This window comes from Antribacter sp. NEAU-D49, assembly GCF_057158775.1.
This window is the reverse complement of sequence record NZ_JBXTSN010000005.1, coordinates 111,217-168,887: the sequence shown is the minus strand read 5'-3', so window position 1 is coordinate 168,887 and position 57,671 is coordinate 111,217. Positions and strand designations below refer to the sequence as shown.

General features: G+C 70.9%; 44 protein-coding genes (2 of these 44 only partly in view). 24 read left to right on the top strand and 20 right to left on the bottom strand.

The window, feature by feature from the left end; all coding sequences use genetic code 11:
• The 5 genes from AC060K_RS06590 to AC060K_RS06570 all read right to left on the bottom strand — a co-directional run.
• A protein-coding gene (locus AC060K_RS06590; protein WP_483764624.1) for a type II secretion system F family protein crosses the window boundary here: on the bottom strand, positions 1 to 225 show its start. It extends 657 nt beyond the left edge of the window; only the first 225 of its 882 coding nucleotides appear in the window; the start codon lies at positions 223 to 225; the stop codon falls past the left edge of the window.
• The gene (locus AC060K_RS06585) at positions 222 to 3,170 is read right to left on the bottom strand and encodes an ATPase, T2SS/T4P/T4SS family (RefSeq protein WP_483764623.1); all 2,949 of its coding nucleotides are present in this window, start codon (positions 3,168 to 3,170) and stop codon (positions 222 to 224) included. The genes AC060K_RS06590 and AC060K_RS06585 overlap by 4 nt, the downstream gene beginning before the upstream one ends.
• Complete coding sequence (locus tag AC060K_RS06580; protein ID WP_483764622.1) at positions 3,167 to 3,979, bottom strand: hypothetical protein; 813 nt, start codon at positions 3,977 to 3,979, stop codon at positions 3,167 to 3,169. The genes AC060K_RS06585 and AC060K_RS06580 overlap by 4 nt, the downstream gene beginning before the upstream one ends.
• Positions 3,980 to 3,982: 3 nt before the next feature.
• On the bottom strand, positions 3,983 to 4,660 hold the full coding sequence (locus AC060K_RS06575; RefSeq protein ID WP_483764621.1) for an SAF domain-containing protein: 678 nt from the start codon (positions 4,658 to 4,660) through the stop codon (positions 3,983 to 3,985).
• 373 nt (positions 4,661 to 5,033) lie between these two features.
• The gene (locus AC060K_RS06570) at positions 5,034 to 5,930 is read right to left on the bottom strand and encodes a sigma-70 family RNA polymerase sigma factor (RefSeq protein WP_483764620.1); all 897 of its coding nucleotides are present in this window, start codon (positions 5,928 to 5,930) and stop codon (positions 5,034 to 5,036) included.
• A gap of 207 nt (positions 5,931 to 6,137) precedes the next feature.
• Between AC060K_RS06570 and AC060K_RS06565 the strand changes: the two genes are divergently transcribed.
• The 9 genes from AC060K_RS06565 (at position 6,138) to AC060K_RS06525 (ending at position 16,524) form a co-directional block, all read left to right on the top strand.
• A complete protein-coding gene (locus AC060K_RS06565) occupies positions 6,138 to 6,431 on the top strand; it encodes a hypothetical protein (RefSeq protein ID WP_483764619.1) in 294 nt (97 codons plus the stop codon).
• On the top strand, positions 6,428 to 7,519 hold the full coding sequence (locus tag AC060K_RS06560; protein WP_483764618.1) for a conjugal transfer protein: 1,092 nt from the start codon (positions 6,428 to 6,430) through the stop codon (positions 7,517 to 7,519). Before AC060K_RS06565 ends, AC060K_RS06560 begins: the two co-directional genes overlap by 4 nt.
• Positions 7,516 to 7,842, top strand: coding sequence for a hypothetical protein (locus tag AC060K_RS06555; protein ID WP_483764617.1), 327 nt, complete (start codon positions 7,516 to 7,518; stop codon positions 7,840 to 7,842). Before AC060K_RS06560 ends, AC060K_RS06555 begins: the two co-directional genes overlap by 4 nt.
• A gap of 32 nt (positions 7,843 to 7,874) precedes the next feature.
• Complete coding sequence (locus tag AC060K_RS06550) at positions 7,875 to 8,615, top strand: hypothetical protein (RefSeq protein ID WP_483764616.1); 741 nt, start codon at positions 7,875 to 7,877, stop codon at positions 8,613 to 8,615.
• Positions 8,608 to 11,139 (top strand): ATP-binding protein, encoded by a 2,532-nt coding sequence (locus AC060K_RS06545; RefSeq protein WP_483764615.1) that lies wholly within the window; start codon positions 8,608 to 8,610, stop codon positions 11,137 to 11,139. The genes AC060K_RS06550 and AC060K_RS06545 overlap by 8 nt, the downstream gene beginning before the upstream one ends.
• On the top strand, positions 11,136 to 13,037 hold the full coding sequence (locus AC060K_RS06540) for a hypothetical protein (protein ID WP_483764614.1): 1,902 nt from the start codon (positions 11,136 to 11,138) through the stop codon (positions 13,035 to 13,037). The genes AC060K_RS06545 and AC060K_RS06540 overlap by 4 nt, the downstream gene beginning before the upstream one ends.
• A complete protein-coding gene (locus AC060K_RS06535; protein ID WP_483764613.1) occupies positions 13,034 to 13,678 on the top strand; it encodes a hypothetical protein in 645 nt (214 codons plus the stop codon). Before AC060K_RS06540 ends, AC060K_RS06535 begins: the two co-directional genes overlap by 4 nt.
• A complete protein-coding gene (locus AC060K_RS06530) occupies positions 13,675 to 14,883 on the top strand; it encodes a M23 family metallopeptidase (RefSeq protein ID WP_483764612.1) in 1,209 nt (402 codons plus the stop codon). The genes AC060K_RS06535 and AC060K_RS06530 overlap by 4 nt, the downstream gene beginning before the upstream one ends.
• Positions 14,884 to 15,036: 153 nt before the next feature.
• Positions 15,037 to 16,524 (top strand): DHA2 family efflux MFS transporter permease subunit, encoded by a 1,488-nt coding sequence (locus tag AC060K_RS06525; RefSeq protein ID WP_483764611.1) that lies wholly within the window; start codon positions 15,037 to 15,039, stop codon positions 16,522 to 16,524.
• Positions 16,525 to 16,584: 60 nt separating this feature from the next.
• Here AC060K_RS06525 and AC060K_RS06520 read toward each other — a convergent pair whose 3' ends face one another.
• Positions 16,585 to 17,535: a ribose-phosphate diphosphokinase gene (locus AC060K_RS06520; RefSeq protein ID WP_483764610.1), complete on the bottom strand. Its 951-nt coding sequence runs from the start codon at positions 17,533 to 17,535 to the stop codon at positions 16,585 to 16,587.
• A 135-nt stretch (positions 17,536 to 17,670) separates the two neighbouring features.
• Positions 17,671 to 23,754, bottom strand: a complete 6,084-nt coding sequence (locus tag AC060K_RS06515) for a PKD domain-containing protein (protein WP_483764609.1) — start codon at positions 23,752 to 23,754, stop codon at positions 17,671 to 17,673.
• Between the two features lie 189 nt (positions 23,755 to 23,943).
• Between AC060K_RS06515 and AC060K_RS06510 the strand changes: the two genes are divergently transcribed.
• Positions 23,944 to 25,371, top strand: coding sequence for an SMI1/KNR4 family protein (locus AC060K_RS06510; RefSeq protein ID WP_483764608.1), 1,428 nt, complete (start codon positions 23,944 to 23,946; stop codon positions 25,369 to 25,371).
• Positions 25,372 to 25,419: 48 nt separating this feature from the next.
• Here AC060K_RS06510 and AC060K_RS06505 read toward each other — a convergent pair whose 3' ends face one another.
• Positions 25,420 to 26,880 (bottom strand): CCA tRNA nucleotidyltransferase, encoded by a 1,461-nt coding sequence (locus AC060K_RS06505; RefSeq protein ID WP_483764607.1) that lies wholly within the window; start codon positions 26,878 to 26,880, stop codon positions 25,420 to 25,422.
• Between the two features lie 108 nt (positions 26,881 to 26,988).
• On the opposite strand from AC060K_RS06505, the gene AC060K_RS06500 reads away from it, so the two are divergent.
• The 3 genes from AC060K_RS06500 to murJ are packed head-to-tail and all read left to right on the top strand — an operon-like array spanning position 26,989 to position 31,662.
• On the top strand, positions 26,989 to 27,621 hold the full coding sequence (locus AC060K_RS06500) for an NUDIX hydrolase (RefSeq protein WP_483764606.1): 633 nt from the start codon (positions 26,989 to 26,991) through the stop codon (positions 27,619 to 27,621).
• Positions 27,618 to 29,909 (top strand): DUF6049 family protein, encoded by a 2,292-nt coding sequence (locus tag AC060K_RS06495; protein WP_483764605.1) that lies wholly within the window; start codon positions 27,618 to 27,620, stop codon positions 29,907 to 29,909. Before AC060K_RS06500 ends, AC060K_RS06495 begins: the two co-directional genes overlap by 4 nt.
• Before the next feature lie 31 nt (positions 29,910 to 29,940).
• Positions 29,941 to 31,662: a murein biosynthesis integral membrane protein MurJ gene (gene murJ, locus AC060K_RS06490; RefSeq protein WP_483764604.1), complete on the top strand. Its 1,722-nt coding sequence runs from the start codon at positions 29,941 to 29,943 to the stop codon at positions 31,660 to 31,662.
• A gap of 66 nt (positions 31,663 to 31,728) precedes the next feature.
• Here the strand turns inward: murJ and AC060K_RS06485 are convergent, their stop codons facing one another.
• Entirely contained in the window at positions 31,729 to 33,645 is a 1,917-nt protein-coding gene (locus tag AC060K_RS06485; protein ID WP_483764603.1) for a protein kinase family protein, read from the bottom strand.
• Positions 33,646 to 33,921: 276 nt separating this feature from the next.
• Between AC060K_RS06485 and trxB the strand changes: the two genes are divergently transcribed.
• Positions 33,922 to 34,875, top strand: a complete 954-nt coding sequence (trxB, locus tag AC060K_RS06480; protein WP_483764602.1) for a thioredoxin-disulfide reductase — start codon at positions 33,922 to 33,924, stop codon at positions 34,873 to 34,875.
• Positions 34,876 to 34,912: 37 nt separating this feature from the next.
• Positions 34,913 to 35,245: a thioredoxin gene (gene trxA, locus AC060K_RS06475; protein WP_483764601.1), complete on the top strand. Its 333-nt coding sequence runs from the start codon at positions 34,913 to 34,915 to the stop codon at positions 35,243 to 35,245.
• 114 nt (positions 35,246 to 35,359) lie between these two features.
• On the opposite strand, the gene AC060K_RS06470 is transcribed toward trxA, so the two are convergent.
• Both AC060K_RS06470 and AC060K_RS06465 read right to left on the bottom strand, forming a co-directional pair.
• Entirely contained in the window at positions 35,360 to 36,712 is a 1,353-nt protein-coding gene (locus AC060K_RS06470) for a ParB/RepB/Spo0J family partition protein (RefSeq protein WP_483764600.1), read from the bottom strand.
• Between the two features lie 235 nt (positions 36,713 to 36,947).
• Positions 36,948 to 37,940 (bottom strand): ParA family protein, encoded by a 993-nt coding sequence (locus AC060K_RS06465; protein WP_483764599.1) that lies wholly within the window; start codon positions 37,938 to 37,940, stop codon positions 36,948 to 36,950.
• 762 nt (positions 37,941 to 38,702) lie between these two features.
• On the opposite strand from AC060K_RS06465, the gene AC060K_RS06460 reads away from it, so the two are divergent.
• Positions 38,703 to 39,197 (top strand): hypothetical protein, encoded by a 495-nt coding sequence (locus tag AC060K_RS06460; protein ID WP_483764598.1) that lies wholly within the window; start codon positions 38,703 to 38,705, stop codon positions 39,195 to 39,197.
• Positions 39,198 to 39,270: 73 nt separating this feature from the next.
• On the opposite strand, the gene rsmG is transcribed toward AC060K_RS06460, so the two are convergent.
• The 6 genes from rsmG to rpmH all read right to left on the bottom strand — a co-directional run bounded on the left by rsmG (position 39,271) and on the right by rpmH (position 42,623).
• Entirely contained in the window at positions 39,271 to 39,963 is a 693-nt protein-coding gene (rsmG, locus tag AC060K_RS06455) for a 16S rRNA (guanine(527)-N(7))-methyltransferase RsmG (protein WP_483764655.1), read from the bottom strand.
• Positions 39,964 to 40,052: 89 nt separating this feature from the next.
• Positions 40,053 to 40,601, bottom strand: coding sequence for a Jag family protein (locus AC060K_RS06450; RefSeq protein ID WP_483764597.1), 549 nt, complete (start codon positions 40,599 to 40,601; stop codon positions 40,053 to 40,055).
• A gap of 10 nt (positions 40,602 to 40,611) precedes the next feature.
• Positions 40,612 to 41,676: a membrane protein insertase YidC gene (gene yidC / locus AC060K_RS06445; protein ID WP_483764596.1), complete on the bottom strand. Its 1,065-nt coding sequence runs from the start codon at positions 41,674 to 41,676 to the stop codon at positions 40,612 to 40,614.
• Positions 41,677 to 41,742: 66 nt separating this feature from the next.
• Positions 41,743 to 42,069: a membrane protein insertion efficiency factor YidD gene (gene yidD, locus AC060K_RS06440; RefSeq protein ID WP_483764595.1), complete on the bottom strand. Its 327-nt coding sequence runs from the start codon at positions 42,067 to 42,069 to the stop codon at positions 41,743 to 41,745.
• Complete coding sequence (gene rnpA / locus AC060K_RS06435; protein WP_483764594.1) at positions 42,066 to 42,482, bottom strand: ribonuclease P protein component; 417 nt, start codon at positions 42,480 to 42,482, stop codon at positions 42,066 to 42,068. Before rnpA ends, yidD begins: the two co-directional genes overlap by 4 nt.
• A 3-nt stretch (positions 42,483 to 42,485) precedes the next feature.
• A complete protein-coding gene (gene rpmH, locus AC060K_RS06430) occupies positions 42,486 to 42,623 on the bottom strand; it encodes a 50S ribosomal protein L34 (protein WP_012895733.1) in 138 nt (45 codons plus the stop codon).
• Between the two features lie 425 nt (positions 42,624 to 43,048).
• Between rpmH and dnaA the strand changes: the two genes are divergently transcribed.
• The 5 genes from dnaA (at position 43,049) to AC060K_RS06405 (ending at position 49,047) form a co-directional block, all read left to right on the top strand.
• Positions 43,049 to 44,461: a chromosomal replication initiator protein DnaA gene (gene dnaA / locus AC060K_RS06425; protein WP_483764593.1), complete on the top strand. Its 1,413-nt coding sequence runs from the start codon at positions 43,049 to 43,051 to the stop codon at positions 44,459 to 44,461.
• Between the two features lie 611 nt (positions 44,462 to 45,072).
• Positions 45,073 to 46,206: a DNA polymerase III subunit beta gene (dnaN, locus tag AC060K_RS06420; RefSeq protein ID WP_483764592.1), complete on the top strand. Its 1,134-nt coding sequence runs from the start codon at positions 45,073 to 45,075 to the stop codon at positions 46,204 to 46,206.
• A 25-nt stretch (positions 46,207 to 46,231) separates the two neighbouring features.
• Positions 46,232 to 47,128, top strand: coding sequence for a phosphogluconate dehydrogenase (NAD(+)-dependent, decarboxylating) (gene gnd / locus AC060K_RS06415; protein WP_483764591.1), 897 nt, complete (start codon positions 46,232 to 46,234; stop codon positions 47,126 to 47,128).
• A gap of 52 nt (positions 47,129 to 47,180) precedes the next feature.
• Positions 47,181 to 48,467 (top strand): DNA replication/repair protein RecF, encoded by a 1,287-nt coding sequence (locus AC060K_RS06410; protein ID WP_483764590.1) that lies wholly within the window; start codon positions 47,181 to 47,183, stop codon positions 48,465 to 48,467.
• A gap of 79 nt (positions 48,468 to 48,546) precedes the next feature.
• The gene (locus AC060K_RS06405) at positions 48,547 to 49,047 is read left to right on the top strand and encodes a DciA family protein (protein WP_483764654.1); all 501 of its coding nucleotides are present in this window, start codon (positions 48,547 to 48,549) and stop codon (positions 49,045 to 49,047) included.
• A gap of 76 nt (positions 49,048 to 49,123) precedes the next feature.
• Here the strand turns inward: AC060K_RS06405 and AC060K_RS06400 are convergent, their stop codons facing one another.
• The 3 genes from AC060K_RS06400 to AC060K_RS06390 form a co-directional block, all read right to left on the bottom strand.
• Positions 49,124 to 49,939: a hypothetical protein gene (locus tag AC060K_RS06400; RefSeq protein WP_483764589.1), complete on the bottom strand. Its 816-nt coding sequence runs from the start codon at positions 49,937 to 49,939 to the stop codon at positions 49,124 to 49,126.
• Between the two features lie 501 nt (positions 49,940 to 50,440).
• On the bottom strand, positions 50,441 to 50,554 hold the full coding sequence (locus tag AC060K_RS06395; protein ID WP_483764588.1) for an LPXTG cell wall anchor domain-containing protein: 114 nt from the start codon (positions 50,552 to 50,554) through the stop codon (positions 50,441 to 50,443).
• A gap of 65 nt (positions 50,555 to 50,619) precedes the next feature.
• Positions 50,620 to 51,192, bottom strand: a complete 573-nt coding sequence (locus AC060K_RS06390) for a hypothetical protein (protein ID WP_483764587.1) — start codon at positions 51,190 to 51,192, stop codon at positions 50,620 to 50,622.
• A gap of 617 nt (positions 51,193 to 51,809) precedes the next feature.
• Here AC060K_RS06390 and gyrB point away from each other — a divergent pair.
• The 3 genes from gyrB to AC060K_RS06375 form a co-directional block, all read left to right on the top strand.
• Positions 51,810 to 53,897, top strand: coding sequence for a DNA topoisomerase (ATP-hydrolyzing) subunit B (gene gyrB, locus AC060K_RS06385; protein WP_483764586.1), 2,088 nt, complete (start codon positions 51,810 to 51,812; stop codon positions 53,895 to 53,897).
• Between the two features lie 135 nt (positions 53,898 to 54,032).
• A complete protein-coding gene (gene gyrA, locus AC060K_RS06380) occupies positions 54,033 to 56,720 on the top strand; it encodes a DNA gyrase subunit A (protein WP_483764585.1) in 2,688 nt (895 codons plus the stop codon).
• Positions 56,721 to 57,400: 680 nt separating this feature from the next.
• A protein-coding gene (locus tag AC060K_RS06375) for a DUF3566 domain-containing protein (protein WP_483764584.1) crosses the window boundary here: on the top strand, positions 57,401 to 57,671 show its beginning. Its footprint extends 335 nt past the window's final position; only the first 271 of its 606 coding nucleotides appear in the window; it begins with the start codon at positions 57,401 to 57,403; its stop codon lies off the right edge, out of view.

Here is a 57,671-nt window from a genome sequence, read left to right as displayed (position 1 = left end):
GATCAGCGCGACGAGCAGACCGCCGCCGGCTCCCAGCAGGAGCAGGCGCCGCTGCGGGTACAAGGGCCCGCCCTTGTCGAGCCCGACGAGCCGGATCAGCCCGGCGAACGGCGGCCCGCCGCGTCGGGGCCGGGCCACCTCCTCCCGCCGCTGGAACCCGACCACGACGAACCAAATGCCGAGGCCCACGCCGAGCCCTGCGAGGATCGCCAGCAACGTCGTCACAGCACTGCCCCCCACAGCCCCGCGCGATAGTTGAGCAGCGTGGCGTCGAAGCCGACGCGCTCCAGGTCGCCCAGGAACGTCGGGGTGTGGCCGGGCACGGCGCGGCCGTCCTCCCCGGGTGCGAACACGTCCGTCACCGCGACCGGGTTGCCCTGCTCGCCACGGTTCACCTCGATCACCTCGGACACATAGCGGACGCGGCGGCCTGTGGTCGGGTCGATCTCGACCCGCAGGAACACGATGAGGTCCACCGACTGCGCCACCTGCCGGTACGCGTACGTCTCCGAGAGCGTCGAGTCCTGGACCGCCATGCCGACCAGGCGCTCGACGACGTCCCGGGCACCGTCCGCGTGCACCGTCGACAGCGAGCCGTTACCCATCTGCATCGCCTGGAACATCGACACGATCTCGGGTCCTCGCACCTCACCCACGATGACGCGGGAGATGTTGTGGCGCAGCGACTCGTACACGTTGATGTTGGTGTCGATCTCACCGACGCGCCGCCCGGTCACGGACATCTCGCCCGAGCCCTCGCGGGTCCGCAGCGCGACCACGCGCCGGTGCTTCTCGGGCTCGAGGTGCAGGTAGAGCTCGTAGTCGGTCTCGATGGTGGCGACGGACTCCCAGGGATCCAGCGCGGCGCACAACGCTCGCAAGAGGGTCGTGTTGTGGGTTGCCACGAACTGCCGGGTCACCAGATAGAGCGACGACGGCGAGTCGACGGTGATGCACCGCACCGGCACCGACGCCACGGGTCGGATGTCGACGATGTATCGCCATTCCGGTCCGCCGCCCTTGCTCAGAGACTGACGCTCGGCCTTTCGCGCCAACCGGAACATCGGGTCGTGTGTGGTCCAGGCAACCGTCCAGGTCGTACCGGTGACCCGGCCGTTCAGTGTGGCGTTCTTGCTTCGCAGATGGGGCTTGTAGCCAAGGCTCGCGACGAGTTCACGAACCTGCTCTGCAAGCACCTGCAGAGTCGACGTGAACTCGCAGATCCCTGTTTTCGTACAGGTGCCGTCCGAGTCCATGAGCCCTTGGAGCAGGGCCAGCCTCTGCTCGACGTCGCCTCTGAGGTACGTCGCGGGGATGTGCTTGTCTCCGAGCAGCCGCAGATTCCTCAGTCGGCTGTGGAGATCTCCCCCGACGCCGTAGTCGTACTTCGACCGGCCCACCTTGGTGCACGGGTAACCCGCACGTTCCAGCTCGGCGAGAACCTCTGCGTCCGCGGTGGAGATCCGCGCAGCAGCCGTCGCCCCGTCTCCGAGCCAGATCCCCAGCACATAGGGGTCGACGGGCTGCTCCGTGCGTTCGTACTGAACCGGCCGGGTCAACGAGACGGCGAAGTCACGCGTCTTCCACTTCGCGTCGCCATGGCTCCAAAGTCCGCTCTCGACCATCTCTTCGGTGGTCATCACAACCGTCTCCGGGGCGCGTCGGTTGGCGCCCCGCGTGGGCGTGTCGCGGGCGACTGCGAGCGCCTTGGCCAGCGCGGCCCGGGAGTAGGCCTTCATGGGGCGTCCCCCACGCAGCCCGTCGTGGCGCACCCACGAGACATAGGTGTGCCCGGCGGGGCCGATCCGATTCGCTTCCCGCTGGATGATGTCGCGATGCTGCGCGCCGGCTTCTTGTGCGAACTCCGGGACGGTGACCAGGCGGTCCGGTTCCTCCGCCGCACTCTCGGCAATTCGCCAGAGTCGCGCGCGTTCCTCCTCGTCCACGTAGAACTCGGGGTCCTTGCGCCTGGCAAGCTTGGCCTTCTGATGCGCTTGACGAAGCGTCCGGCGGCTTACTCGCCACAAGTGATCTGAGTCGGCCGTGATGACAGTGCCGTCGTCGAACTCCACGTCGTAACACGATCGGCCGTGCTGATACTCGTGGGCGGCCAGTACCGTGCACGGCGTGCCGTCCTCGGCAAAGACCTGGTCCCCTGCATTGAGAGCGCCCATCGTGGTCCAGCCGGTCGGCGTCGGAACCTCGGTGTCAAGGGCGAGCGCCTTGCCCGACCCCTGGCCCTGCCCCGACACCACGATCGACTTGCGTGCCCGCACCGCCGCCGCGAGGAACTCCTCGAGCACCGTGTCCACAGTGCCTGTGGACCGCAGCACGCCGAGGTCCGCGGCCTGCAGCCGCTGGAGACGGATGGTCACGCGCGGCCAGGGCACCACCCAGCCGACGGCCGCGAGACGGACCCGGCCCGGCAGGTCGAGGTTGAGGAACGGGTTGGCCCGCGTGAACGACCGCTCGTTCGCCGGGTCGCGCGTCGCGAGGAACTGGAGGAAGTCGATGAGCTCGGCATCCGAGTCCGCGATCGGGTCGGCGTACCGGCGCGACCCGTCACCCATGAGCAGCAGCACGGGCTGCGTGCCCGTGATCTCGATGTTCTCCACGTCGGGCGTGTCGATGAGCGGCTGCAGCCGGCCCAGCCGGAAGAGCGCGTCGAACAGCGCGCGCGTGATCTCCACCTGGAACTCGGGCGTCCAGGGCCGCTGGCCGGCGTTGAGGAGCGCGTCGTTGTGGTCGCGCACCACCTGCTGGATGAGTTCCTGCCCGAGCGCCTCACGCGCGTCCTCGTCCAGCTCGCGGGCCGCGAGCGCCGTGGTGAGCCGCTGCGACACCTCGCCGCGCAGAGAGGTCACCTGGGCCCAGAACTCGCGGTCTCGCGTGCCACGGCTCTGCCCGACGGCGGTCGCGCTCGCCCGGGTCTGAGCGCCCACCCAGGGCGAGGGGTCGGGTCGGGCCGCGGCGGCGGGCGGCCAGGGCAGCGGGTTGCCGCCGCCCTGGGTGACATCGCGCCCGCCCAGCCCGGCGGGAAGGTCGGTCGGCGAGGCCGGCCCGCCCGGGGCGCCGTCGGGCCCGGTGGGGTGGCCGTTGGTGGGCTCCCGGAAGAGGGGAAGACCGGACAGCTCGGGCGCGCCGCTGCTGTCGGAGGGCTCCTTGCTCATCGCTGCTCCTCTCCCGTGGTTCCCGTGGCGAACCGGGCCCGGCGCTGCTCGACGCGCTCGGTGATGCGGCTGATGACCGGCCCGGCCGACTTCACGAGCGGCGAGGCCGGCCAGCGGCGAGCAGGCGGTGCGCCGACGGCGAGCACGTCGGCGCTGACGGGGTCCCAGGCGATGCTGCCGGCGTCGGCCAGGCCCAGGGTGGACCGGATCTCGGTGGCTGCGTAGGGGCGGCCTGGTCCGACGGTCAGGACGGACAGGTTGGTGAGCTCCTTCGCCGCGGCGTCGACCACAGAGATGCGGGCGCGGACGAGCTCGCGCGTGACGGCGATGTCGGGAAGCCGGGATCCGGTCGTGATGATCAGCTGGTCGGCGAGACGCAGGAGCGGCTCCCTGTCGTCGCGGCCCGCACCGATTCGACCGAGGTCGACAAGAACGTCCATACCGCCCCGCTCGAGCGCCACCAGCTGGTTCGCGAGCGCGCCCCAGAGGTTCGACACGGCCGGGGCGAGGTGCGGTCCGACGAGGCCGGGAAGGAGCCTCTTGGCCGACTCACCTGTGGAACCGCCGACGAGCGGGATGGTCTGCGACCAGAGCGAGGGCTCGAGGTCACCGTGGCTGTGCGCGATCGCGAGCGGCCCGATGCCGCGGTCGTGTGCGAGCTGGCCCCGGAAGTAGCCGGCGAGCACCGAGGAACCGGCCACGTCGGCCTCGACCAGCAGCACCGGCCGCGGCCACTGGAGGGCCAGGAGCAGGGCTGTTGTGGTGGTGCCGGGTGAGCCCTTCGCGTTGGCGAGTGCGATGAGGGCCACGGTTCAGCCGTTCCCGCCGTAGCTGGGAGCGTCCAGGACGAGGGCGACGCGACCGGTGGCGGCCCGGGCCGCGATCTCCACGGCTTCGCCCGGGTCCACCTCGATGTCGACGACCCGCTGGTCACCGAGGTCGGTCGTCTCGGACGAGACCACGACGCCCTCGAAGGAGCGCGGCGTCTCGACGGGCGGTTCGCCGCCCGACACGGGGGTCTCCACGATGCGCACCTTGTCGCCGGACCGCAGGCTGGTCTGCGGCAGCTGGTGCGGCGCGAGCGCGACGCCCACGATCGAGCGGTCGTCCGGGACCTGGAGGGTCACGTCGAACGAACCCTCGGTCAGGAGCTGGCCGGGGAGCAGGTCGGTGGTGGCCACCTGACCGGGCACAGCCGGGAGCTGACCCTCGTCGATCGGCTGGAGGATCGTCGGGCCGAGCGGCAGGTCGACGAGCGCGAGGTCGCTCGCCTCGATCGTCTCGCCACGCGCGACGGCCGCCTGGACGGCCACGACCTGACGGGTCTGCCCCAGGCTGGTCGCCAGATAGACGCTGCCCAGCACGCTCACCGCGACGAGCGCGAGGCCGAGCGCGACGAGCGCCGGACGACGCCGGGCGCGGGTGGGCTTGGCGGGCGCGGGCGGGGCCGGGCGGGCGGGCGCGGCGACCGTCCGCTGGGGACCGCTCACCGCCGGCCACTGCCCGGAGGCCGGTTGCCGGCCATGTCTCTCGCCCACGCTGGTCACTGCGTCCCCCTCGGTCTCTGTCACGACTGTTCCCCTGTGTCCGTGTGCCGCCCGCGGCGCGCGTGCACTCCCCGGTGAATGGACGTCACCGCCCACCGCAGGCAATCTTCACGCACGCGGGCGAACCCGGCAGGTTGAACGGTAAGTCACCGCAGGCGGTGACCGACAGGTCAAGGGCGGGTCAAAGAATGTGGAGATTGGTGGGCGGAGCGGTGTTCGTCCTGGCACAACGCGAAGGGGTCCCCCCTTCCCCAGGGGACCCCTTCGCGGCGGGACGTTCCGGCGGGGTCGCCCACCGGCGTTCGTCGCCCGCCTGTCAGCCGGGCGACCCCCCAGACGAACCGCCCGACTGAACAGCCTCCGCGAGGCGGCGGACCGCCCGGCTCGCCCGCTGGCGCAATGCCGCGTGCGAGATCCCGAGCTCCTCGGCCACCCGCTTCTGATAGTTCCCCCGCCCCGACGCCAGCTCGGCATACTCCGGGAGGTCGGGGTCCGGCGCGTAGAGCCGCGCCAGAAGCGCGGCCTCGTCACGCGACAGGACGTCGTGGTCGAGGCCCCAGGCGATGACGTCGAGCACCTCGCCCGTGGGGCCGAGCGACGCGCTCGCGAGCGAGTAGACGGCAGCCGGCACGTCGTCGTCGAGGGCCGGGCGCTCGAGGTACGTCAGCACCTCGGTGTCCGTGGGGATCTCCTCGACGTGGGGGCCACGGCTGGCACGCGAGCCCTGGGCCCACGGGGCGCGGTCGCCCACCACCCGGGTGAGCGTGTGGCCCTGCAGCCGCATCGCCACACGGTCGTCCCGCGCGAGGTCGTACGAGGTGATCGCGTCCCACATCGCGGCCGCGGTCTCCTGCTCGAGGTCCTGCACGTCGGGGTAGTGGCGCCGCGAGCGCCGCACGATGGTGCGCACCGCGGGGAGCATGCACTGGAGCACGGCGCGCCCCGCGGCGAAGCTGCCGCCCGCGTGCTCGGTGATGAGGGCGTAGAGGATCTCGTCGGCCTCACCGGCCGCGAGCCGCACCGACCGGCCGTCGCGGAGCGACGCCAGCTGGGGGTACCGCGCGACGAGACGGTCCAGCTCGACGGCGAACGACCGGGTGCCGCACAGGTCGGCCCAGTCGTGGTCGAGCTCGGCCATCAGGGTGCCGGCGGAGGCTCCGGACCGGGTGGTGACCCGGCTGGTGGTGCGGGGCGAAGGCATGCGTGTGGGCATGGCGATCTCCTCTCGTGTCCTCCCGACCCTTTCGAGGAGGTGTTGCCCGTGACTGTTGCCCGTTCACCCGCTCACCAAGATTTGGTCTGTGATCTGGGTCACAACCCCTGCGTGTCGTCGGCGTGTGCGGTCACACGAGCGGCCCCGACGCCATTTGTCAGCGGGTGTAGACGACGTGCACCAGGAGAGGGAGCGAGGAGAGGCGAGATGAGCGAGGACAAGTTCGACCCGGCCCTCGAGACGGCCACCGACGAGCTCGAGGACGAGGCGTTCGACCGCACATGGGGCCTGCTGCGCGACACCGCCGAGGTGCACAACGCGCGGGGCGAGGTGGGCCCCGTCGTGCGTGCCCTCGTCGCCGCCCTCGACGTCGACCCGCTCGGCGAGGACGACACCACGACCCGCCTCAGCGCCGTGCTCGACAGCGCGCGCGCCCGCGCCGCGCGCGCCGCCCGCGACCGGATCGACGCCGACCTGCAGAAGAAGGTGCGCGCACGATGACCTCCCTCCTGGTCCGACGGCGTGACCGGCGCGGCGCGCCGGCCACCCTGCCCGCGAGCGCCGGGCAGGAGGCGAGCCGTGCGCCCGGGGCGGGCGCGCCGCCGTCGGGCAGCGACCAGGACACCGCCGGGGGCGAGGCGCCCCAGGTCGTCGAGTGGACCCAGGGCCCCGCGATGGTCACGAAGGCCTGGGCGGTGGCGCTGGGCGTCGCCATCGCCTGCGGTCCCCTCGCGCTCGCCTGGGTGGCCCTGCGCCCCGCACCCGCGGCCACGACCGTGGCGAGCGGAAGCACCCAGTACGCCGCCAGCTCCGCGGCCGGCGAGCGGGCCGTCGAGCTGGTGGAGACGTGGCTGCGGGCCGACCGCGACGACCAGCAGCTCGTGGAGTCGCTCGTGGCCGTCACCGTCGCGACGCTGCCCGAGACCGGGCTGACGATCCGCGACTCGTCCGTGGCACAGGTGGCGCCGCAGGGCAGCGGGACCTGGTCCGTGACGGTGGGCGTGGACGTCGCCGAGCCGGCCCCCGTCGCGGCAGGGGCAACGCCCCCGGCCGAGCCCTCGCTCGTGTGGGTGCGCCGCTACTTCCAGGTGCCCGTCCACGTCGCCGTCACCGAGGAGTCCGTCGCCGTCGATGCGCTCGCGCTGCCCGCGCCCGTGCCTGGCCCGGCCGCGGCGACCGCCCCCGAGCTGGACTACCCGAACACCATCTCGCCCACGGGCACCGCCGGGCAGGCGGTCGGGAGCTTCCTCGCGGCCATGCTCGCCGGCGACGGCGAGATCACCCGCTACACCCGCCCGGGCGCGGCCATCGCCGCGGTGCAGCCCGCCCCGTACAGCGCGGTGACCGTGCGGACCCTCTCCGGGTCGCACGAGGCGCCCGACGAGCCCGGCGAGGGCGACGGCACCTATGTGCTGGCGACCGCCGAGCTCACCCGCCCCGACGGGCAGAAGACCACCTCGCAGTACACCCTCACGCTCGTCGCGCGTGACGGTCGCTGGGAGGTCGCCGGCGTCGACAACGCCGTGCGTATCAAGGAGAACCCCGGGACCGGCACCGCCGGCCAGGAGACCGAAGGAGAAAGCTCATGATGGTTGACCTGCTGGCCTCTACGGCCGACGTGGCGCTCGCGGCGGGCCCTGTCCGCGCTGACGGGTTCCTCGACCTCATCACCGTGAAGTCGGAGGAGGTCAAGAGCGCGATCGAGTCCGTGACCTTCGTGGTCGTGATCCTCATGGTGGTGATCACCGCCGTGAAGTCCAAGATGTCGATCGCCGCGATCATCATGTCCGCGATCGTGGGCGGCGTGGTGCTCTGGCTCGTCAACGGCGGCGTCAATGTGACCAAGGAGATGACGGACGACGAGTTCGGCAGCGCCTCGCCGCCGGTCGTGACCTCGCAGTCCCTCGTCTGACACCCACGCAGCCGTAGCAAGGAGGTAGCCGGGTGGAGACGGCGAAGTTCTATACGAAGGCACGGCGGATCCCCCTGCTGGTGGGGAAGATGCCGAGCGGTGCGCGCATCTGGGGCGGACCGTACACCTTCACCCAGGTGGGGGCGGGCGCGCTGACCGCGTACGTCCTCTGGCAGACCACGTCCGTGTGGGCGCGCCTGGGTGGCTTCATGAACGTCGCCGTCGCCGTGGGCCTCGTCGTGGGCGTGATCTGGGCCACGGGCAAGCTGCCGAGCACCGGACGCAACCCGCTGGGCTGGCTCATGGACGCGTTCAACCTCACGGCCAACCCCGGCCGGCTCGCCGGCCGGCAGGTCTCCCTGCCCAAGGCGCGCCTCCTCACCCACCGGGTCGCGTTCGCGGCGCGGGTCACCCCGGTCCCCAGGCCGGGTGTGCCCGACGCCCCGGGGTCCTCGCGAAGGTCCGCAGCGGAGCAAGGAGCTTCGTGGGGTGGGGGCGTCGCGCCGCCGTCCGCCCGGGCGGTCGCGTCACCGTCACCGGCGGCCGTCGTCACGCCTGCCGACATGCTTCCGCGGCTCGTGGCGGAACCACCGGTGGAGTCACCGTGGAAGTCCCTCGACAGCCCGCCGGACGTCTCGCCCGAGGCAGCCCAGGCCGAGGCGAGGCGCAGGACCGCCGAGCTGACCGGCGTCGGGCAGCTGCTGGCCGGCGCCCTGCAACGCCGCACGACCGACGCGGTCCCGTCCACCCACCGGGAGGAACCTGATGCTTAGCCAGATCTCGTCCCTGACGGACGGCCTCATGTGGACCCGGTCCGGGACCGTGTGGGCCGTCTGGCGTGTGTCGCCCGTGCCGTACGCCTTCCAGCCGGAGGACAGGAAGCACGCGGCGCGGCGTCACCACACCGCGCTGTACCGCGCGCTGCGCGGCGAGTCCCTGCACCTCGGGCTCACCGCGGCCACCGACCCGGCGTCGGTGGTGGAGGCGATGATCGCGGGAATCGACCTGGAGCAGCACCAGGCGTGGGCCGAGGAGTGCGAGGCCACCCTCGACTTCCTGGAGCAGATCGAGATCGGGCGGCGGGCGAACTGGATCGCCGTGCCGCTCGCCAACCCGGGGGCGTCGGCGGTGATGGAACCGCTGCAGGCGAGCTGGGCCACGCTCAAGGACGCCCTCATGATGCCGCGGGCCACCCCCTCGAAGCACGCGATCGCCGTGCGGGCGGCGCAGGCCGAGGCCCTCCGCAAGGAGATGCCGTCGGCGTTCGACCCGCGGCCGGCGTCCGTCGCCGAGATGGCGTGGGTCTTCGGGCACTCGATGAAGCGCGGCCTCGGCCTCGACACGGCTGTTCCCGTGGACGGGTCGCTGGACGCGGAGCTGCACCTGTCGGGTCCGTCGCTGCTGCCGTCCGCGCTCGTGGACCCGGCGGGGCAGACGGACTCCGACCGCAAGCTGGGTCCGGTCGCGATCCTCAAGCGCCCGTTCGTCAAGGTGCTCGACCCGACGGACCCGGAGCGCCCGTCCTACCAGACCACCCTCGTCCTGGCCGACACCCCGTCGGGCGGGATCACCTTCCCCGACTGCGAGTGGATCGGGCGGCTCGACGAGAGCGGGGTGATCTGCGACTGGGCGATCCGCATGACCGTGCGCTCACGCGAGGAGGTCACCAGCCGCAACCGGCGGGCGGTGCGCACCCTCAACGACCAGTTCGACCAGCGCGAGGAGGAGGAGCGCGCCGGCTCGTCGCTCGACGCGACCGCACGCGCGCTCGGCGAGTACCAGGCGGTGATGGACGCCGACGAGCTGGAGGTCGAAGTCGACGCGACCACCATGTTCGTGGTGGCCGGGCCCACCCCGGAAGCCGTGGTGGACGACGCGCGGTCGCTCACCAAGTACTTCGCGTCCATGCAGTTCGCGCTGCGCACCGACCCGACCATCCAGGCCACGCTGTTCGAGGCCACGATGCCGGGCACGCCCACGCCCCGCGTGGTGCGCGAGTACTCGCAGATCACCACCGCCCGGTCCTTCGCCGCCGCCGTGCCGTTCGCCACCACCGAGCTGGGCGACCGCACCGGATCGCTGTTCGCGCTGGAGATCTCCAACGGTGCCTCCCGGCCCAACCCCGTGTTCGTGGACCTGGCGGGGGCGTCGGACAAGCTGGACGTCGCGCTCGCCATGGGGTTCGTCGGCGAGCTGGGTGCGGGCAAGTCCGTGGCGCTCAAGTCCGTCGCGATGGACAACGTGGACCGTGGCGCCACCCTCATGGCCGTGGACCACACCGAGATGGGCGAGTGGGGCATCGCCGTGTCCGGGATCCCCGGGTCCCAGGTGGTGGAGATCTCCGAGGAGGCCACCGTCTCGATGGACCCGCTGCGGATCCTGCCGCTGGCGCAGGCGCCCCGCGTGGCGCGCTCCTTCCTCTCGGTGCTGCTGTCCATCCCCACCAAGTCCGACCAGAACGTGCTCCTCTCCAAGGTGCTCCACCCGGAGTACATGTGGCGGCACGACATCAACAGCTTCGGGTCGCTGGCCCGGCACCTCCGCACCGACTGCGAGTTCGCAGGAGCCCAGCAGCTCGTCGACGAGATGCGGATCTTCTCGGAGCTCGACTTCGGCCGCGCCGTGTTCGACGACTCGCTGCCCGTCCTCGACATCGAGGCGCCCGCGATCGTGCTGCACACCCACCGGCTGCAGCTGCCGTCGCGCGCAGACATGGAGCACAGCCACCTGTTCGCCGAGCTCAAGGCCGAGAAGGTGTTCGGCCGGGCGATGTTCGCGCTGATCGCCTCGATGGCGCGCTACCGCTGCTTCGCCGACCGGACCCGGCTCGACATCTTCGCGGCCGACGAGGCCTCCAAGACCATGTCGTCGCCGGAGGCGGCCGAGGAGATCGGCACGTTCATCCGTGACGGCCGCAAGCACAAGGCCGCCCTCCTGCTGGGCAGCCACGACGCCGAGGAGGACTTCGGCAACGAGGTGGTGCGCGGGCTCATCCCGTTCCGCGTGCTGCTGCGGCACCGCGACGCCAACCTGGCACGCCGCGGCCTGCGCTGGCTGCACGGCCTGCCTGTGGACGCGCCTGTGGACGAGTCGCTGGTCAAGCTCGTCACGGAGAACACCGCGCCCGTCATCGACGAGATCGTCGGCGTGCCCGAGGAGCGTCGTGGCGAGTGCCTCATCCGTGACTTCCAGGCGCGCTACGGCCGGGCCAAGATCATGGCGCCGCTGGTCGCGTCGCGCGCCGACACCGTGAAGACCACCCCGACCAACTCGGCAGGGACGGTGATCGCATCATGAGCCAGGGCGGAGTGCGCCTCGAGGACGCCGGAACGTCCGGCATCGACCTCACCGACACCCACGGCGTGTCCGTCTGGGACTTCACGCTCCAGTTCGACACGGGCGGCGGGTTCTTCGCCCTCCCGGACGTGACCGCCGAGATCTACGGCACCCTCACGCGCCTCTTCTGGGGCTGGTACCAGAACATCGTCTCGGTCCAGGTCTGGGTGCTCGACTGGGTGCTCGGCATGGACTGGCTCAACTTCATCCTGGCGCCCCTGGCGGGCATCTCGATGATCGTCCAATCGATGGTGGCCCAGATCGGCATCCTCAGCCTCACCCTGATCATCCTGGCGTTCGTGGTGGGCTACTGGCTGCTGAAAGGCAGGTACGCCGGGGGCTTCATGGAGCTCCTCATCGGCTGCGTCATCGCCGCGCTCGCGACGGGCTTCCTCGCCAACCCGATGGCGACCATCGCCGGGCCCAACGGGGTGATCATGCAGTCGCGCGACGCGGGCATGGACATCGCGACGGGTTTCGCGACGGACGGCGCATCCTTCCGTGAGAACGCCGACGCGATCCGCTCAGGCCTGAAGGGCCAGCTCGTCGACACCCTGGTCCGCACGCCGCACCAGATCCTGAACTACGGCGCGGTCATCGACGGCACCTCCTGCGAGAACGTCTACACGCAGAACGTGGGCAAGGAGAACGCCGCCGAGGCGATCGGCGGGTGCGACCCGAAGTACGCGGAGGCAGCCTCGGCGATCACCGAGGGCACGGTCATCGCGTCGATCAGCCTGCTCAGCAGCGCCTTCGTGTTCCTGCTGCTCTCCGTCGTGATCGTGGGCGGCACCATCTTCGCGGTGCTGCTGCTGGGCTGGTCGGCCATCAAGCTGCTGTGGCAGCTTCCCGTCGGCGTGGTCTCCAGCGACACCCGCGGCGCGCTCTTCAAGACCTTCGCGAGCGTGGGCCTGGGCTGCTTCCTCGTGGCGATCGCGACGGTCTTCCTGGTCGCCTGGATGAGGATGCTGCTCGGCTTCTACGGCGCCACCAACGGGCTCCCGTTCCTCGTGCGGCTCTACCTCTTCAACACGGTGGTCATCGCCGGGGCGGTGGGCTACGTGGTGGCCGGCGCGAGCGTCCGCAAGGGTCTGAGGAGCCTCGCGGAGCGCCTCGCGGCCATGGGCCCCAACCCGTCCAGGATCCCGCCGCCCGCGAAGATCAACTGGGAGGCCCCCGAGAAGTGGGGCAAGAACTACGACAAGGCGAAGGGCTACCTCGGCGTGGGGCTCGGACCCAAGCCGGTCGCGGAGGCGGCCACGACCGCAGCCCGGGGCACCGCCGCGTCGAACGCCATGGACGCGATCGACGCGGCGCCCCGGACGATGCAGGAGGCCGCGGGACGCGCCGGCGGCGCGGCGGCAGCGGCAGGAGCCGCGGGCGCGGTGGCGGGCGCTGCCGTGTCCGGCACGGCCGGGCCGACGGCGGAGCTCCCCCGGGTCGGCGCCCTCGGCACCGCTCCCGCGTCGCTCACGGCCCGCTCGGCGGTCGCCTCCGGGCCCACCCTCGCGCCGCCGCCGTCGCCCCGGGCGAGCGACCGCATCTCCCAGCGCCTGGGCCGGGCGGCGCGCACCGCAGGCAACGTCGCGATCGACGTGGCGGCCGGCACCGCGACCGGCGGCACGTCGGCAGCGGTGACCGGATCGCGGGCCCTCGCGAACACCCGCCGCGTGGCACGGGCGGCCAAGACCGTCCGCGACGCCGGCCGGATCGCCGGGATGGACCGGCCCACCACTCGCACCGGGTCGAAGGTCCGGGCCGAGCTCGACGCGGCCCTCCGCGAGGGCAGCGCGGTGGTCCACGGCTCCGACGCGGAGCGTCAGCTCCGTCGCCAGCAGGCCCGGGAGCACCGGCGGTGAGGCGGCCGGTCCTGGTGACGCTCGGCGTCGTCGCGCTCGCGGTGTTCGCCTGGATCGGCTGGCCGCGCGAGAGCGCCCCGGCAGCCGTGGAACCGACCAGTGACGTGACGATGGACGTCCACCTCAACGAGCCGCAGGTGGGTGAGCCCACCGACGGCGAGGTGCTGGTCGGGCCGGACGGAACCGCCGAGATCCGGTCGGGCGACCCTGCCCCCACCGTCACGTCCGAGCCCGAGTTCGACGTGACGGCGCCGGCGCCGGCCGCACCCGCCGTCTGGGACGACGCCGTCCGGGCCGCCGCCCGCGAGTCGGCACGGTCCGCGGTGGCCGCGTTCGCCGACGCCGAGCAGCCGCCCGACGAGTGGTGGGCCCGGCTCGAGCCGCACCTCACGCCGCAGGCCCGGCCCGTCTACCGCGACGTGGACCCGCGCCTCGTGCCGGTGCGGGCCGTGACCGGCGAGCCCGCGGTCGTGGACGAGTCGTCGACCCTGCTGACCCAGGTCACCGTGCCTACGGATGTGGGCGAGTACACGGTCCTCCTCGCCCGCACCGACGGCGCCTCCCCCTGGCTGGCGGAGCAGATCCGGCCGCCGGAGGCGGGCGCGGCAGGAGCCGCGAGCGCCGGCGCGGAGGGCCCGTGAGGCCCGCCCGCCCGCCGGAGAAGCCGTCGCGGCGCGGGCTGACGATCCTCCTGGCCCTGATCGGCGCTGTGCTGATCGGCATCCCGGCCACGGTCGTGGGTGTGGTGGTGCTCGTGGGCGGGGCCGTGGTGTCGAGCCAGAGCAGCGGCGGGGCGATGTGCCAGGGCGGCACGTCGGTGGTCCCGGCGGGCAACCTGCCGGAGTCGGCTGCGGGCTTCTCGGGCGAGCAGCTGCAGAACGCCGCGGTGATCCTGCAGGTGGGCCAGGAGCGTGGGGTTCCCGCGCGTGCGCAGGCCATCGCCGTGATGACAGCGATCGGCGAGTCGGGCCTGCGCAACCTCACCTACGGCGACGACATCCACGGGGTGCGCAACCCGGACGGCTCGCTGACCAGCTCGATCGGGATGTTCCAGGAGCAGAAGTGGTTCGGGTCGGTGGAGTCACGGCTCGACCCGGTGCAGTCGTCGGGCAGGTTCTACGACCGGCTCCTGGCGGTGCCGGGGTGGCAGGCTCTCGAGCCGACGGTCGCGGCGCACAAGGCGCAGCGGAACGCCGACCCGTACCACTACGCCAAGTACTGGGACCAGGCCGTCACGCTGGTGTCGACGCTGAGCGGTGCGCCGGCCGAGGAGCTGCAGGCGCTCGCCGCGTCGGCGGCGGCGCCGTGCCTCACCGGATCGGTCGGCAATGCGGCCATCAGCGCGGGTGGCTGGGCCAACCCGGCTGTCGGTCGTAAGGCGAGCGGCTACGGCCCCCGGCACACGGGGATCGCCGGTGCGTCGACGTACCACCTGGGACAGGACATCGCGGCGAGCTGTGGCACCCCGATCTACGCCGCCGCCGCCGGCCGGGTGGTGCTCGCCGGGAGCACCGGGTGGGGCACGGGCAACACGATCCGGATCGAGCACGGTCTGGGCCTCGACACCACGTACGGTCACCTGCTGACGGGCACCCTCACGGTCCGCACCGGCGAGGTCGTCCGGGCCGGGCAGCAGATCGCGTCGATGGGGGGCGACCGTCGCATCGACCCGGCGGGCGCGGGGACGTCGTCGGGCTGCCACCTGCACTACGAGGTGCGCATGAACGGCGCCGCGATGGACCCGGAGCCCTTCATGCTCCAGCAGGGCGTCTCGCTCGGGAGCGCCGTGGCGGCCACCGAACCGGTGGACGGGACCCCCGAGCCGGCCGAGGCCGCCGGCCCCTGACCGATCATTTCTGCCCTCGGCAGACGTCTACGAAAACAGGTCGCGACGGCACCCAGGAATAACGCACCCTGGTTCTGCGTCTTGTTGACGTAGGTCGTGTGCAGTGTCGCTCGCGTCGCACCATCGTCAGAGCTGAGGGGACCGAGTACCGCCATGACCGTACAGATCGAGGCAACGCATCCGCCCGCGCCAGAGGCCGCGGTGCCCGACCGCCTCCCCCGGGAGCACTTCCGGGTGATCGCTCTCCTGCTCGCCTCGGCGTTCGTCGTGATTCTCAACGAGACCACCATGGGCGTGGCCCTGCCGCCGATCATGCTGGACCTGGGCATCACGGCGCCCACCGGCCAGTGGCTCACCACCGCCTTCATGCTGACCATGGCCGTGGTCATCCCCGCGACGGGCTGGCTGATCAACCGGGTCGGCACCCGCAACGCCTACCTCATCGCGATGTCGCTGTTCAGCGCCGGTACCGCGCTGGCCTTCCTCGCGCCCGGCTTCGCGGTGCTCGTCACGGGCCGCGTGGTGCAGGCGACCGGTACGGCGATCATGATGCCGCTGCTCATGACCACGATCATGACGATCGTCCCGCACCACATGCGCGGTCGCGTCATGGGCAACATCTCCCTGGTGATCGCTGCCGCGCCCGCGCTGGGCCCCACCCTGTCGGGTTCTGTCGTCGGCCCGCTGGGCTGGCGGGGCGTGTTCGGCGTGGTGCTGCCGATCTCGCTGCTCGCCCTGGGCGCGGGTGCGCTCTGGGTGCGTGACGTCGTGGACCGGGAGAACCACCGCCTCGACCCGGTGTCGCCGTTCCTCGCGCTGATCGCGTTCGGCGGGCTCGTCTGGGGCCTGTCCGGGCTCGGTGAGGCCGCGAACGGTCACCAGCCGGTGCACCCGGCGATCCCGCTCGTGCTCGGCGTCGTGTTCCTGGCCCTGTTCGTGTGGCGGCAGCTCGTGCTCCAGCGCACCGACGACGCCCTGCTCGACCTGCGCGTCTTCCGCGCCCCGGCGTTCCGCACCGGCGTGGGCATCATGTCGGTCTCGATGATCGCCATGTTCGGCACGCTGATCCTACTGCCGCTGCTGCTCCAGGACGCGCTCGGGCTCGACCCGCTCATGTCGGGTCTCCTCCTGCTCCCGGGCGGTCTGGCGATGGGCCTTCTGGGTCCGGTCGTCGGCCGGCTCTACGACCGGGTGGGTCCCCGCCCGCTGGTGGTCCCGGGCGTCGCGGCGGTCGGTGTGGCGGTCGGCCTGCTGGCTCTCGTCGGCCCCGGCACCTCGCCGTTCTTCGTGCTGGGCGCGCACGTGCTGCTCAGCCTGGGCCTGTCGGCGGTGTTCACGCCGCTGTTCACGACGTCGCTGGACTCCCTCGAGCCGCACCTGTACTCGCACGGGTCGGCCACGATCACCACCACGCAGCAGGTCTTCGGCGCTGCGGGCACGGCGCTGTTCATCGCGCTGATGACTCTCCGGTCGGCGTCGCTGACCGAGGGCGGGGCATCGCACGCCGAGGCTCTCACCGGCGGCACCCAGCTGGCGTTCGCCGTCGGGGCCGTGGTCATGATCGGCGCGGTGTACCTCGCGTTCCTCCTGAAGAGGCCTGCGGTCACCGACGGCGACCGGCCCGCCGCCGTCGGTCACTGATCAGGTAGCAACCAGGACGCCGAGGTCGTCACCCCGTGACGACCTCGGCGTCCTTCGTCGTCAGACGTGAGCAGGGTCGAACAGCGCGCTGACCGACTCGCCGCTGTGGATCCGGCGCACCGCCTCGGCGAACGCGGGCGCGACGCTCAGGACCACGAGCTTGTCGTGCGCCATGAGCTCTGTGGACGGCACGGTGTTGGTGGTGACGATCTCGACCACATCCGGGTCGGCGGCGATCCGGCCCACCGCCTCGTTCGCGAAGATGCCGTGCGTGCAGGCGATCCGGATCGAGCGCGCACCGTGCTCGCGGAGCAGGTCGAGGATGGCGATGATCGTGGAGCCGTTCGCGATCTCGTCGTCGAGCACGATGATGTCGCGCCCCCCTACGTCGCCGATCAGGGACGTGATCTCCACCCGGTTCCCGTCGAACCGCTCCTTGGCCGCGGCCGCGACCGGCACGCCCAGCATCTTCGCGAACGCGCTCGCGCTCTTGGCGTTGCCGAGGTCGGGGCTCACGACGGTGGTCTTGGAGAGGTCGCTCGGCGCGAAGTAGTTGGCGATCTCGCGGAGCGCGTTCAGCTGGTCCGTCGGGACGCGGAAGAACGCGTGCACCTGCGGCGCGTGCAACGTCATGGTGAGCACGCGGTTCACACCGGCCGTCTCCAGCAGGTCGGCCACCAGCCGCCCGCCCACAGAGATGCGTGCCGCGTCCTTCTTGTCGGACCGCGCGTACGCGAAGTGGGGCATGACGGCGGTGATCCGCCGGGCCGACGCGCCCTTGGCCGCGTCGATCATCAGCAGGAGCTCCATGAGGTTCTCCTGGGTGGGCGTCACGATGGGCTGCACCAGGTAGACGTCCCGCTCACGGCAGTTCTCCAGGAGCTGCACCTGCAGGCAGTCGTTGGCGAAGCGCTGGATCTTGATGGGGCTCAGGGGCACGCCGAGGTCCGCACACATCTCCTGTGCGAATCGCTGACCGCCAGTTCCAGCAAAGACGCGGACCTCCGCCATGCCCGGATTCTACGGGTCCCAGCGGCGGCGCGCCCGGCCAGACCCGCCAGCTCGCCGGACGGCCGTTGTGGGTATGGCTGTGGCGGGAACTCTCCCAGGAATTCCCGCCACAGCCATACCCACAACGAGGAAGCGTCAGCCGCAGAGCGTCGCGACCACCTCACCCTGACCCGGGTGGCCCGGCGAGTCGGCGTAGCCTCCGTCAGTCCGGACGATCACGACCTTCTCCACCACGCCCGAGTAGACGTTGCTGCCGTGCGCCAAAGGCGACGTGACCACGACGGCCATGTACTCGGGGACCTCCGCCGGAGGCTCCGTGCTGTTGCCCGGTCCCGACGACCAGGCCTGCCCGCAGGCCGGCACCACGTCCGTCGGCACGTAGCCCTTGAACCCGTTGACCGTCGCGCGGTTGTACCCCGCCCACTGGGCCCACTGCGAGCCCCAGTAGTAGACGGTGTCGCCGACCCCGTGCGGGGCAGCGGCCCCCACGGTGAACAGCCCGCCCACCGGGTACGACCACTCCTCGCAGGCGTCGCCCACGCCGTCACCGTCGTGGTCGCCCTGGCCGGGGTTCCCGACGGCGGGGCAGTTGTCCTCGCCGTCGTCCACGCCGTCGCCGTCGGTGTCCGGGTCCACGTAGGTGGCCAGCACCGTGCAGCTCCCGGCCTGGGCGAGCGCCAGCGACACGTCGCCCGTCGCGGCGCAGTCGCCGCCGATCGTCAGGACGTAGTCGACCGGGGCCGCCGCCGCCACCAGGTGCGACCCGGCCGTCGTGGCGACCGCCGCGCCCGCGGCCAAGGGGGCGCCGTCGAGCGTGAGCACCACGTCCGCCGGGGTGGCCGTGCCGCCCTCCGCGTTGTCCACGGTGACCTGGACGGCCAGCGTGGGCGCGACGTCGTCGTACGTGAGGACGCAGGTGACCTGGTCGCCCCAGGTGAGCGTGACCTCGTCCGACGGCGCGCACGCGCCGCCCACGGTGACCGCGTAGCCGGCCGGACCCGTGGAGCCCACGCCGTACGTACCCGGGGCCAGCGTGAAGGTCACACCCGCCGTGGTCCCCGAGCCACCGGCAACCACGCCGCTCGCGTCGCTGACGCGGACGGCCACGTCATCGGCGGAGGCTGACCCGCCGGCGTCGTTCACCACCTCGGTCACCACCACGAGCCGGGGCGGGGCCACGACCGTGTCCGTGTCCGAGTCGGTGTTGTTGGCCGGGGTGAGGTCGGCACCGTGCGTGCCGTCGTCGGCCGACGAGGCCGTGACGGTGAGCTCAGAGCCGTGCCCCGCGTCGACGCGGACCCTGACCGTGCGGGTCAGCGACCCGCCCGCCACGAGGTCTGCCGTGGGCCAGGTGACCCGCGTGCCGTCGAGCACGCCGCCGTCCGAGGCGGAGACGAACGTCGTCCCGGCCGGGAGGTCGGCCGTGACGACGACGCCGGTGGCGTCCGCCTCGCCCGTGTTGCTGGTCGTGACCGTGTACACGGTCTCGGTGCCCGACCCCACCTCGGTCAGGCCGTCGTCCACCACCGTGACGAGGTCGGGCCGCTGGGTGATCTGCGTGACGCAGCCTTCCAGCAGCGCCTGCAGGACCGGTGCGGGGTTGGCGCCGAAGGTGCCGATGTCGAACCACCGGCCACCGCTGCCCGTCGCCAGGTCCTGGTAACCCTGGGACGCGCTGCCCGGCGTGATGATGGAGTACAGCACCGCGCCGCGGGCAGCGAGGGCCGCCGCGACCTGTGCCTGGGTCACCCCGTTCGCCGACTGCACCGGCTCGTCCGCCACCAGGACCACGCAGGTCCCGGCCCCGGGCCGCAGGCCGGTGTTGTCGGCCAGCGCCTCGAGGATCGCGTTGAGGCCCGGCTCGGTCCCGCCCGAGAGCGTGAGACCGGCCGCTGCCGCGCTCACGTCCGCGAGGTTGTCCGTGACCGGCACGTGCAGGTGCGGCATCCAGCCCGGGTCACCGGGCAGGTCGTGGTCGCTGCCCGCACCGAAGCCCATGAGCCCGATCTGGTGGTCGATGCTCGCGGCGAGCTGGGCCGACATCGAGTTGATGTTGTTCCGGACCGCCGTCTGGTACGAGCCCATCGAGCCGGACTCGTCCACGAGGAACATCACGTCGCCCGGCGGGCGCAGCTGGGTGGTCACCTGGTCGGTGTCCGACGCCGTCGCGCGGAGCCGGTCGCCGGCGTACGTGGCGGTGAGCGTACCCGTGGCCGCCGCGAGCGGCAGGGTGGCCGAGACGGTCCCCTGCGCGTCGGTCGTCAGGGTGACGGCCTGCCCGTCGAGGTCCACGGTCACGGGCACGCCGGGCAGGAGTGCCCACGTCTCGCGGTCCCAGACCTTGGCCTGCACGTCGACGTCGCCGCCGCCGGCCGTGCCGGGGACGGCGTAGACCGACACGTAGGTGCCGCGCTTGCGCACGATCACCGTCGTGGCGTCGCTGGTCGTGGCACCGTCCTTGTCGGTGACCGTGAGGCGGGCGGTGTACGTGCCCTCGGCGGTGTAGGCGTGGGGCACCCGCGCACGCGCGCTGGTGCACGCGGTCACGTCGACGACGGTGCCGTCACCGAAGTCCCACTGGCAGACGAGCGACGCACGGTCGGTGGTACCCGGGTCGTTCACCGTGACACCCGGGTTCCAGGTCCCGTCGACGAGCAGCGTGGCGTCGGCCCCGACGTTGACCGTGGGGGCGCCGTTGGTGACGGTCACGTGGCGGGTGGCGGTCGCCGTCTGGCCGAGCGAGTCCACCAGGGTGAGCCGCACCTCGTAGGTGCCCTGGTCGGCGTACGCGTGGCTCTGCGTCGTGGCACCGCCGGTCGACGACGTCCCGTCACCCCAATTGATCGTGCGGGAGACGATCGCCCGGTCGGGGCTCAGCGTCGTGTCGTAGAACGTGCCGTTGTTGCCCTCGCCGAGCGTGGCCGGAGCCGCGAACGCCGGGGTGACCGGGCCCACGACCTTCTGGACGAGGGTCGTGGTGGCGGTGCGGCCGGCGGCGTCCGTCACGGTCAGCGTGACCGGGTAGGTGCCGGGGCCGGCGTAGGTGTGCGTCGGCGACGCCTCCGTGGAGGTGGCGCCGTCACCGAAGTCCCAGGCGTACGACACGAGGTCGGCGTCCGGGTCCTGCGACCGGTCCTGGAAGGTGACCGTCGCGCCGCCCACCTGGCCGGTGATCAGCTTCAGCTCCTCCGTGGCGATGTAGCTCGTCGCCCCGCGGTTGTTGTGCGCGGTGTAGCGGACGAACCGCGCCGGCACGGGCTGCGCCAGCGGGAACGACTGGAGGTTCGCGTTGTTCGCCAGCTCGGCCGCCAGGACGGTGGTGAAGTCGCCCTCCGCGCTGCCCGCGGTGGACACGCCGATGGAGAAGTCCTTCGGCTTCGTCGTGGACCCGTTGCCGCGCAGGCGCACCTCGGTGACGAGGTACGTGTCGGCGAGCCCGATCGTCGCGCTCTGCGCGGTGACCTGCCCGTTGCCCGTGAGCCAGGGCACGACCCCGGCCGGGTAGTCCACGTCGACCATCTCGCGCGCCGGGTACGACGCCGAGTACTGGCTCGTCGCCGAGACCACCGTCGAGCCGTGGTTGACCAGCGCCACGTCGGTGCCGCCACCCGCCGGCTGCGGCACGAACGCCGCCACCGGCGGCCCGGACACGTCGATGGTGGCGGTCACCACCGCGGAGACGGCGCCGAGCGCGTCGGTCACCCGCAGGGCGACGACGGCGTCCGCGGCGAACACGTGCTGCGGGTGCTGCTCCGTGCTGTCCACGGTGAACGTGCCGTCATAGGCGAAGTCCCACTCCCACGCGGTGACGCCGTCGGCGTCCGTGGAAGCGTCCGTGAACGTGACGGCGCTGCCGATCTCCGGCGCCGACGGCGCGTGCGTGAACACCGCCACCGGACGGTCGGTGACCGTGACGTCCTGCGTCACGGTGGACGTCTCGCCGTCGTCGTCCGTGACCGTCAGCGTGACGGGGTAGGTGCCGGCGGTCTGCCACGTGGAGGTGACGGACGCGGTCGTGGCGTCGGCCGAGCCGTCACCGTCGAGGTCCCACTCCCGCGAGCTGACGGACCCGTCAGGGTCGGTCGAGGTGTCCGTCAGCGTGACGGGCTCGCCCGCGATGCCCGGGGCGGGCTCGCTCGTGAACGACGCGTCCGGCGGGCCGGAGTCGCGAGTGGCGGGGTCGCAGTCGTCGTCGGCGCCGTTCCCCGGCACCTCGGTGGCGTGCGGGTGCACGGTGGAGGCGGTGTCGTCGCAGTCGGCGACGTCGCGCCACCCGTCACTGTCGGCGTCAGGCGTCACGACCGACACCAGCCACACGGCGCTGCGGGACGTGGTGCCGTCGGTCGCCGTGGCCCGGAGCTCGTGCACCAGGCCGCCCGCACCGGACGCCGTGAACGTGTACGCCGGGCCGGTCCCCGCTGGGGCGCCGTCGAGCGTCCAGCTCACGGTGACGGGGTCGGCATCGGCGTCCGACGCGTGGGCGGTAAAGGTCCGCGTGGTGCCGGCCACCACCTCCGCCGGCTCGGTCGTGACCGGGTCGGCGGTCAGCTCAGGGCCCGAGCCGGGCGCGGTCACGACCACCGTGGCGTAGTCCACGCCGGCGCGGCCCGCGGCGTCGGTCACCCGGACGCCCACCGTGCGGTGGCCTGCGGCGTCGAAGGTGACGGGTGTGCTCGCACCGGTGGCGTCGTCGAACGCGCCGTCGCCGTCGAGATCCCAGGCGGTCTGTGCGCAGCCGGTGCACGACGACGTCACGGTCACCGCGGCGCCGACCGTCGCCGGGTACGGGCCCGCCGCGTCGACGACCGGGTACGGCGTGGCACCCGAGACGGCGAGCGCCGTCTCGAGGTCCGCGACCACCGGGTTCATCGCGTTCGCGATGCCGACGAACGCCGCCGCCATCTGGTTGTTGACGTCCACCTGGTCCGAGAACACGTCGTAGAACGACGCGGCAGGGTGCTCGAGGCTGAGCTCGTCGGTGAAGGTCTGGGTGAGCACCTCGATGGCCTCGGTGCTGAGCCCGGCGTTGCGCAGGGCCTGCTCCTCCGCGGCGGTGAGGCCGTCGGCGGCGACGCGGGCCTGGAACGCGCGGAGGTCGGCCGCGGCCGTGTCGAGGTCGATGCCGGCGGCGTTCAGCGCGCCGGCCACGTCGTTGACGGCGACGCTCTGGTCGTGGAGGACCGCGTTGAGCTCCAGGCTGCGGGCCTGCACGTCCCGCGCGTGCATGAGCGCGGCGGCCACGTCACCGGCCTGGGCGGCGCCCTGGTACTTCTCGAGAGAACCGAGGAACGCGCCGGTCAGCGCCTCACCCTGGCCGACCGTGTCGGACCAGTCGTCGAGTGCCGCCTGGACCGGGGCGGCCGACCCGCTCCCGAAGCTTGCGACCGGACCGGCCGCCATGGGCTCGGTGTAGGCCGGGTCCGGCGGGTCGGCCGCGATGCCCTCGTAGTGGTTGGCCTTGTTGACGATCGACCGGACCACCTCCATCTGGAGGCGCAGCGAGTCCTGGATGCTGACCGTGGGGCACCACGGGGTGATGGGGCCGCCGTTCGGGTCCGACGGCAGCAGCGGGGTGCTGCAGATGTACGTCAGATAGAACTGCATGAAGCTCTTCATGTCCTTGACCATCGCCGCGCTGACCAGCTCATACGTGCTGTAGGCGGTGAAGAGGACTGCGTACGAGAGCGCTGCTTCGTTCCAATGCTCGGCCTGCGCGGTGGCGCCTGCCTTCATCTGCTGGATCGCCGCGTTCGGCAGGGGCGGCACGCCGTTCGGGATCTCGACGCGGAAGGCGTTCGTGAGGATGGTGTCCGAGCCGTCGAAGACACCGTTCTGGCAGGTGTCCTCGACGAGGTCGTAGGTCCCGGCGGGGGTCGTACCGCCGGGCGCGGTGACCGCGACCAGCTCGTCGATGATGGCGGAGCCCAGCAACCAGCTCTGGATCGTGTTGGGCTGCCCCGACACGTCCGACAGCGAGGAGCCGGGACCGACGGAGCCGGTGGGCACGACGTAGACGTCGCTGGCCGTCTCGATGAAGTCGCAGTCGCGGCTGAGCGCCCCGAGCGCGATGTAGACGTTCTCGTTGGCTCCGTAGAGGTAGCGGTCGAGCTGGAACCCACGGGCGTCGGCCGCTGCGGGGGCTGCGGTGCCCACGAGCGTCCCGGCTGTCATTGCCGTGACTATGGCGCTCGCCACGAGGGCGCGCGGGGAGGAACGCATGATCGGTGATCCCTTCCGGACCCGCCCGGTGGCAGGTCCTGGGCGATCGTGCAGTGCCCGGGATCGGCGGTACAGGATGAACCAAGCAACATATGGGTGATTTGTGACCCGGGCATCGACTCCGGTCACGATCTGGGAACATCCGCTCTCCAGCGCGAGACGTCAGCCGGTACCGGCCATGATGTCTCGGTGACTTCCCTCCGCGACTGGCAGACCTGGGAGCCCTTGGTCGAGGCGCTGCGCGCCTCGGCGCCCCCACGCACCCGGGTGAGCGTGTTCGAGGGAGCCATCACGCCTCAGGCGTGGGGCGGGAGCTTGAGCGACGACGGCGACCACGACCGCCGTCGTACCCTCGAGCGCGAGCGTGCCCGCGAGGCCGCGGCCGCGGCGCGGGCCGGCCGCCCGGCAGCCGGACCCCGGGCCGGGCTCGACGCGGCGATCGAGACGGTCAAGGCCGCCGTGCCGCCGGAGGGCGTCTCCGTGGTGGTGCACGCCTGCGCCGACCGCGACCAGGACCTGGTCCGCCTGCTCACGCTCCCGCCCTCGGTGCATCGCGGGTTGTCGGGCGCGGTCGAGGAGGTGGTCCTCGTGGAGGGCGCCCTCCCGGCGCCGCACCTGGCCACGATCGCCGCGGCGCCCGGGACCACCACCGCGCCCTCGGCCGACCCGGACGCCGTCTCCCGCGTGGTTCGCGAGCGCCTCCCCGACGCTCCGGGGGCCGACGATGCCCAGCTCGCCGCCGCGGAGGCCGCGCTGGGCGTGCCGCTGCCGGAGGAGGTGCGCACGCTGTACCGGACGGCGGCCGAGGGCGACCTGGTGCTGGGTGACGAGGGCGGCTTCTACGGCTTCGGGCTCATCCCGCTGCCCGACTGCGAGGCCCGGGCCGCCTATCTGCCCGACCGGCGGTTCATGGGCTGGACCCTGGACGCCGACGCCCTGCCGCCGGTCGACCCCGACGAGCGGGTGCAGGCGGCGATCGGCTCGCCGCTGTGGTTCCCGGTGGGGCACGACTGGGGCGGCAACGTGTACGCCGTCGACCTGGCGCCCGGTCCCCGCGGCTTCGTGGGGCAGGTCGTGTACCTCGACCACGAGCAGACAGCCGGAGCACGCCTCGTCGCAGACAGCCTGGCCCAGCTCCTCGTCGAGCGGGTCACCGCCATACCGCCGCGCCCGGCCGAGACGCGCGTCGTGCGGTTGAACCCGCGCGACGGGACCGACGTCGCCGCCCGGGTCGGCGACGCGACCGAGGTGATCGTGGTCGGAGCGGTGGAGGCGCCCGTCGACCTCGCGCCGGTGCTCGACCACCCGCGGGTCAGGGTCCTGGACGCCGCGGCGACGGGGTCGCTCGCCGACCTGGGCCAGGTCGCGTCGTTCCCAGCGCTGGAGTTCCTCGCCCTGTCACCCGCCGACTGGCGGACCGTGCTCGAGGCCGACGCTGTGCCCGCGACCCTCCGCGCCGCCGGGTTCGGCCTGCATGCGGTCGGGTTCGACGAGTCGGTCGAGGTGGCCAACCTGATCCTCACCCGGTTCGGCCTCGACACGGTCTCGGTGACCGAGCTGCGCCGGCCGCAGCGGCGGAGCCTGCTCTCCCGGCTGCTGGGGCGCAGCGAGGCGTAGTCGAGGCACCGTCCCCGGCCCGGCGCCGCCGGTCTGACGCGCCGGGGGCTACTGCCCCCGCGCCGCCCACCACGCGAGGAGCTCCTCGCGTGCCGTGTCCTCACCGAGCGGCCCGCGCTCCATGCGCAGGCTCAGGAGGTGCTTGTACGCCTCGCCCACCTCGCGACCCGGAGAGATCCCGAGGATCGCCATGATCTGGGTTCCGTCCAGGTCGGGACGGATGGAGTCGATCTCCTCCTTCTCCCGCAGCGCGGTGATCCGGTTCTCCAGGTCCGTGTAGGCGTCGGAGAGCCGCTGCGCCTTGCGCTTGTTACGCGTGGTGGAGTCCGCACGGGTGAGGCGGTGCAGGCGCTCGAGCAGCGGGCCGGCGTCGGTCACGTAGCGGCGCACCGCGGAGTCCGTCCACGCACCCTCGCCGTACCCGTGGAACCTCAGGTGCAGCTCGACCAGGCGCGACACGTCCTTGACCACCTGCTTCTCGTACTTGAGAGCGCGCAGGCGCTTCGCCACGAGCTTGGCGCCCACCACCTCGTGGTGGTGGAAGCTCACGCCGCCGCCCGGCTCGAAGCGCCGGGTGGCGGGCTTGCCCACGTCGTGGAGGAGGGACGCGAGCCGGAGCACCAGGTCGGGCGCGGGAACGGGTCCGTCGGGTCCGGTCTCCTGTGCGATGGCCTGCTCCAGCACCGTGAGCGAGTGCTGGTAGACGTCCTTGTGGCGGTGGTGCTCGTCGATCTCCAGCTGGAGAGCCGGCAGCTCGGGCAGCACGTGGTCGGCGAGACCCGTGTCCACGAGCACCTCGAGCCCGGCCCGTGGGTTGGCCGAGAGGAGCAGCTTGGACAGCTCCGCCTGGACCCGCTCGGCTGACACGATCTCGATGCGCGAGGCCATCGCGACCACCGCGGCGAGGGTGCCTGGTTCCACGTGAAACGAGAGCTGGCCGGCGAAGCGTGCGACGCGGAGCATGCGCAGCGGGTCGTCGTCGAACGACCGCTCCGGCGCGATCGGGGTGCGCAGCACCTTCCGGGCCAGGTCGGCGAGTCCTTCGAACGGGTCCACGAACGTGAGCTCCGGCAGGCGGACCGCCATCGCGTTGACCGTGAGGTCTCGCCGCGAGAGGTCGCCTTCGAGAGTGTCGCCGAACGCCACGAGCGGCTTGCGGGAGGCGGGGTCGTACTCGTCGGTGCGGTAGGTGGTGACCTCGACGACGACGTCGTCCGTCTCGCCGTTCGCGAACCGGCGCGCCCCGATGGTGCCGAACTCCTTGCCGATGTCCCAGTGCGCGTCGCCCCAGCGGGCGAGGATCGCCTCGGTCTGGTCCGGCGTGGCCGACGTGGCGAAGTCGAGGTCGTTGCTCGCACGACCCAGGAAGGCGTCCCGGACGGGACCGCCCACGAGCGCGAGCTCGTGGCCCGCCGCGCGGAAGAGCTCGCCCAGCTCGAGAGCGGCGGGCGCCATCCGGGTCAGCACGGCGAGGGCTCGGCGCAGGAGATCCTGCTCAGGGGTAGGCACGGCAACCGATTCTCCCAGACGTTCGCGGGAGCGCGCCGCCCGTATCCACAGGCCCCGTCCGGGCGAGGGCTGACCAGGACGCCTGTGCATACTCGGTAGGGTTGGGGCATGTCCACCCCAGCGCCGGCCAGCGACCGTCCCGACGGTCGCCCCGACGTGCCCGCCCCGCCGGGCGGTGCTCCCCTCCGGGTGGATCCCAGCACCCTCCGGTCGGTGCCGCCCGTACCCCCGCCTCCGCACCTCCCCGTCGTCGACGAGACCTCGGCAGGCGGCCTCGTCCTGCGAGCCGTGGCCGGCACCTACGAGGCTGCTGTGCTCCTGCGCCGCAACCGGACGGGAAGGCTCGAGTGGTGCCTGCCCAAGGGGCATCTCGAGGGCGTGGAGACCCCTCAGGAGGCCGCGGTCCGTGAGATCCGCGAGGAGACGGGCATCGAGGGCCGCATCCAGGCAGACCTCGGCGTGATCGACTACTGGTTCACCGGCGAGGACCGGAGAGTGCACAAGGTGGTGCACCACTTCCTTCTGCGAGCGGAGAGCGGCCGCCTGACCGTCGAGGACGATCCTGACGGCGAAGCCGAGGACGCCCTCTGGGTCCCGGTGGACGAGCTCCCCGACCGACTGTCGTACCCCAACGAGCAGCGGCTCGCCGCCGCCGCCCGGGAGCTGCTGGACAGCTCCCCCGGCCTCCGAGAGGCCATGCGGACCGGCGAGCCCCCCACGGAGCCCACAGACCTGCCATGACGCAGCAGCCTTCCGACCTGTCCCGCGTCGAGGCCCAGGGCCTCCGCCGCCCGGTACGTCTCCTCCCGAGGCTCGCCGCGCTCGCCGCGGCGCTCGTCACACTGGGCCCGTTCGCCGTCCCCGCGACGGCCGTGAGCACGGTCCCGGCCGCTCCGGGGCTCGCGGCGGCAGAGGCCGCCCCGCTGGCGAAGGACCCGGTCACCGTGCAGCTCGCCGAGATGAGCCCTGCCACCGCGAAGGCTGGCGAGACGGTCACGATCACCGCCCGCGTCACCAACAACACGGAGGAGACGCTGTCCGGGGCTCGCGCCACGCTCCGCGTGCACTGGGCCGCGCTCACGGACCGGCGGGTGCTGGACGAATGGGTCCACGCGCCGCTCCACAACGCGAGCGACCGCAGCCTGCAGCGCGCCGTCGACCCTCTCCCCATCCCGGACCTGGCGCCCGGCCAGACGGCGGACGTCACCTTCGCCTACACCCCCGCAGGCAACTTCGAGGGCTGGGGCGCCCGACGACTCGCCGTGAGCGTCACCGAGGGCGCGGTCTCGCTCGGCGTCCTGCGCTCCTTCCTCGTCTACGACGCGCAGGACGCGGACAGCCCGGAGTCCGTCACCCCCGTCAGCCTCAGCGTCGCACTGCCTGTCACGGGCCCGGCCGTCAACCCCGACGACCCGGAGGGACAGGACGTGGAGCTGGCCCGGCTCGCCGCCGAGGGCAACCGGCTCGACCGGCTCCTCGAGGTGGCCCGCACCGGGACCGTCTCCCTCGCGGTGGACCCGCAGGTGGTCGCCGCGGCCGCCGCCTCGGGCGACGCCGCGCTCGCGGCCTGGGCAGACGGCCTGGTGGCCGCCGCGGCCGCGACCACCACGTTCACCCTCCCCGCCTACGACCCCGATCCCGCCGCCCTGGCGCACTCGGGGATCGGTGCGGAGCAGATCCGCGCCTTCCAGTCGGCGCCGCTGCCCGGCGGCTGGCAGGTGCCTGCGGAGTGGGCCCAGAACCTCACCTGGCCCGCCGACGGGACGACGACGGACCTCGACACCCTCCGTGCTGCCGTCGCCACCGGCCGCAACCGGGTGATGGTGGGCTCCGGCACCCTCGCACCCGCATCAGGCCGGTCGACGCCGTCCGGGCTCGCGGACGTCCCGCTCGACGGAGGTGTCGCGTCCGTCGTCGTGAGCGACTCCGCGATCAGCGAGGCGTTCGTCGACGCGACCGACACCGCCTGGACAGTCGCCGGCGGCGTGGACGAGTCCGCTGGGACCCCGGTGGCGCCGGCGACGCGGGTCCCCCCGGCTCAGGGCCGCCAGTGGCTGCTCGCCGAGGTCGCCGCGATCATCGCGTCCCGGCCCACTGCGGCTCCCCACGTGGTGGTGGCCCTCCCCCGCACCTGGGCACCCGACCTCGCGGCGTACCAGGCTGTGACCGAGGGGCTCACCGGGTCCGGGATGGTACGGCTCGCCCCGCTGGCCGAGCTCCTCGCCCAGCCGGCCCCGGCTGCTGACCGGCAGCCCCTCGCCGACTCCGAGCGGCACGAGTCCGAGCTCGACCCCTCCACGGTCGGCGGCCTCGAGCGGGCCCGGTCCGCCGTCGCGTCGTTCGCCACCGTGGCGGGCGACTCCGGTCCTGCCCTGGCCTCGGAGGCCGTGCCGCACCTCGTGGCCCCTCTCGCTGTCTCGTACCGCTCGCTCGGCCAGAACCGGGACGCGCTCGTCCAGAGCGGGCTCGCCTACGTCCAGTCCATGACCGGCTCGGTAGCCGTGCTGCCTCCGCGCTCAGGGATCAACCTGCTCACCGAGGATGCGAACATCCCGGTCCGGGTGCGCAACGACCTCGACGTACCGGTCACCGTCACGGTGGTGCTGCGCCCGGACTCCCTCGGCCTGCAGGTCATCGCGCGGCCCTCCCAGACCATCCCGGCGAACAGCACCGCGGACGTCCCCGTGCCGGTGAGCGCGGCCGCCGGTTCGGGCGCTGTCGACGTCGCGGTGCAGCTCCTGTCGCCCGCTCAGACCCAGATCGGACCTGACACGAGCTTCGAGGTCCGCGTCCAGGCCGAGTGGGAGGAGATCGGCACGTGGGTCGCGGCGGCGGGGATCGGCGTGCTGTTCGTCGCCGGGATCTGGCGTACCGTACGGCGCGGACGCTCACCGAACCGGGCCACCCGTGAGGACGTGGAGGCCGCGACCGGCGAGATCGCGCGGGCAGCCGCGGCGGCGGCAGCCGGGAACTCCGGGGAGCACGACGCCGAGCACGCGCAGCCCGCGCACGCACGTCAGCCGAGGTAGTCCCGGGTACGCCCCCGGGGACGGGAGGACCATGTATCACCAGACCGCCACGAACGCCGCTGCCTCCGGCGACCCCGGAGGCTCGTCGGGCGGGAGCTCGTCGGGCGGCGCCGGACGGTCCGGCCTCGGCCGCAGCTCGATCATCATGGCGGCGGGGACCGCCGCCTCGCGCCTTGCGGGCCTGGTCCGGAATGTCATGCTCGTCGCGGCGGTGGGATCGATCGGGGTCGTGGCCGACTCCTTCGACGTCGCGAACAAGATCCCCAACGTGCTGTTCGCGATCCTCGCCGGTGGCGCGCTCAACGCCGTGCTCGTTCCGCAGATCGTCAAGGCCTACCGCGAGCACAACGCCCAGGAGCGGCTCGACAAGCTGCTGACCGTCGCGGGTGTGGGGATCCTGGCGCTCACGACGCTGCTCACCGCAGGGTCGTCCCTGGTGATCATGCTCTACACGGGGAACTGGTCTGCCGACCAGCGGGCCCTCGGCACCCTCTTCGCCTTCTGGTGCATCCCCCAGCTGTTCTTCTACGGCCTCTACGCGCTGCTGGGGCAGGTGCTGAACGCCCGCGGGCAGTTCGGCCCCTACATGTGGGCGCCGGTCATGAACAACATCGTGTCCATCATCGGGTTCGGCATCTTCCTGGTGGCGTTCGGCTCCGCGCCGACCCAGGGCCTCGGGCTCGACGGATGGGACCTGCCCCGCACGCTCCTGCTGGCAGGGACCGCCACCCTCGGCATCGCCGCCCAGGCCCTCGTGCTGATCATCCCGCTCTGGCGGTCCGGCTTTCGCTGGCACTTCCGCCTGGGCCTCCGCGGCATCGGGCTGCGCTCGGCCGGCTCCGTTGCTGCCTGGACCTTCGCGGCAGTCCTGCTCGAGCAGGTCGGCATCCTCTACCTCACGCGCGTCGCCTCGAGCGCTCCGGAGCTCGCCGGCGACCTCGCGGTCGCCGGTAACGCTGCCTACACGCAGGCGCTGATGATCTACCTGCTGCCGCACTCCCTGGTCACCGTCTCCATCGCCACGGCCCTGTTCACCGGGCTCAGCAGGGCGGCAGCGTCCGGCGAGACGGAGCGGGTGCGGGAAGACCTCTCCCTCGGAGTCCGCACCGTCGGCGTCTTCACCATCTTCGCCACCGTGGCGCTGGCCGTGCTCGCCACACCGGCGACGGCGCTCCTCGTGCCGTCGACCGGTGAGCTCGGCGTCGCCGCGATCAGCCCGGTCCTGGTTGCGCTCTCGCTCGGTCTGGTGCCGCTGGGTGCGATGGTGCTCATGAAGTGGGTCTACTTCGCCTACGAGGACGGCAGGTCCGTCTTCTGGATCACCGTGCCGTCGACCGTCGCGCTCGTGGTCGGCCTCTTTGCCGCGGTGCAGTGGCTGCCGCCGTCGACGTGGGTGGTCGCGGCCGGCGGGTCGTACGCGCTGTCCAACTGGGTGACGGTGCTGCTCAGGACCCGCGGGCTGCGGAGGAAGCTCGGCGGCCTGGACTCCGTCCGCATCCTCACCCTCCACCTCCGGGCCGGAGTCGCCGCGGTTGTTGCCGGCGCGGCGGCCTGGGGCATCTACCAGCTGGTCGGCGGGGACGACGTCCTGGCCTGGGACGGCCCCCGGATCCTCACGATGCTGAACGCACTGTGGGTGACGGCGCTCTGCGGCGGCGTCATGCTCGTTCTCTACGTCGTGCTGCTCAAGGTGTTCCGCGTGCGTGAGCTCGACACTCTCGCCCGCCCGCTGCTGCGCAAGCTGGGTCGCTGAGCGGCACACAGGAGCGCCGGGACAGTCAGTGGCTGACTGTCCCGGCGCTCTTGTGTGCCGAGGGGGTCAGCTGAGGACGACCTCGTTGAGCTCGAGGCGGAACTTGAACTCGTTGTCCGACGGCGACTCCGGCAGCTGGGTGACCCAGATGACGATCTCTCCGGTGACCACCTCGCCGGAGAAGGTGACCTGCGTGTCCGGCGAGAAGGTGCCCGAGGCCAGGACCGTGCCGCCCGTCGGGTCCGCAGCGGTCGTGTTGCGCACCTCGAAGGCACCGCCGGTGCTGTTGGTCAGCATCTGCAGCTTGGTCACCGGTGCCGGTTCCTGGAGGCGGATCGCGTAGCCGGCCCCCGCCTTGAAGCCGCCCCACTCGGGCCGCTTGTACGACCGGGTGTACCAGAACGTGGACGGGTCCGAGTCGTAGGCGAGCTCCTGCGCCTCCGGGTGCTCGCCCGGCTCCGCGGTGGCGAGCGGGTCGAGCTGCTGGCCGCTCTCGATGACCGGGCGCGCAGCGGCAGGGGCCGCGGGGTCACCGCCGCCGGCGGCGGGGGCCGACGCCGCTGGATCGCCCGGGGCGGCGCTCGACGACGCGGACGGCGGAGCCTCGGTGATAGGCGGCTCGGTACCGTCCATCGCGTTGCTGATCGCCCAGATGAGGCCGGCGACCACACCGACGCCCACGATGCTCAGGACGATCGGCGTCGGGTTGACGCCTCCGCGCCGCGGCGCCGGCTGCGTCGCGAACCCGCCGTTCGGGTCCTGGTACCCGCCGTAGCCGGCCTGTCCTGCCGCTGCATAGGCGGCCGGGTCATAGCCCTGGGGATGCTGCTGTGGATAACCCTGCTGCTCGGGGACCGGCTGGGCATAACCCTGCTGGCCATAGCCCTGCTGCGGGTACTGCTGGTCGAAGGCGGGCGCGGCATACTGCGGGCCCGGCGGGGGCGGCACCGGCGAATGGCCCCCGTAGCCACCGGCGCCCTGTTCCGCCTGGTACTGGTGGCCATCCTGTGGATAACCCTGGGGCTGGGGCGGCTGGGCGGTCCAGCCTGCGGCGGGAACCGCACCCGTCCCGGTGTTGCGCGCGATGCGCCCCGTCGAAGGTCGGCGCACCGGCGGGGTGCCGTCTGCTCCGAAGGCGCCGGCGATGGAATGTCGCTGCGGCTCCTCCGGGTTGGGCTGCACGAATCCAGGCAGCGAGGCCACTACGGATACCTCCCCCCACGGCGCGAGGGCCGTGATCACGTCGTCGGGTGTCTTGGGTCCGGACGCGCCACCCGACGCGTCGAACGTGCGGGCCACCAGCGCGTCGAGCGCGGTGTCCACGTGCGGCACGAGGGAGGACAGCGGCGCGACGGCGCCGTTCTCGTCTCGCTGCGCGGGCAACGGTGGTGCGGTGGTGCGGGTGAGCCAGGATGCTTCCAGGTCGATACCTGGCCAGCGGGCTGTCATAGCGTAGTAGAGGAGTGCGACAAGCCCTTGCGCGTCGGGGTAGGCGTTCAGCGTGTCGCCGCTCGCCAGCCCTCCGTCGAGCCCCAGCCCCGTCACGATCACACGGTGCCCGTCGACCCGCACGCTCTCCGGCCGGAGTGCCAGGTGCTGCACTCCGCGCTGGTGCGCGGCGGCCAGAGCTGTGGCCGCCTCCCCGACCAGCGCCCGGGCCTGCTGCGCGTCGACAAGCCCCCCTCCCACGATCTGGGTGAGCGAGAGCCCGCTGAAGGGCTCGGTGATGACGTACGGACGTTCTGCGTCCATGGTGCTGACGTCCAGGACCCTGGCGAGCCGCGGATCGGAGATGAGCGCCGCCCGCCGTGCGGAGTCGAGCGCGTCCGCCGCGTAGGGCCCGGTGACGAACGTGATCCGCACAGGCCGCCCCAGGACCTGGTCCTCGGCGTCCCAGGCCGTCGCGGTGGCAAGGTCAGTAGGGGCGGGCCGGATCAGCCTGTAGCGCTCGACCAGCACAGCGCCGGGCTCGACGGTGCTCACAGGGACCTCCTCGCTCGGATCGGGACAGTACCAGAGGTGTCGGGGCGGGTTCCGCCCCGCCATGCTACGCGGAGAGCGGCGTCCTGCCGCGCCGGATCGGCCCCTGGCGATTGCATCGACATCCATCTATATACGGTGCTAGGGTCCCGCTGTGCCCACCGTCACGTGGACGACGGGCCGCCGCGGGCCGGCGCCTGGAACACTGGGAACTGCCCGGGTGTTGACGCGGGTGCCGCCTCGTGCCAAGGGTGGCAGACGCAGGACGAGGAGACGACGTTGACCGAACAGCAGACCGCCACGACCGTTCACGACGTGGTGATCGTGGGTTCCGGCCCCGCCGGGTACACGGCGGCGATCTATGCGGCTCGCGCGGGCCTCGAGCCCGTCGTGGTCGCCGGTTCGGTGACTGCCGGCGGCGCCCTGATGAACACCACCGAGGTGGAGAACTTCCCCGGGTTCCCCGCCGGCATCCAGGGGCCTGACCTCATGGAGGCCATGCGCGAGCAGGCGGAGAAGTTCGGCGCCCGCGTCCTCTGGGACGACGCCGAGCAGGTCGATCTGGCGGGCGACGTCAAGACTGTCGTCACGGGCGGCGGTGAGACGTTCCATGCTCGCGCGGTGATCCTCGCGACCGGCTCCGCCTACCGCGAGCTCGGCCTCCCGGAGGAGAAGCGGCTCTCGGGCCGGGGCATCTCCTGGTGCGCCACGTGCGACGGCTTCTTCTTCCGCGAGCAGCACATCGCCGTCGTCGGCGGTGGGGACTCCGCGATGGAGGAGGCCACCTTCCTGACGCGCTTTGCGTCGAAGGTGACGATCGTCCACCGTCGGGACGCGCTCCGCGCGTCCAAGATCATGGCCGACCGCGCCACCAGCGACCCCAAGATCGAGTTCGCCTGGAACAGCGAGGTCGCCGGCGTGAGCGGCGAGAACAAGGTCGAAGGGGTGACGCTCCGGGACACCACCACCGGCGAGACGCGCGAGCTGCCCGTCACCGGTGTCTTTGTCGCTATCGGTCACGAGCCCCGCACCGATCTGGTCAAGGGCCAGATCGACCTCGACCCCAACGGCTACGTCGTCGTCGAGGGCCGCACCACGCGGACGAACCTGCCGGGCGTCTTCGCCTGCGGTGACGCCGTCGACCACACCTACCGTCAGGCGATCACCGCCGCGGGCTCGGGCTGCGCCGCCGCCCTGGACGCCCAGGCGTACCTCGACGAGATCGCCCACTGACACCCCACCGACCGACCGAGACAGAGGAGACACCCTGATGAGCACCGTCAAGGTCACCGACGACACCTTCAAGACCGAGGTTCTCGAGTCCGACGTTCCCGTCCTCGTCGACTTCTGGGCCACCTGGTGCGGGCCGTGCCGCATGGTCGCCCCCATCCTCGAGGAACTGTCCGACGAGTACGAGGGCAAGATCAAGATCGTCAAGCTCGACACCGACGAGAACCAGGCCACCGCGATGGCGTACGGGATCGTCTCGATCCCGACCTTGAACGTCTACCAGAACGGCGAGGTCGTGAAGTCGATCATCGGCGCCCGCCCCAAGAGGGCGCTCGTCGAGGAGATCGAGCAGGTCCTCAGCCCCGCTGAGTAGCACGGCCCAGCGGGCACCCTCGCCAGACGGAGAGCGGGCCGGCCGGAACCTCGTGGTTCCGGCTGGCCCGCTCTCTCTGTGTGGGTCAGGAGCGCACAGTCCGCCGCAGCTCCGTCACTCCGCCTCGTCGCCGGACTCGGCCGCATCTGCCGGGACCCCGGAGAGCGTCCTCAGGAGGCCCGGGTCCTCGGGAGCCATCACGGCAAGGATTCGATTCAGGTCGTCCACCGATGCGAACTCCACGGTCAGGCGGCCCTTGCTCTTCCCGACGCTGACCTTCACCCGGGTCTCGAAGCGGTCGGAGAGCCGTGTCGCCAGGTCGTCGACGGCCTCCAGCCGGGTTCCCGCCCGCGGCGCCTTCCTCGACTTGGTTGCACCGCCGCCCGTCTCCGCAAGCATCACGATCTCCTCGGTGGCCCGCACGGAGAGCCCTTCCGAGACGATCCGCTGCGCCAGCCGCTCGATCTCGGCGGCGTCGCTCAGTCCGAGCAGAGCACGCGCGTGACCTGCGGAGAGCACCCCGGCCGCGACCCTTCGCTGGACCAGCGGCGGCAGCCGGAGGAGGCGCAGCGTGTTCGAGATCTGCGGGCGGCTCCGTGCAATGCGTGTCGCGAGCTCCTCGTGCGTGCAGCCGAAGTCGTCAAGCAGCTGACGGTATGCCGCGGCTTCTTCCAGCGGGTTGAGCGCCGCACGGTGCAGGTTCTCCAGGAGCGCGTCTCGAAGCATGTCCGAGTCGTCGGTGTCACGGATGATCGCGGGGACGAGGTCGAGGCCGGCGGCCTGCGTTGCACGCCAGCGCCGCTCGCCCATGATCAGCTCATAGGTTCCCGGGTTGTCCCTGTCAGGACGCACCACGATCGGCTGAAGCACGCCGATCTCACGAATGGAGGCGACCAGCTCGTCCAGCTCGCCCTCGTCAAACACCGAGCGAGGCTGGCGCGGGTTGGGCCGGATGGAGGTGACGGGGACCTCGGCGAAGCGTGCACCGGGCACCGGCAGCAGATCCAGTCCTGTTTCACGTGAAACGTCGGTGGCCTCCGACGAACGCCCGAAGAAGGCCGTGTCCAGCGCGGAGGTGGATACCTCCCCGGAACTCCCGCCCTCGCCGTTCGACACGGAGAGGCGGCCGCTCTCGATCGCGGCATCCCAGGTTGGGCGCGAGGTGGGCCCCGGGCGATACGCGGACGGCTGTCGCTTCGCCTCGTCCGTGATGGCCACGTCGGCAACGACGGTTCCCGTCGTCGCGGCATCCTCAGACGGAGTGGCGGGCTCGGACTCCGTCGCCACCGGCTCGGTCGCCGCAGCCTCTTCAGAGACGTTGGTGGACCCCGTCTCGTCGGAGTTCGGACCAGACTGGGCCTGTGTCGTCACCGCCTGGTCGCCACCAGTCCCGGCGAGCGGCGCGATCGGCGCGGACTCCGTGACCGGGGCGGATGCGGACGCCGGCTCGACGAACGCACCGGGCACCGGAGTGTCCGTGCCCGCCGTGGCCGGCGCAGAGATCTCCGCAACCGGGCGCTCTTCCAGCGCGACCGCTGTCGCCGTGGCCGCCGGCTCCGTTCCCCCGGACAGACGGTCGGCGTCCTCCGCCGACGTGGGGATCAGCGCGCCAAGCCCTCGTCCGAGGCCTCTCCGCTTCTGGCTCATCGTGCTTCCTCCGTCATTGCCGCGCTCGTCCCGTGCTGTCCCCCGCTCGCCTGCATCATCCCTGAGCCCCTCCGCTCACGATGGTGTCGAGTGGCGATGGCCTGCGTGGGCTCGAGAAGCCCTGCCCTCGCTCGGCGAGCTCCCGCGAGGCCTCGAGGTAGGCGAGCGCACCGGTCGACGTCGGGTCATACGTCATGACCGTCTGCCCATAGCTCGGAGCCTCGGAGATCCGCACCGACCGGGGGATCGTCGTCTTGAAGGTCTCGTTCGGGAAGTGTGAGCGCACCTCCGAGGCCACCTGCTGCGCCAGGTTGGTGCGACCGTCGTACATGGTCAGGAGGATCGACGACACCCGCAGTTCCGGGTTGAGGTGGGCCCTGATCAGGTCGATCGTCTTCAGCAGCTGGCTGAGACCTTCGAGGGCGTAGTACTCGCACTGGATCGGGATAAAGACCTCACGCCCGGTGACGAAGGCGTTGACGGTCAGCAGGCCCAGGCTCGGCGGGCAGTCCACGAGGACGTAGTCGATCCGGTCCTCCCCGGCGGCGACCCGCTCTTCGAGGTAGGTGTCGACGGCCCTCCGCAAACGTGTTTCACGTGAAACAAGCGATACCAGCTCGATCTCGGAGCCCGAGAGGTCGATGGTCGCCGGGACAGCCCAGAGGTTCGGCACGTCCGGGCACTCCTGGACGGCCTCCCTGAGGGGCAGGTCCTCGATGAGGATCTCGTACACCGACGGAGTTCCTGCCCGATGCTCGATGCCGAGAGCGGTGGAGGCGTTGCCCTGCGGGTCATTGTCGATGACGAGGACGTTGAGACCCGACTGGGCGAGGCCGGCGGCCAGGTTGACCGTGGTCGTGGTCTTGCCGACACCGCCCTTCTGGTTGGCGACGGTGATGATGCGTGTGCGCGGCGGACGAGGGAACTTCCGGCCGTGAAGATCGATGCGGCGGCGTGCGTCGATAGCGAGCTCAGCCGCGAGAGGCGTGGTGTCGTCGACGATCGGGACGCTCGCGATGAGCGCCGCGCGGCGTTCCTCCTCGCTCACGAAGCCGTCCTCGGCGGCACCCGCGGTGGGCTGGGGCAGATTCGAGGGCCACTGACGCGCGTCCGCTGTTTCACGTGAAACGGCGGGAGTCGGCGCGGAGAGCCCTTGCACAGGGATCGGTTCCGTCACGCGGACACTGTAGTCGTTGGCGTCCCCGTTGGGGCGGTCTTCGTCGCCACGCCCTGAGGTGTTCACCGTTGATTCGCCAGCCGCGCCAGACGCGCCGGACGACTCGCCGTGACCTGACGACCCACGCCGTCCGGACTCCTCCCCCTCGAGTGCAGGAGCACGGTCCTCCGACACGCCTTCGGCGATCGCACCGTCCTCGGCGACCGGGGATGTCGACCCGGTCGTGGCGCGTTCCGCGCCCACCTCCCCCGTCGACTCAGTCGTCCCAGCCTCGGGCTCCGGCCTGTGCACAGCCTCGGCGCCGGACCCCCGAACGGACTCCGCCGACGTCCTCGGCTGTTCGGGTTCCTGTTCTTTCGTCAGCCGGTCAGGGGGCAGCACAGCCTCCGGTCCGGCAGCGGGGACCTCGGTTCGCCTGGACTTCCGCTTGAAGAAGAACACGCGAGCAACGCTACGTACGGCGGGCCCGAGCGGCCTCCCGAAACGCCGCACTCGTTCGGTTTCACGTGAAACGAGCCGGTGTGGCCCGTGCAGGCGGGCGGTCGAGGTATGACCCGTTCGGTATGCCCACAACCCGCTGCTTCCTGCCTACCGTGCTGTGGCCGTGTTGTCCCCGACCTGCGAGGAGTACCCATGTCTGCACTCCGTCGAGCAACAGCCTGGACCGTCGGCGCCGCCGCCGCCCTCGTCCTTGCCGTCGCACCACCAGCCAGCGCCGCCACCTTCCTCACTCACGCCCAAGCCACCGCCCAGCTCAGCGCCGCCGGGATCAGCTGGACATCGAGCGGAGGATGCAGCAACCGCAACGTTGCCACCTGCACCTCGTTCGAGCAGGTCCGGCAGACGACGATCAGCGGGATCAAGACCCTCAAGTCCGCCAGCGGCTGCAGCATCACCGTCACGGGCGGCACCGAGACCGGCCACTCGAGCGGCACCTACAGCCACTGGAACGGCTACAAGCTCGACATCAGCAAGGGCACCTGCATCGGGAACTACATCAAGGCCAACTTCACCTACGTCGGCTACGTCTCAGGGTGGGGGTACCAGTACCGCTCCGGCGCCGGGAACCTCTACACCGACGAGGGCAACCACTGGGACATCCTCTACTACAACTGCGGGGGCTGCTGAGCCCGCAGACAAAGATCGGCCCGCCACCCCTCGCGGTGGCGGGCCGATCATGTTTCACGTGAAACGAGGACTGCTACTTGCCCCGTATCACCCTCAGGATCGTCGTCGCCTCAACTCCCGGCACCGTCTCTCCGGCAAGGATGTCCGGCTCGCCCGCCTTGAACGAGCGCAGCACCTTGCGGGCCGGCTCGACCTCCTGCTCCACGCTACGTCCCTTGAGGATCACCATCTCACCACCCACCCGAACGAGGGGCATGCTCATCCGCACCAGCTTGGAGAGCCCTGCGACCGCACGAGAGGTGACGGCGTCCGCCTCGAATGCACCGTGATACTCCTCGGCCCGACCGCGCTTCACCTGCACGTTCCGCAGGGACAGCTCTTCCGCCACCTCGGAGAGCCAGGCGGTTCGACGCTCCATCGGTTCGACGAGAAGCACCTCGACGTCAGGCAGCATCGCAGCGATCACGATGCCCGGCAGGCCAGCGCCAGAACCGACATCGGCCACCACTCCCTCGGTCGGGAGATACTGGACCACCGCCGCCGAGTTGAGGATGTGTCGCTCCCAGATACGCGGGACCTCGCGCGGACCGATCAGTCCGCGCAGCTCTCCCTGATCCAGGAGCAGCGCCGCAAACCGGGAGACCACTTCATAGCTGTCACCGAAGTACTCCCGCACGGCCGGACTCACGCCCAGGGTCTCCGCGTCGCGGACCTCGTCGTCAAAGCCCTCGGGCTCGCGGTCGTTCCCTGCTGCCTGCTCGTCCATGTCCACCCGTCCGTCTCCTCGTCCACCCGGCAGACCGAAGGCCGGTACTCGTCCTCAGACGCGCACCGGCCCCGGCATCTCGTTCCCCGTCAGCCGACGTCGGCCACTGCGTCCGTCTCGCCCGATGCCGTGCCGGCCGGCTGAACCACGACGTACCGGCCTGGCTCTACCCCGCGAGAGTCGCTCACCAGCCCGGCCGCCGCGACGACGTCGTGCACCACCTTGCGCTCGAAGGCGTTCAGGGGATCCAGCGACAACTCCGTGCCTGTGGCCCGCACCGTCTCGATCGCAGCCTCGGCGATCCGCGTGAGCTCTGCCCGCCGAGCGGCACGGTGGCCACCGATGTCGAGCATCAGCCGGCTGCGCTCCCCCGTCTTCGCCTGCACCGCGAGGCGGGTCAGCTCCTGGAGCGCGTCGAGGACCTCACCGTCCTTGCCCACGAGGTGCCTGAGCGACGACGCGTCGTCGGCGATGATCTCGACCGCTGCCCGGTCGAAGGTGATGTCGATGTCGATGTCACCGTCGAGGTCAGCGATGTCGAGCAGCTCCTCGAGGTAGTCGGCGGCGATCTCGCCCTCTTCCTCGAGACGCGTCGTCAGGTCCTTCGCCTCGGCTGCGGGCGTGTCCGTCGGGCTCATGTGCGCTCTCCTACTTCTTCTTCGGCCTGGTGCCGGCGTCGCCACCAGGGGCATCATCCCCCGCCGCATCGGTCGGCGCCGACTGGGCCGTCACAGGCCTGGCCGGCTGCGAGCCCGTCGTCTTCTGGCGGTTCTTCCGCTTGGGCTGAACGCGCTGGCCGGACCGCGGAGCCTCCACGACAGGAGCGTCCTCGACCGGCACGACCCCGCCGTTCTTGGCCGCCTTGGCAGCAGCCTTACGCGCCTGGCGCTCCTTGAGCTGCTTCTCGGCAAGGGAGCCAGGCGTCGGCATGCGCTTGATCGTGTAGTACTGCTGGCCCATGGACCAGACGTTGGTGACGGTCCAGTAGATCAGGACACCCACAGGGAAGTTCACGCCGGAGATCGCGAAGACGAGCGGGAGCAAGTACAGCATCATCTTCTGCGTCTGGGCCATGGGACCCTCGAGCGCCGCCGGCGGCATGTTCTTCATCGTCAGCTGGCGCTGCGTGAGGAACGTCGTCGCACTCATGGCCACGATCAGGCCGATGACGACGATCCGCGAGGTCCACGAGTCCGTCGTCATGAAGACGTCGGAGAGCTGGGCGCCGAACAGCGTCGACTGCTCGATGTCCCCCGCCACGTCCTGCGTGATGGGGCCGATCGCGTCGCGCTTGTAGTCGCCGTCGGCGATGGGCTTCAGCGCGTTCAGCACGTTGAACAGCGCGAAGAAGATCGGCGACTGCAGCAGGAGCGGCATGCAGGACGCGAAGGGGTTGGTGCCGTGCTTGCGGTACAGCTCCATCGTCTCGCGGGTCATCGCCTCGCGGGACGCCGGGTCCGTCTTGCCCTTGTACTTCTTCTGGATCGCCTGCAGCTCCGGCTGGACCATCTGCATCCCGCGGGACGCCTTGATCTGCTTGAAGAACAGGGGGATGAGCAGCACGCGGATGACGATCACGAGGGCCACGATCGACAGCACCCAGGCGAAGCCCGGGCCGGACTGCATCCCGAGGGTCGTGAACAGGGCGTGCGACCCGTACATGATCCAGGCCACCACCCATTCGATCGGGTAGAGGAAGGCGAAGAAGTCCATCGGTGAAGTGCTCCTGAGTCGGTGACGCGAAGTCCGGGGGTCCGGGACACTGTCCCGGGTGAGCGGTCAGGCTCCGTGCGTGTGCGGTGCGTGCGTGTCGTCGTGAGCACGAGCCCCGCGCGCCGGCGGGACGTCGTCCACCCCGCCCAGGCTCCACGGGTTGCACCGCAGAAGCCGCCACAGCGCGAGCCCGAGACCTCGCAGGGCCCCGTGCCGCTTCAGGGCGATCACGGCGTACTGCGAGCACGACGGGTAGTACTTGCACGTGGGACCGCTCATCGGAGAGATGAACGTCTGGTAGACCCGGATCATCCCCACCAGCACGGCGACAGGCACATCGCTGAGCGTGACTCGCTCGCCACGGAACGTGGGTGCCCGGAACAAGGAGGTCATCGCCCGGCTCCGGTGGGTGAGGGGCGGGCGCTGCTGCCCGACGCCGCACGCGGGCCCCGATCCTCGCCCGTCGCCCGGGCGAGTGCCCGGGTCAGGCTCGAGGCCAGGTCTCGCGACAGCTCCGTGAACGTGGCACCGGACGCAGGCGGGAGGGCCCGCACCACTGCACGCGTACGCGGGGGCAGCTCGTCGACGTGTGCGAGCGCGGCATGGCGGAGCCGGCGCTTCACGAGGTTGCGCTGGACCGCGTTGCCGACGGCCTTAGATACGACAAAACCGACCTGTGACGGTTCATCCCCCTCGTCATTGACGAGGAGGTGAACCACCAAGGTCGATCGTCCTGCACGCGTGCCGCGGCGCACCGCCCGTTCGAAGTCCACGGAACGGCGCAGTCGGTGCGCCGCTGGCAGCACGGCTCAGGCAGAGAGCTCGACGCGACCCTTGCGGCGGCGAGCAGCCAGGATGGCGCGGCCGGCACGGGTGCGCATACGCAGCCGGAAACCGTGGGTCTTCGCACGGCGGCGGTTGTTCGGCTGGAAAGTCCGCTTGCTCACGAGGTACTCCAAGAACGTCGGGGAGGCACACCGTCAGTCCTCGACGATGCAGGGTTCGTTACAGGCCGAGCGAGGTACGCAGTCGACCGGGGCCGACCCAAGGCCTGGGCCCGTGGCCAAAGCCACGTCTGGGCGCGCTGAAAGTACCTGGAACGGCTGTCTGACGTTACGCCGCGGAGGGCCCGGGGGTCAAACTGGGAAGCCTGTCACGAGCGCCACACCGTACCCCCGCGTGGTCCGCAGATTCGGGAAGACCCTGCCGTTCCGACGTCGGGCGGGCGGCTGTCCACAGGCCTGTCCACAGATCCACAGGCTGTGGACAACTGTGTGGACGATGCCTCATGATGGCAGACTTCAGGAGATCCAGCACCCAGGACGACCGCCGGACACGCCTCCCCCACCAGCACCGAGCAGAAGGAAAAGCCGTGGCCAACCCGGACGAGAACATCACGGACGTCTGGGCCCAGACCCTGGCCACGCTCGAGAGCCGGCCGGACATGAGCCCGCGTCAGCTGGCCTTCATCCGGCTTGCGAAGCCGATGGCGATCCTCGACGACATGGTGTTCATCGCGGTGCCTCACGAGCAGACCCGCACGTACCTCGAGACCGCCGTCCGTGACGACCTGGTCTCCGCCATCTCGTCGGTGCTCGGCCGGGACATCCGTTTCGGCATCACTGTGGACCCCGAGCTGAGCCATGACGCCCTCGCCGGTCCGTCGCAGATGTCGCTGCCGGAGGAGCCCGAGCCTCAGGAGGCTCAGATCCCGGTGGTTCCTCAGCCGGCGCCGAAGCCGTCCGGGGAGCCCACCCGGCTCAACCCGAAGTACATCTTCGAGACCTTCGTCATCGGGTCGTCCAACCGGTTCGCCCACGCCGCCGCGGTCGCGGTGGCCGAGGCGCCGGCCAAGGCGTACAACCCGCTGTTCATCTACGGCGACTCCGGGCTGGGCAAGACGCACCTGCTGCACGCCATCGGTCACTACGCGCACAACCTGTACCCCCACGTGCGCGTGCGCTACGTGAACTCCGAGGAGTTCACGAACGACTTCATCAACTCGATCGGTGAGGGCAAGGCCGGCGCGTTCCAGCGGCGCTACCGCGACGTCGACGTCCTCCTCATCGACGACATCCAGTTCCTGCAGGGCAAGGAGCAGACGATGGAGGAGTTCTTCCACACCTTCAACGCGCTCCACAACGCGAACAAGCAGGTGGTCCTGACCTCCGACGTGCCGCCCAAGCAGCTGCACGGGTTCGAGGACCGGCTCCGCTCCCGCTTCGAGTGGGGTCTCATCACGGACGTCCAGCCGCCGGATCTCGAGACGCGTATCGCGATCATGCGGAAGAAGGCCGCGAGCGAGCACCTGGACGTACCGGACGAGGTGCTCTCCTACATCGGCTCCCGCATCTCGACGAACATCCGGGAGCTCGAGGGTGCTCTGATCCGCGTGACGGCCTTCGCGAACCTCAACCGCCAGCAGGTTGACCTGGCACTGGCGGAGATCGTCCTCAAGGACCTCATCACCGACGATGACTCGGCAGAGATCACGCCGGCCGTCGTCATCGCTCAGACCGCTGCGTACTTCGGTCTGACGATCGAAGATCTCTGCGGTTCGTCGCGGTCACGCGTCCTCGTCACCGCCCGCCAGATCGCCATGTATCTGTGCCGGGAGCTCACGGATCTCTCGCTCCCGAAGATCGGTCAGCAGTTCGGTGGGCGAGATCACACCACCGTGATGCACGCCAACAAGAAGATCGCCGGGCAGATGGCGGAGCGTCGCTCCACCTACAACCAGGTCACCGAGCTCACGAGCCGGATCAAGCAGCAGCACCGGGGCTGACCTGCGACGACGTCCATCTCAGGCCCTTCTGCACACCGCTGTGGAAAACCCCTGGGGACAACTTCACGCTGTTGCTGGTAGGCACGTCCCCAGGCTCCTCCACAGCAGTTTCCGCGTGATCCCGCCACGCCACCTAGTTGTCCCCACCTCTGTGGACGATTTCTGTGCAGAACTACAGGTTTCTCGATGCGACCCCCGTGCACACCTGTGTAGAAAGCTGTGGACGGGTGTGGATGAACCCCCGAATTCTGTGGGCGGAGGACCCACAATCGGTGGACAGGGTGTGTGCACAGAATCTCTGCCCACAGGGACCCCTAGTTCACACACAGGTGACCCCACAGCTCCTCCACATGCCCACGAGGCCTCTGACCTGCGTAGACAGCGCTTATCCCCATCTTCCACAACACCTACTACGACGACTACTGATTCAGAAGAGAAAGAATCCACACGCCTTCATCAGGGCGGTCCGGGTGACGGCATCAGCGCATCGAACACTAGTACGAGCGCTCTGAGATGTCATCCACCGGTCGGTCACGCCGGAGTGCCGGAGAGCCGAGACCTCGCGTAGGGTTTGGCAGGACAGTCAGAGCCATAGAGGGAGATGCAACGGCATGAAGTTCAGGGTCGAGCGCGACGTCCTCGCTGATGCTGTGACCTGGACCGCCCGCACGCTCCCGACAAGGCCGCCTGCACCGGTCCTCGCCGGCGTCCGCATCGAGGCTGACGCGCAGGGGATCATCAACCTGGCGAGCTTCGACTACGAGACGTCGGCCCGGTCCGAGATCCCTGCAGAGGTTGCCGAACCGGGCACGGTCCTTGTCTCCGGGCGCCTCCTCGCGGAGATCTCACGTGCGCTGCCGAACAAGCCGGTGGACGTCACCCTCGAGGGCACCAAGGTGATGCTCACGTGCGGTGCCAGCCGGTTCACGCTCCTCACCATGCCGGTGGAGGACTACCCGGCACTCCCCACGATGCCCGAGCTCACCGGCACCGTCTCGGGCGACGCCCTCACGCTCGCCGTCAACCAGGTCACCGTGGCGGCCAGCAAGGACGACACCCTCCCGCTGCTGACCGGTGTCCGTGTGGAGATCGAGGGCGAGCGGATCACCCTGCTGGCGACGGACCGTTACCGGCTCGCCCTGCGGGAGCTCACCTGGACTCCTGCCACCCCGGGATACTCCGCCGTCGCCCTGATCCGCGCACGCACGCTGAACGACGTCGCGCGTTCCCTCGGCGCCGGCGGTGGCCTGGTGAACGTGGCGCTGTCCACAGGCGCCGGGCTGGACCTGGTGGGCTTCGAGGCGGGCGGCCGGCACACCACGTCGCAGCTGGTCGACGGCGACTACCCGGCCGTGCGGCGCCTCTTCCCCGACGCCACCCCCATCCACGCCGTGGTGGCGACCGCGCCCCTCATCGAGGCGGCCAAGCGCGTCAGCCTCGTCGCTGAGCGCAACACCCCGATCCGCCTGTCCTTCACCGACGGGCAGGTCGTGCTGGACGCAGGCCAGGGCGACGACGCACAGGCGTCGGAGGCTCTCGAGGCGGTGCTGGTGGGCGAGGACATCGCGGTGGCCTTCAACCCCCAGTTCCTGCTGGACGGGCTTGGCGCCCTGGGGACGGACTTCACGCGCCTGTCCTTCACGCACCCGAACAAGCCTGTCGAGTTCACCGGCCAGGAGTCGCTGGACGGCGAGGACGACTCCTCGTACCGCTACCTCCTGGTCCCGATCCGTTTTGCCGGCTGACGTCCGGCTCTGAAGGAGACACACGATGGTCAGCCACATCGGCCTGGTCGGGCTCGGCAAGATGGGCAACAACATGCGCGCCCGCCTGCGCAAGGGGGGCATCGAGGTCACCGGTTACGACCCCCGGCCCGAGGTGTCGGACGTCCCGACGCTGGCCGCGCTCGTCGCCGCGCTTCCCGCGGAGCGCAGGGTCGTGTGGGTCATGGTGCCGGCCGGCGACCCGACCCGGACTGTCGTCGAGGAGCTCGGTGAGCTGCTGGGTGACGGGGACATCATCGTCGAGGGTGGCAACTCCCACTACGCCGAGGACCGCGAGCGTGCCACCGCCCTCGCCTCGAAGGGCATCGGCTACGTCGACGTCGGCGTCTCCGGGGGCGTGTGGGGCCTGGAGAACGGCTACGGCCTGATGGTAGGCGGCGAGGTCGCTCACGTAGAGGCCCTGCTGCCCGTGTTCGACGCCCTGCGCCCCGAGGGCCCCCGCGAGGAGGGCTTTGTCCACGCGGGGACCGTCGGCGCCGGTCACTTCGCCAAGATGGTGCACAACGGCATCGAGTACGGCCTGATGCAGGCGTACGCCGAGGGGTACGAGCTCCTCGCCGCCAAGGACGACGTGATCACCGACGTGCGCGGGACCATGAAGGCCTGGACGCGCGGCACCGTCGTCCGCTCGTGGCTCCTGGACCTGATGGTCAAGGCGCTCGAGGAGGACCCGGAGCTCGCGCTGCTCGACGACTGGGTCGATGACTCAGGCGAGGGTCGATGGACCGTCGACGAGGCGATCGATCTCGCGGTGCCCCTCCCGGTCATCTCCGCCTCCCTGTTCGCACGCTTCGCGTCGCGCCAGGAGAAGTCCCCCGCGCTCAAGGCGGTGGCGGCTCTGCGGCAGCAGTTCGGCGGGCACTCGGTCAAGAAGGCGGACTGACCGCCCGGCCCGCACGGGCCGGTTGTCCACACCTTCTTCCACAGGACTTCCGATGTATGTCTCGCACCTCTCGCTGCTCGACTTCCGCTCGTACACAGCGGTCGACGTCGAGCTCGAACCGGGGGTCAACGCCTTCCTCGGACCGAACGGTCAGGGTAAGACGAACCTGGTCGAGGCGGTCGGCTACGTCGCGACACTGGGGTCCCACCGGGTCTCGACCGACGCCCCTCTGATCCGCGCCGGCGCCTCCCGCGCCGTGGTACGGACGAGGGTGGTCCGGGCGGACCGAGCGAGCACCATCGAGCTTGAAATCACGCCAGGGAAAGCCAATCGCGGACGCATCAACCGAGGTCAGCCGGTACGTGCGAGGGACGTCCTGGGCATCTTGCGGACGGTGCTCTTCGCCCCCGAGGACCTGGCCCTCGTCAAGGGCGACCCGGACGGACGGCGCCGCTTCCTGGACCAGCTCCTCGTCCTGATGACCCCGCGTGTGGCAGGCGTTCTGTCTGACTACGACCGGGTGCTGCGCCAGCGGTCGGCACTGCTCAAGTCTGCCCGGGGGGCGCGTCGAAGGCCCGTTGCCAGGCCTTCCCGCTCCGGGTTGTCCACAAGTTCATCCACATCGTCGTCCACAGGACTATCCACAGGGTCGGTGGCTAACGGCGCAGGTGCGACCGGCGATCCTGCTGGTGCCGAGCTCGCCACCCTCGACGTCTGGGACACCCGGCTCGCCGAGCTCGGCGCAGAGATCCTGGTGCTCCGTCTGGAGCTGGTGGAGGCTCTGCGTCCGGCGGTGGCTGCGTCGTACGACCAGGTGAGCGCCGGGGCAGGCGTCGCGGAGATCGCGTACAAGTGGTCACTCCCAGGAGCGGTGCCCGACGGCGGCGCGCTCCCCTCGGTGGCCGACGTCCGGGACGCGCTGCTCGCGGCGATGCGCGAGGTACGCCAGCAGGAGCTGGACCGCGGTGTGAGTCTCGTCGGCCCGCACCGTGACGATCTGGTCCTCACCCTCGCGGGCCTTCCAGCCAAGGGCTACGCGAGCCATGGTGAGTCCTGGTCGTTCGCCCTCGCGCTCCGGCTCGCCTCCTACCGCCTGCTCAGCGGTGAGGTCCAGGCACCGGCCTTCTGGAATCCCGACCTCGGTACCGACGCGGAACCCGTGCTGATTCTGGACGACGTATTCGCGGAGCTCGACGTACGGCGCCGGGAACGGCTTGCGGAGCTCGTGGCGCCCGCCCGGCAGGTGCTGGTGACGGCCGCCGTCCCGGACGACGTGCCGGGTGCGCTCCAGGGCGTACGGTTCCACGTGGAACCAGGGACGGTGGCGCGTGAGCGGTGATGAGCGGCAGGCGGGCCGGACGCCCGGGGCGAGCTCCGGCGTCGGGCAGGACGGGACGGGCGACGAGGCGGCCGAGGCCGTGCCGCTCACTCCCCCGTCCGAGGTGGCGCGTGCGGCGCTGAACCGCGCCAAGGCCGCGGCGCGGGCCAGGGGACTCCGCCCCGGTGCCCCCGCCCGGCGCTCTCCCCTGGATGAGCCGCACCGTGAGCGCAAGGGGCCGAACGCACGCGACCCGCAGCTGCTGTCCGAGGTGGTCGGCCGGCTGCTGCGCGAGAAGGGCTGGACCGCGGAGGTCTCGGTGGGTGGCGTGGTCGGCAGGTGGCGTGAGGTCGTGGGACCGGACGTGGCCGAGCACTGCCCGCCGGAGACCTTCGAGGACAAGGTGCTGGTCGTCCGGGCGGACTCCACGGCGTGGGCGACCCAGCTGCGGCTGCTCGTCCCGACGCTGCTGCGCAGGATGGCTGAGGAGATCGGCGAGGGCGTGGTGGAAGAGGTGACGGTGCTCGGGCCGGCGGGCCCGGGCTTCCGGCGTGGGCCGCGGGCCGTGCGCGGCCCAGGGCCGCGCGACACCTGGGGATGAACCTGTGGACGACGAAGGGCTCCCCGGTGAACCGGGGAGCCCTTCGTCAGTCAGGCCTGTGTGTCAGGCCGGTCGGTCAGACGTTCTGGATCCGACGACGTGCCCACACGAGCGCGAAGCCGCCGCCGGCGAGCAGCAACGCGAGCAGCACGGCGCCGCCCACGGTGGCGCCGGTCTGGGCGAGGCTCGGCGGCTGCGTGGCGGCCGGGGCCGGTGCCGAAGGCGAGGCCGACGGCGTCGGTGTCGCGGAGGGCGACGGCGAGGCGCTCGGGGACGGGGAGGCGACCGGGGCGGGCGCCGTCTCCGTGGGGGTCGGGCTCGGCGTCGGCTCGGACTCGCAGGTCAGCGCCGCGAGGAGCGCTGCGAGGTCCTCGGCCGGGAGGATCGCGGTGGTCGGGGAGAGCTCATCGTACGTGCCCAGGTCGCCCCACGAGAAGCCGTCGTTGAGCGTGGCCGTGATGCCGGCGGCGTCCTTGACATAGGTGACCGAGTCCGTGTCGGCAGGCTTCGCGATCGCGTCGACCGAATCAACGGTGCAGTCCACGACGGGCACGGCCGGCGAGACGGGCGTCGCCGACGGTGTGGCGCTGGGGGACGGGGACGGCGTCGGGGTGGGCGAAGGCGTGGGCGTCGGGGACGGGGTCGGCTTGCAGCCCTTGATCGGGCCGCCCTTGACGCTCGTGTCGAACCGGTTGTCGTCCGAGGCGTCGATGACAACCTCCCAGGACTTCACGGTGCCCGGGTCGATGTTGTAGTCGTTCCAGCGGTACGTCTTCGTGTAGCTGTTGCCGAACGCCGCCTCGTCGATCTCCTTGCCGTCGACGACGACGGTGACCGAGTTGCCCTGGCGGGCAAGACGGCCTCGTACGAGACCGGTGTCGTCAGGTCGCACGTTGCGGAGATCAGCTCACGGACGTCCAGCGCTGCCAAGACGCCAGTCATGATGCCGCTCACGCCGTCGTCCGGCATGTGACGGTAGCGACCGAACGAGTGTCCCGAGCCGAAGGTGTATCCGGCCTGGGCTCGTGCAAGCAGCTGCTCGCCGTCGAACTCGTAGTGAATCGCCTCGGTGTTCTCAGGAATGGCGAGGTCGTCCAGGGTGGCGTCGCACTCGGTGAGCAAACCGGGATCGGCCGGCGTCACCAGAACCGGCGTAGGCAGTGGCGCAGTGTCGGCGGTGGCGGGGAGAGCCGTGGCGGACAGCAGCCCGCCCAGGGCGAGCGCCGTGGTTGCGGCCGTCGCGAGAAGTCGCTTCATCGGGGGTCCTTGCGAGAAAAGGGACCGTGCGCCGTTGCACGGTGAGTGTGTCGCGCGCATTCAACCAGAAAGTTGCCCAGGCTCGACAGTGCGAAAGGCGGACACCCGCAGGGTGCCCGCCTTTCGCGTCGTCAGGTCAGTCGCGTGCGGTGGCGCGACGGCGGTACCAGATGAGCCCGGCGCCGGCGGCGAGGAGCAGGGCGGCGATGCCGGTGGCGGTGCCGACGGTCGCGCCGGTCTCGGGGAGCATCGGCCGGGTCTGCGCTGCGGCTGCTGCCGAGGTCGCGGTCGGGGCCGGGGTGGCGACGGGGTTGTTCACGGGTCCGGCGGCGGTGGCCGACGGGCACGGGCTAGCGACCGGGGCGTCATCGAAGGTCGCGTAGTAGTAGCGCCGGATACCGTCCTCCCCTGCCCCTCGAGGGAGATGTGCAGGTCGACGTCGGCCACTCGGGTCTCGGGGTACCCACGGGCAGAATAGGTCCCGTCGCCGTTCATGACGAGGTCCGGGAAGCTGTACAGGCCTTCCAGCGGGTAGTCGTGCCCGCTACCGGCCCACAACGGCGCATCTGCACCCTTACCAGACCACTCGATGTACGCCACGTCACCGAGCATGCCCTCGGGTCGCCCGATCGAGTACTTCAGACGCGGCTCACCGTCGACACAGACCGCCTCATAGGCGATCGGCGTGGTGAGCTCGCACCGTGGCGAGACCACCTGGCCCACGTGAATCCGAAGACGAGTGATCCCGTTCGTGCTCCCGCCCGTTTCCGGCGCGTACTGACCACCGGCGTAGGGCGGACCTCCGAACTCGAACCCGGGCCGAGCGTTCGCGAAGAGGTTTGCCCCGTCGAACTCGTAGAAGATCTCGGCGGTGTCCTCGGGGATCACGAGGTCCTCGACGGTGGCGCCACAGGTGGTGACCCGGTCGGGTGTGACTGGGGTGACCTTGTCAGCGTCCCAGAGCCAGATACTGTCGCCGGAACAGCAGGCGGTGCGACGTCAGCCGCAGCGGGGAGAGCCGTGGCGGACAGCAGCCCGCCCAGGGCGAGCGCCGTGGTTGCGGCCGTCGCGAGAAGTCGCTTCATCGGGGGTCCTTGCGAGAAAAGGGGCCGTGCGCCGTTGCACGGTGAGTGTGTCGCGCGCATTCAACCAGAGAGAGAAGGCGTCCCGGACACATTTCTCGGGGGCCCGGGCGTTGCCGTCCGCGGCCGGTCGGGGCGCCCGGCGGCGAGAGCGTCGTCCAGGCCCTGTGACGCCCGCGATCAGCCTGTGGAGGAAGCTTGTGGAGAAGTGCCCACAGGTGCCGTAGGATCGCGAGTTTTCGGCGTTCAGAAGGTAGACTGACCAGGTCAACCGCGCCGGGTTTCCACCCGGGACGCTGAGCACCGACGAGCCGCCCTAGACCTGGGCCGCCGCCCGCTAAATTCACCCGGGCCCGGCACGGTCCACTGCTTCATGGGTTGTGCCCGCCGTGCGCCTGAAAGACAAGAGGAGCACTCCCGCCCGTGACAGAGCGAATCGACGGCGGCTACGACGCCGGGAACATCACAGTCCTGGAAGGTCTCGAGGCCGTTCGTAAGCGCCCGGGCATGTACATCGGTTCCACCGGTGAGCGCGGACTTCACCACCTCGTCTACGAAATTGTGGATAACTCTGTGGACGAGGCCCTCGCGGGTCACGCAGACACGATCGACGTGACCCTGCTGGCCGACGGTGGCGTACGGGTCCGCGACAACGGTCGTGGGATCCCGGTGGCCATGCACCCCACCGAGGGAAAGCCGACGCTCGAGGTCGTCATGACGATCCTCCACGCCGGCGGCAAGTTCGGCGGTGGTGGCTACGCGGTGTCGGGCGGTCTGCACGGCGTCGGCATGTCGGTCGTGAACGCGCTGAGCCACCGCTTCGTGTCCGAGGTGCGCCGCGACGGCTACAACTGGCGCCAGGAGTACCAGAACGGCGGTACGCCGGTCACCGGCGTCGAGCGCCTGGAGCCGCTGGGGTCGGACGAGGGCACCGGCACGACGCAGACGTTCTGGGCCGACGGCACCATCTTCGAGACCACCGAGTACGACTTCGAGACGCTGCGTTCGCGCTTCCAGCAGTACGCGTTCCTCAACAAGGGCCTGAAGATCACGCTCACCGACGAGCGTGCCGGGCACACCATCAACGCCGACGAGGTGACCGGCGGGCTCCCGGTCGTGGCCGGCGAGGTGCACGACGACGAGGTCCACGCGGCTCCCGCGGAAGGCGACACGAACGCCCAGGGCGAGGCCGCGACGTCGTCGGGCGCACGCACCGTGACGTACGTGTACGAGGGCGGCCTCGTCGACTACGTCAAGCACCTCAACTCGGCCAAGAAGGTCGACCTGATCCACGACGAGATCATCGACGTGGAGTCGGAGGACAAGGAGCGCAAGATCGCGGTCGAGATCGCGATGCAGTGGACGAGCGCGTACAGCGAGTCGGTCCACACGTACGCGAACACGATCTCCACCCCCGAGGGCGGCACACACGAGGAGGGCTTCCGCGCGGCGCTGACCACGCTGGTCAACAGCTACGCGCGCGAGAAGGGCATCCTCAAGGAGAAGGAGGAGAACCTCACGGGTGACGACATCCGCGAGGGCCTCACCGCCGTCATCAGCGTGAAGCTCGGTGAGCCGCAGTTCGAGGGCCAGACCAAGCAGAAGCTGGGCAACACCGAGGCCAAGACGTTCGTCCAGCGTGTGGTGCGCGAGCGGCTCACCGACTGGTTCGACGCGCACCCGGGCGAGGCCCGGGACATCATCCGCAAGGCGATCTCGGCGTCCCTCGCCCGCATCGCGGCGCGCAAGGCGCGCGAGGCCACCCGGCGCAAGGGCATCCTCAGCAGCGGCGGCATGCCGGGCAAGCTGCGCGACTGCCAGTCGAACCGGCCGGAGGAGTGCGAGGTCTACATCGTCGAGGGTGACTCCGCCGGCGGCTCGGCCGTCCGCGGACGCAACCCCCGCACGCAGGCGATCCTCCCGATCCGCGGCAAGATCCTGAACGTGGAGCGGGCGCGGCTGGACAAGGCGCTGTCGAACCAGGAGGTCCAGTCGATCATCACGGCCTTCGGCACGGGGATCGGCGAGGACTTCGACCTGGCGCGGCTCCGGTACCACAAGATCGTGCTGATGGCAGATGCCGACGTGGACGGTCAGCACATCGCGACCCTCCTGCTCACGCTCCTGTTCCGCTACATGCGGCCGCTCATCGAGCACGGCCACGTGTACCTGGCGCAGCCGCCGCTGTACCGCCTGAAGTGGTCGAACGCCCCCCACGACTACGTGTACTCGGACCGCGAACGGGACGCTTTCCTGGCCGCCGGCCAGGCGCAGGGCAAGCGGATCCCCAAGGAGAACGGCATCCAGCGCTACAAGGGCCTGGGTGAGATGGACTACTCCGAGCTGTGGGACACCACGATGGACCCGGAGAACCGGACGCTGCTGCAGGTCACGATGGACGACGCGGCGGCAGCGGACGAGATCTTCTCGGTCCTCATGGGCGAGGACGTGGAGTCCCGCCGCAGCTTCATCCAGCGCAACGCCAAGGACGTGCGCTTCCTCGATATCTGAGGAGTGAGCTTGCGAGCCTCGGATATCGACAGGGCCCTGGCCACCTAGCACGGTGCCCGACGACGCCCCGCCCGCCACGGGCGGCCGTCGTCGGGCTGCGTACGGTGACCAGGGAGACGAAAGGAAGAACAGACGGTGACGGACGAGACCCCCGGTGTGAACAACGGGCCGGACAGCACGGACGACGGACTGCCGGGCGTCGAGGCGCTCCTGGCGGTGCAGCACGGCCGTGTCGAGCAGGTGGACCTCCAGCTCGAGATGCAGCGGTCGTACCTCGACTACGCGATGAGCGTCATCGTGGGGCGCGCGCTCCCCGACGTGCGTGACGGCCTCAAGCCGGTGCACCGGCGTGTGCTGTACGCGATGTACGACGGCGGCTACCGGCCGGACCGGGCCTACTCGAAGTGCTCGCGCGTCGTCGGCGACGTCATGGGCAAGTTCCACCCGCACGGCGACACAGCGATCTATGACGCGCTGGTGCGTCTGGTGCAGGACTGGTCGCTGAGGTACCCGCTTGTGGCCGGCCAGGGCAACTTCGGTTCCCCCGGCAACGACCCTGCGGCAGCCCCCCGGTACACCGAGTGCCGCATGGCCCCCCTCGCCATGGAGATGGTCCGGGACATCGACAAGGACACGGTCGACTTCCAGGACAACTACGACGGTCGTACGCAAGAGCCGGCGATCCTGCCGTCCCGCTTCCCGAACCTGCTGGTCAACGGCTCGGCCGGGATCGCGGTCGGCATGGCGACCAACATCCCGTCGCACAACCTCCGCGAGGTGGCCGACGGCGTCCGGTGGCACCTCGACCACCCGGAGGCCACGCGGGAGGAGCTGCTCGAGGCGCTCATGCAGCGCATCAAGGGCCCGGACTTCCCCACCGGTGCTCAGATCCTGGGTCGCAAGGGCATCGAGGACGCGTACCGCACGGGCCGCGGCTCCATCACGATGCGCGCCGTCGTCACCGTCGAGGAGATCCAGAACCGGGTCTGCCTGGTCATCACGGAACTGCCCTACCAGGTCAACCCCGACAACCTGGCGTCGAAGATCGCGGACCTGGTCAACGAGGGACGCATCCAGGGCATCGCCGACATCCGCGACGAGACCTCGGGTCGTACCGGGCAGCGCCTGGTCATCGTGCTCAAGCGCGACGCGGTGGCGAAGGTGGTGCTCAACAACCTCTACAAGCACACGCAGCTGCAGGACAACTTCGGCGCGAACATGCTGGCGCTGGTGGACGGGGTCCCGCGGACCCTGAGCCTCGACGCGTTCATCCGGCACTGGACTGCCCACCAGATCGACGTGGTGCGTCGCCGTACGGCCTACCTCCTGCGCGAGGCCCAGGCGCAGATCCACATCTACGTGGGATACCTCAAGGCGCTCGACGCGCTGGACGAGGTCATCGCGCTGATCCGCCGCTCCCCCGACGTCGACGAGGCCCGCACCGGGCTGATCGACCTGCTCGAGATCGACGAGCAGCAGGCGAACTCCATCCTCGCCCTGCAGCTCCGTCGCCTCGCGGCCCTCGAGCGGCAGAAGATTCTCGAGGAGCACGCGAAGCTCGAGGCGGAGATCCTCGACTACGAGGACATCCTGGCCAAGCCCGACCGCCAGCGGAAGATCGTGGGTGACGACCTCGCGGACGTGGTGGAACGCTACGGCGACGAGCGCCGCACCTCGATCCTCCCCTACGACGGCGACATGTCGATGGAGGACCTCATCCCCGAGGAGGAGGTCGTCGTCACGATCACGCGCGGTGGCTACGCCAAGCGGACGCGGTCCGACAACTACCGGTCCCAGCGGCGTGGCGGTAAGGGCGTGCGCGGTACCCAGCTGCGCGAGGACGACATCGTCGACCACTTCTTCGTCACGACGACGCACCACTGGCTGCTGTTCTTCACGAACCTTGGCCGCGTCTACCGGGCCAAGGGGTACGAGCTGCCCGAGGGCAGCCGGGACGCCAAGGGCCAGCACGTGGCGAACCTGCTGGCCTTCCAGCCGGACGAGCGCATCACCCAGGTGCTCGACATCCGCGACTACGACACGGCCGACTACCTGGTCCTCGCGACCAAGCGCGGGGTCGTCAAGAAGACGCGCCTCTCGGAGTACAACTCGCCGCGGTCCGGCGGTCTCATCGCGATCAACCTGCGCGAGGACGAGGAGGGCCGGTCCGACGAGCTCGTCTCCGCCCGCCTCGTGAACGCCGACGACGACCTCATCCTGGTCTCGCGCAAGGGGCAGTCGATCCGGTTCAAGGCCGACGACGACGCGCTGCGACCCCTCGGTCGTGCCACGTCGGGCGTCACGGGCATGAAGTTCCGGGAGGACGACGAGCTGCTGTCCGCGGACGTCGTCAAGGACGGTACGGACCTGTTCGTCGTGACAGAGGGCGGCTTCGCCAAGCGAACCCGGATCTCGGAGTACCGGGTCCAGGGCCGTGGTGGCCTGGGCATCAAGGTGGCCAACCTGGTGGAGGCCCGCGGTGACCTTGTCGGCGCGCTGGTCACGGAGCCGGACGACGAGGTCCTGGTGATCATGGAGCGCGGCAAGATCGTTCGCTCCGCGGTCGCCGAAGTGAACCTCACGGGACGCAACACGCAGGGTGTCACCTTCGCAAAGCCGGACAAGGGGGACCGTATTATCGCGGTCGCCCGGAACGCCGAGCGTAACCTCGGTGACGAGGACGCTGAGGTCGCCGATGGCGAGCCGAGCGACAAGACTGACGAACAAGCCGCTGTCGACCGCGATACGGTGGATTCAGAGTCGGGTGCCGGCGAGACCCCGAGCACCCCTGAGCAGGACAGCCCCGGACGCGAGGACACCTGATGACGAGCGACAAGACCGGTCCCACGACGAGCACGACTGCGAAGCCGGAGCTCGACGAGGATCTGGACATCACACGGGTGCGGGTCGACACCCAGAGACCCGCTACCCCGGCGAAGGACACCTCGACCAGCGAGAAGACGCCGGCTACGGGTGAAGTTGACGGGAAGCCCACGGGTCAGGGCCCGACCAACGGTTCGTCCGCTGATCGTGCCCCTGCCGCGCCGGCGGCAAAGCCCGCTCCGGCAAAGCCCGCTCCGACCGCGCCCGAGCCGGCTCCGTCGGCCAGTGGGGACACCTCGAGCGCCGCGGACAGCATCCCGGTCCAGGGTGGCATCTGGCGGTCGGCGTACGAGGCCGGTGCCAGCGCGCCCAAGCCCAAGACGGGGTCCACCCCCGCTGCGGTCCCGGCGGCCTCCCGGCCGGTGCCCCCGCCGCCTCCGGCTGCTCCGTCGCCGAGTCAGGGATCGAGCGGCGCAGCCCTCGGCGCCGTACCCGCTCCGGGCGAGCCGTGGAACCGCCCGGCACAGCCCGAGCCCACCAACGGTGCGCCTGCCCGGGCTGACGACACCACGGCAGCTTCTCCTCTCGGGGATGCAGCGGCCAGCATGAAGGCAGGTGCTGTGAAGGCTGCGGCCGCTGCGTTGGCAGCGGCACGCTCGGCGGCGAAGAAGGTGTCGTCCGTGCTTCCTGAAGGACAGTCCGACGAGAGCAGCCGTTCCGCTCAGGAGAGCAAGCCGGCCACGTCCGGCCCGCGACCTGAGATGCACTACGCGGCGGCAGGCGTGCGGGGCACGGCGACGCAGGAGTCCTCGACGGCTCCCATCACGCCGGGTGTTCCGCCGGTGGCGCACGGCACGGGCGCGGCAACACCGCAGGCGCAGCCGGCGACGGGTGCTGCACCCCAGGTGGCAGCGGCCCCCGCCGGGCCGCGCCGTGTACGGCTGGCCGTCT

Coding starts and splice junctions, on each gene's coding strand:
- AC060K_RS06585 (WP_483764623.1), bottom strand. CDS start 3,170: ATGAGCAAGGAGCCCTCCGACAGCAGCGGCGCGCCCGAGCTGTCCGGT.
- AC060K_RS06570 (WP_483764620.1), bottom strand. CDS start 5,930: ATGCCCACACGCATGCCTTCGCCCCGCACCACCAGCCGGGTCACCACC.
- AC060K_RS06565 (WP_483764619.1), top strand. CDS start 6,138: ATGAGCGAGGACAAGTTCGACCCGGCCCTCGAGACGGCCACCGACGAG.
- AC060K_RS06560 (WP_483764618.1), top strand. CDS start 6,428: ATGACCTCCCTCCTGGTCCGACGGCGTGACCGGCGCGGCGCGCCGGCC.
- AC060K_RS06555 (WP_483764617.1), top strand. CDS start 7,516: ATGATGGTTGACCTGCTGGCCTCTACGGCCGACGTGGCGCTCGCGGCG.
- AC060K_RS06545 (WP_483764615.1), top strand. CDS start 8,608: ATGCTTAGCCAGATCTCGTCCCTGACGGACGGCCTCATGTGGACCCGG.
- AC060K_RS06540 (WP_483764614.1), top strand. CDS start 11,136: ATGAGCCAGGGCGGAGTGCGCCTCGAGGACGCCGGAACGTCCGGCATC.
- AC060K_RS06525 (WP_483764611.1), top strand. CDS start 15,037: ATGACCGTACAGATCGAGGCAACGCATCCGCCCGCGCCAGAGGCCGCG.
- AC060K_RS06520 (WP_483764610.1), bottom strand. CDS start 17,535: ATGGCGGAGGTCCGCGTCTTTGCTGGAACTGGCGGTCAGCGATTCGCA.
- AC060K_RS06515 (WP_483764609.1), bottom strand. CDS start 23,754: ATGCGTTCCTCCCCGCGCGCCCTCGTGGCGAGCGCCATAGTCACGGCA.
- AC060K_RS06500 (WP_483764606.1), top strand. CDS start 26,989: ATGTCCACCCCAGCGCCGGCCAGCGACCGTCCCGACGGTCGCCCCGAC.
- AC060K_RS06495 (WP_483764605.1), top strand. CDS start 27,618: ATGACGCAGCAGCCTTCCGACCTGTCCCGCGTCGAGGCCCAGGGCCTC.
- murJ (WP_483764604.1), top strand. CDS start 29,941: ATGTATCACCAGACCGCCACGAACGCCGCTGCCTCCGGCGACCCCGGA.
- trxA (WP_483764601.1), top strand. CDS start 34,913: ATGAGCACCGTCAAGGTCACCGACGACACCTTCAAGACCGAGGTTCTC.
- AC060K_RS06460 (WP_483764598.1), top strand. CDS start 38,703: ATGTCTGCACTCCGTCGAGCAACAGCCTGGACCGTCGGCGCCGCCGCC.
- rsmG (WP_483764655.1), bottom strand. CDS start 39,963: ATGGACGAGCAGGCAGCAGGGAACGACCGCGAGCCCGAGGGCTTTGAC.
- AC060K_RS06450 (WP_483764597.1), bottom strand. CDS start 40,601: ATGAGCCCGACGGACACGCCCGCAGCCGAGGCGAAGGACCTGACGACG.
- yidC (WP_483764596.1), bottom strand. CDS start 41,676: ATGGACTTCTTCGCCTTCCTCTACCCGATCGAATGGGTGGTGGCCTGG.
- yidD (WP_483764595.1), bottom strand. CDS start 42,069: ATGACCTCCTTGTTCCGGGCACCCACGTTCCGTGGCGAGCGAGTCACG.
- dnaN (WP_483764592.1), top strand. CDS start 45,073: ATGAAGTTCAGGGTCGAGCGCGACGTCCTCGCTGATGCTGTGACCTGG.
- gnd (WP_483764591.1), top strand. CDS start 46,232: ATGGTCAGCCACATCGGCCTGGTCGGGCTCGGCAAGATGGGCAACAAC.
- AC060K_RS06410 (WP_483764590.1), top strand. CDS start 47,181: ATGTATGTCTCGCACCTCTCGCTGCTCGACTTCCGCTCGTACACAGCG.
- AC060K_RS06395 (WP_483764588.1), bottom strand. CDS start 50,554: ATGCTCCCCGAGACCGGCGCGACCGTCGGCACCGCCACCGGCATCGCC.